General features: G+C 37.9%; 51 protein-coding genes (2 of these 51 cut by a window edge). 42 read left to right on the top strand and 9 right to left on the bottom strand.

The window, feature by feature from the left end; all coding sequences use genetic code 11:
• Window positions 1-222, bottom strand: the 5' end (the start) of a protein-coding gene (locus ACG72T_RS05525; protein ID WP_395265148.1) for a TetR/AcrR family transcriptional regulator. Its footprint begins 354 nt before the window's first position; the window shows 222 of its 576 coding nt (coding positions 1-222); it begins with the start codon at window positions 220-222; its stop codon lies beyond the left edge, outside the window.
• 238 nt (window positions 223-460) lie between these two features.
• Here ACG72T_RS05525 and ACG72T_RS05520 point away from each other — a divergent pair, with 238 nt between their 5' ends.
• From ACG72T_RS05520 to ACG72T_RS05490, 7 genes are all read left to right on the top strand, one after another.
• Window positions 461-3,493, top strand: a complete 3,033-nt coding sequence (locus ACG72T_RS05520; RefSeq protein WP_395265147.1) for an MMPL family transporter — start codon at window positions 461-463, stop codon at window positions 3,491-3,493.
• A gap of 202 nt (window positions 3,494-3,695) precedes the next feature.
• Complete coding sequence (locus ACG72T_RS05515) at window positions 3,696-5,009, top strand: SLAP domain-containing protein (protein WP_395265146.1); 1,314 nt, start codon at window positions 3,696-3,698, stop codon at window positions 5,007-5,009.
• Between the two features lie 113 nt (window positions 5,010-5,122).
• Complete coding sequence (locus ACG72T_RS05510; protein WP_395265144.1) at window positions 5,123-5,869, top strand: hypothetical protein; 747 nt, start codon at window positions 5,123-5,125, stop codon at window positions 5,867-5,869.
• A gap of 418 nt (window positions 5,870-6,287) precedes the next feature.
• Window positions 6,288-8,528, top strand: a complete 2,241-nt coding sequence (gene nrdJ, locus ACG72T_RS05505; RefSeq protein WP_395265143.1) for a ribonucleoside-triphosphate reductase, adenosylcobalamin-dependent — start codon at window positions 6,288-6,290, stop codon at window positions 8,526-8,528.
• 212 nt (window positions 8,529-8,740) lie between these two features.
• Window positions 8,741-9,163 (top strand): CopY/TcrY family copper transport repressor, encoded by a 423-nt coding sequence (locus ACG72T_RS05500; RefSeq protein WP_395265142.1) that lies wholly within the window; start codon window positions 8,741-8,743, stop codon window positions 9,161-9,163.
• Between the two features lie 9 nt (window positions 9,164-9,172).
• Window positions 9,173-11,209, top strand: a complete 2,037-nt coding sequence (locus ACG72T_RS05495) for a heavy metal translocating P-type ATPase (protein WP_395265141.1) — start codon at window positions 9,173-9,175, stop codon at window positions 11,207-11,209.
• A gap of 200 nt (window positions 11,210-11,409) precedes the next feature.
• Entirely contained in the window at window positions 11,410-11,547 is a 138-nt protein-coding gene (locus ACG72T_RS05490) for a DUF6290 family protein (RefSeq protein ID WP_395265140.1), read from the top strand.
• 248 nt (window positions 11,548-11,795) lie between these two features.
• On the opposite strand, the gene ACG72T_RS05485 is transcribed toward ACG72T_RS05490, so the two are convergent.
• Both ACG72T_RS05485 and ACG72T_RS05480 read right to left on the bottom strand, forming a co-directional pair.
• Window positions 11,796-12,788 carry a sensor histidine kinase gene (locus ACG72T_RS05485; RefSeq protein WP_395265139.1) on the bottom strand — a complete coding sequence of 331 codons (993 nt, stop codon included), beginning with the start codon at window positions 12,786-12,788 and terminating at the stop codon, window positions 11,796-11,798.
• Window positions 12,789-12,798: 10 nt separating this feature from the next.
• Window positions 12,799-13,473, bottom strand: a complete 675-nt coding sequence (locus ACG72T_RS05480; protein ID WP_395265138.1) for a response regulator transcription factor — start codon at window positions 13,471-13,473, stop codon at window positions 12,799-12,801.
• A gap of 78 nt (window positions 13,474-13,551) precedes the next feature.
• On the opposite strand from ACG72T_RS05480, the gene ACG72T_RS05475 reads away from it, so the two are divergent.
• Together ACG72T_RS05475 and ACG72T_RS05470 are read left to right on the top strand one after the other, a co-directional pair.
• Window positions 13,552-14,322, top strand: a complete 771-nt coding sequence (locus tag ACG72T_RS05475) for an ABC transporter ATP-binding protein (protein ID WP_395265137.1) — start codon at window positions 13,552-13,554, stop codon at window positions 14,320-14,322.
• Window positions 14,303-16,303, top strand: a complete 2,001-nt coding sequence (locus tag ACG72T_RS05470) for an ABC transporter permease (RefSeq protein ID WP_395265136.1) — start codon at window positions 14,303-14,305, stop codon at window positions 16,301-16,303. The genes ACG72T_RS05475 and ACG72T_RS05470 overlap by 20 nt, the downstream gene beginning before the upstream one ends.
• Here the strand turns inward: ACG72T_RS05470 and ACG72T_RS05465 are convergent.
• The gene (locus ACG72T_RS05465; protein WP_395265135.1) at window positions 16,293-16,766 is read right to left on the bottom strand and encodes a hypothetical protein; all 474 of its coding nucleotides are present in this window, start codon (window positions 16,764-16,766) and stop codon (window positions 16,293-16,295) included. The genes ACG72T_RS05470 and ACG72T_RS05465 overlap by 11 nt on opposite strands.
• Window positions 16,767-16,788: 22 nt before the next feature.
• Between ACG72T_RS05465 and ACG72T_RS05460 the strand changes: the two genes are divergently transcribed.
• From ACG72T_RS05460 to ACG72T_RS05440, 5 genes are all read left to right on the top strand, one after another.
• Window positions 16,789-17,514 (top strand): MBL fold metallo-hydrolase, encoded by a 726-nt coding sequence (locus ACG72T_RS05460; protein ID WP_395265134.1) that lies wholly within the window; start codon window positions 16,789-16,791, stop codon window positions 17,512-17,514.
• A 257-nt stretch (window positions 17,515-17,771) separates the two neighbouring features.
• The gene (spxA, locus tag ACG72T_RS05455) at window positions 17,772-18,170 is read left to right on the top strand and encodes a transcriptional regulator SpxA (protein WP_010020587.1); all 399 of its coding nucleotides are present in this window, start codon (window positions 17,772-17,774) and stop codon (window positions 18,168-18,170) included.
• A gap of 248 nt (window positions 18,171-18,418) precedes the next feature.
• A complete protein-coding gene (locus ACG72T_RS05450) occupies window positions 18,419-21,061 on the top strand; it encodes a BspA family leucine-rich repeat surface protein (RefSeq protein WP_395265133.1) in 2,643 nt (880 codons plus the stop codon).
• A 129-nt stretch (window positions 21,062-21,190) separates the two neighbouring features.
• Window positions 21,191-21,868, top strand: a complete 678-nt coding sequence (locus ACG72T_RS05445) for an adaptor protein MecA (protein ID WP_395265244.1) — start codon at window positions 21,191-21,193, stop codon at window positions 21,866-21,868.
• A 107-nt stretch (window positions 21,869-21,975) separates the two neighbouring features.
• Complete coding sequence (locus tag ACG72T_RS05440; RefSeq protein ID WP_395265132.1) at window positions 21,976-22,821, top strand: competence protein CoiA; 846 nt, start codon at window positions 21,976-21,978, stop codon at window positions 22,819-22,821.
• Between the two features lie 62 nt (window positions 22,822-22,883).
• Here ACG72T_RS05440 and ACG72T_RS05435 read toward each other — a convergent pair whose 3' ends face one another.
• A complete protein-coding gene (locus tag ACG72T_RS05435; protein WP_395265131.1) occupies window positions 22,884-23,531 on the bottom strand; it encodes a DsbA family protein in 648 nt (215 codons plus the stop codon).
• A gap of 150 nt (window positions 23,532-23,681) precedes the next feature.
• Here ACG72T_RS05435 and ACG72T_RS05430 point away from each other — a divergent pair, with 150 nt between their 5' ends.
• From ACG72T_RS05430 to mgtE, 4 genes are read left to right on the top strand one after another with little or no spacing between them, the layout of a single operon-like run.
• Window positions 23,682-24,335 carry a GTP pyrophosphokinase family protein gene (locus ACG72T_RS05430; RefSeq protein WP_395265130.1) on the top strand — a complete coding sequence of 218 codons (654 nt, stop codon included), beginning with the start codon at window positions 23,682-23,684 and terminating at the stop codon, window positions 24,333-24,335.
• Window positions 24,335-25,141, top strand: coding sequence for an NAD kinase (locus ACG72T_RS05425; protein ID WP_395265129.1), 807 nt, complete (start codon window positions 24,335-24,337; stop codon window positions 25,139-25,141). Before ACG72T_RS05430 ends, ACG72T_RS05425 begins: the two co-directional genes overlap by 1 nt.
• A complete protein-coding gene (locus ACG72T_RS05420) occupies window positions 25,134-26,054 on the top strand; it encodes an RluA family pseudouridine synthase (protein WP_395265128.1) in 921 nt (306 codons plus the stop codon). Before ACG72T_RS05425 ends, ACG72T_RS05420 begins: the two co-directional genes overlap by 8 nt.
• Entirely contained in the window at window positions 26,047-27,420 is a 1,374-nt protein-coding gene (gene mgtE / locus ACG72T_RS05415) for a magnesium transporter (RefSeq protein WP_395265127.1), read from the top strand. Before ACG72T_RS05420 ends, mgtE begins: the two co-directional genes overlap by 8 nt.
• 71 nt (window positions 27,421-27,491) lie before the next feature.
• On the opposite strand, the gene ACG72T_RS05410 is transcribed toward mgtE, so the two are convergent.
• The 3 genes from ACG72T_RS05410 to ACG72T_RS05400 all read right to left on the bottom strand — a co-directional run bounded on the left by ACG72T_RS05410 (window position 27,492) and on the right by ACG72T_RS05400 (window position 30,116).
• Window positions 27,492-28,136, bottom strand: coding sequence for a copper homeostasis protein CutC (locus ACG72T_RS05410; RefSeq protein ID WP_395265243.1), 645 nt, complete (start codon window positions 28,134-28,136; stop codon window positions 27,492-27,494).
• A gap of 83 nt (window positions 28,137-28,219) precedes the next feature.
• Window positions 28,220-29,059, bottom strand: a complete 840-nt coding sequence (locus ACG72T_RS05405; protein WP_395265126.1) for an undecaprenyl-diphosphate phosphatase — start codon at window positions 29,057-29,059, stop codon at window positions 28,220-28,222.
• Between the two features lie 40 nt (window positions 29,060-29,099).
• Entirely contained in the window at window positions 29,100-30,116 is a 1,017-nt protein-coding gene (locus tag ACG72T_RS05400; RefSeq protein WP_395265125.1) for a lactonase family protein, read from the bottom strand.
• A gap of 76 nt (window positions 30,117-30,192) precedes the next feature.
• Between ACG72T_RS05400 and ACG72T_RS05395 the strand changes: the two genes are divergently transcribed.
• From ACG72T_RS05395 to ACG72T_RS05335, 13 genes are all read left to right on the top strand, one after another.
• Complete coding sequence (locus ACG72T_RS05395; RefSeq protein WP_395265124.1) at window positions 30,193-31,401, top strand: AI-2E family transporter; 1,209 nt, start codon at window positions 30,193-30,195, stop codon at window positions 31,399-31,401.
• A 185-nt stretch (window positions 31,402-31,586) separates the two neighbouring features.
• On the top strand, window positions 31,587-32,096 hold the full coding sequence (gene trmL / locus ACG72T_RS05390) for a tRNA (uridine(34)/cytosine(34)/5-carboxymethylaminomethyluridine(34)-2'-O)-methyltransferase TrmL (protein WP_395265123.1): 510 nt from the start codon (window positions 31,587-31,589) through the stop codon (window positions 32,094-32,096).
• 14 nt (window positions 32,097-32,110) lie between these two features.
• Entirely contained in the window at window positions 32,111-32,560 is a 450-nt protein-coding gene (locus ACG72T_RS05385; protein WP_395265122.1) for a DUF1149 family protein, read from the top strand.
• Window positions 32,561-32,644: 84 nt separating this feature from the next.
• Complete coding sequence (locus ACG72T_RS05380; protein ID WP_395265121.1) at window positions 32,645-35,047, top strand: DNA translocase FtsK; 2,403 nt, start codon at window positions 32,645-32,647, stop codon at window positions 35,045-35,047.
• On the top strand, window positions 35,044-36,318 hold the full coding sequence (yfmF, locus tag ACG72T_RS05375) for an EF-P 5-aminopentanol modification-associated protein YfmF (protein ID WP_395265120.1): 1,275 nt from the start codon (window positions 35,044-35,046) through the stop codon (window positions 36,316-36,318). Before ACG72T_RS05380 ends, yfmF begins: the two co-directional genes overlap by 4 nt.
• A gap of 1 nt (window position 36,319) precedes the next feature.
• Window positions 36,320-37,558 (top strand): EF-P 5-aminopentanol modification-associated protein YfmH, encoded by a 1,239-nt coding sequence (gene yfmH / locus ACG72T_RS05370; protein WP_395265118.1) that lies wholly within the window; start codon window positions 36,320-36,322, stop codon window positions 37,556-37,558.
• A gap of 3 nt (window positions 37,559-37,561) precedes the next feature.
• A complete protein-coding gene (gene ymfI, locus ACG72T_RS05365) occupies window positions 37,562-38,284 on the top strand; it encodes an elongation factor P 5-aminopentanone reductase (RefSeq protein ID WP_395265117.1) in 723 nt (240 codons plus the stop codon).
• A gap of 65 nt (window positions 38,285-38,349) precedes the next feature.
• A complete protein-coding gene (locus ACG72T_RS05360; RefSeq protein ID WP_395265116.1) occupies window positions 38,350-39,195 on the top strand; it encodes a RodZ domain-containing protein in 846 nt (281 codons plus the stop codon).
• Window positions 39,196-39,276: 81 nt separating this feature from the next.
• On the top strand, window positions 39,277-39,861 hold the full coding sequence (pgsA, locus tag ACG72T_RS05355) for a CDP-diacylglycerol--glycerol-3-phosphate 3-phosphatidyltransferase (RefSeq protein ID WP_395265114.1): 585 nt from the start codon (window positions 39,277-39,279) through the stop codon (window positions 39,859-39,861).
• 23 nt (window positions 39,862-39,884) lie between these two features.
• Window positions 39,885-40,427: a CinA family protein gene (locus ACG72T_RS05350; protein ID WP_395265113.1), complete on the top strand. Its 543-nt coding sequence runs from the start codon at window positions 39,885-39,887 to the stop codon at window positions 40,425-40,427.
• An 88-nt stretch (window positions 40,428-40,515) separates the two neighbouring features.
• Window positions 40,516-41,646 carry a recombinase RecA gene (recA, locus tag ACG72T_RS05345; protein ID WP_395265112.1) on the top strand — a complete coding sequence of 377 codons (1,131 nt, stop codon included), beginning with the start codon at window positions 40,516-40,518 and terminating at the stop codon, window positions 41,644-41,646.
• A 150-nt stretch (window positions 41,647-41,796) separates the two neighbouring features.
• On the top strand, window positions 41,797-43,362 hold the full coding sequence (gene rny / locus ACG72T_RS05340; protein ID WP_395265111.1) for a ribonuclease Y: 1,566 nt from the start codon (window positions 41,797-41,799) through the stop codon (window positions 43,360-43,362).
• 116 nt (window positions 43,363-43,478) lie between these two features.
• Window positions 43,479-44,564, top strand: a complete 1,086-nt coding sequence (locus ACG72T_RS05335; protein ID WP_395265110.1) for a glycosyltransferase family 4 protein — start codon at window positions 43,479-43,481, stop codon at window positions 44,562-44,564.
• Window positions 44,565-44,761: 197 nt separating this feature from the next.
• On the opposite strand, the gene ACG72T_RS05330 is transcribed toward ACG72T_RS05335, so the two are convergent.
• Window positions 44,762-45,400 carry a YigZ family protein gene (locus tag ACG72T_RS05330; RefSeq protein WP_395265109.1) on the bottom strand — a complete coding sequence of 213 codons (639 nt, stop codon included), beginning with the start codon at window positions 45,398-45,400 and terminating at the stop codon, window positions 44,762-44,764.
• 30 nt (window positions 45,401-45,430) lie between these two features.
• Between ACG72T_RS05330 and ACG72T_RS05325 the strand changes: the two genes are divergently transcribed.
• The 11 genes from ACG72T_RS05325 to pstB all read left to right on the top strand — a co-directional run.
• The gene (locus ACG72T_RS05325; protein WP_395265108.1) at window positions 45,431-46,750 is read left to right on the top strand and encodes a DEAD/DEAH box helicase; all 1,320 of its coding nucleotides are present in this window, start codon (window positions 45,431-45,433) and stop codon (window positions 46,748-46,750) included.
• Window positions 46,737-47,417 (top strand): ComF family protein, encoded by a 681-nt coding sequence (locus ACG72T_RS05320; RefSeq protein WP_395265107.1) that lies wholly within the window; start codon window positions 46,737-46,739, stop codon window positions 47,415-47,417. Before ACG72T_RS05325 ends, ACG72T_RS05320 begins: the two co-directional genes overlap by 14 nt.
• A gap of 96 nt (window positions 47,418-47,513) precedes the next feature.
• Window positions 47,514-48,062, top strand: coding sequence for a ribosome hibernation-promoting factor, HPF/YfiA family (gene hpf / locus ACG72T_RS05315; protein WP_395265106.1), 549 nt, complete (start codon window positions 47,514-47,516; stop codon window positions 48,060-48,062).
• A 213-nt stretch (window positions 48,063-48,275) separates the two neighbouring features.
• Window positions 48,276-50,636, top strand: coding sequence for a preprotein translocase subunit SecA (gene secA, locus ACG72T_RS05310; RefSeq protein ID WP_395265105.1), 2,361 nt, complete (start codon window positions 48,276-48,278; stop codon window positions 50,634-50,636).
• A 40-nt stretch (window positions 50,637-50,676) separates the two neighbouring features.
• A protein-coding gene (gene prfB, locus ACG72T_RS05305) for a peptide chain release factor 2 (RefSeq protein ID WP_395265104.1) occupies window positions 50,677-51,793 on the top strand; the annotation gives its coding sequence in 2 pieces (ribosomal slippage) (window positions 50,677-50,748 and window positions 50,750-51,793; 1,116 coding nt in all).
• Window positions 51,790-52,455 (top strand): response regulator transcription factor, encoded by a 666-nt coding sequence (locus ACG72T_RS05300; RefSeq protein ID WP_395265103.1) that lies wholly within the window; start codon window positions 51,790-51,792, stop codon window positions 52,453-52,455. Before prfB ends, ACG72T_RS05300 begins: the two co-directional genes overlap by 4 nt.
• Window positions 52,456-52,457: 2 nt before the next feature.
• Window positions 52,458-54,107, top strand: a complete 1,650-nt coding sequence (locus ACG72T_RS05295; protein WP_395265102.1) for a sensor histidine kinase — start codon at window positions 52,458-52,460, stop codon at window positions 54,105-54,107.
• A gap of 139 nt (window positions 54,108-54,246) precedes the next feature.
• The gene (locus tag ACG72T_RS05290) at window positions 54,247-55,080 is read left to right on the top strand and encodes a phosphate ABC transporter substrate-binding protein PstS family protein (protein WP_395265242.1); all 834 of its coding nucleotides are present in this window, start codon (window positions 54,247-54,249) and stop codon (window positions 55,078-55,080) included.
• Between the two features lies 1 nt (window position 55,081).
• A complete protein-coding gene (gene pstC / locus ACG72T_RS05285) occupies window positions 55,082-56,002 on the top strand; it encodes a phosphate ABC transporter permease subunit PstC (RefSeq protein ID WP_395265101.1) in 921 nt (306 codons plus the stop codon).
• On the top strand, window positions 56,002-56,889 hold the full coding sequence (gene pstA / locus ACG72T_RS05280; protein ID WP_395265100.1) for a phosphate ABC transporter permease PstA: 888 nt from the start codon (window positions 56,002-56,004) through the stop codon (window positions 56,887-56,889). Before pstC ends, pstA begins: the two co-directional genes overlap by 1 nt.
• Before the next feature lie 2 nt (window positions 56,890-56,891).
• Window positions 56,892-57,671 carry the 5' portion of a phosphate ABC transporter ATP-binding protein PstB gene (gene pstB / locus ACG72T_RS05275; RefSeq protein ID WP_395265099.1) on the top strand. It continues 27 nt past the right edge of the window, so only the first 780 of its 807 coding nucleotides appear in the window; the start codon lies at window positions 56,892-56,894; the stop codon falls past the right edge of the window.

Below are 57,671 nucleotides of genomic sequence, written 5' to 3'. Positions count from 1 at the left end.
GATCTCCTTACTGATATGAGTCCAAAGGTAGTGTAAGAGATCCATTTTATCATCGAAGTAATTATAAAAAGTTGCCCGTGGATATTCGCTCTTTTCGCAAATATCGTTAACGGTTATCTTATCGAATTCTTTTTCGCTTAAAGTATCGAACATCGCTTGTCGGAAAGCTTTAAGGGTTCGTTTGGCACCGAGCGTCAGATGTTTAGCAACATCGATTTTCATATTGGTTCTCCCCCTGTAACTTTGATATATGAATACATTCCTAATTCTAGCATATGAAAAATAGTTTTAATTAAAAATATTTGTCTAATATTTTACATATAGTCTCTTTTGTCTAAATATAAGCTAATATATAATAATTGTCTCTTGTATAAAAGAATTATTGATTTTATTATGGAGAATGTATTTTCAGAAAACTATTGTTTATTTTGTGTGATATTTCAATTAAGGAGATTAGATTATGCAGAAAAAGTTGAGTAGATATATATCAGCTCTGATTGGCTGGATCGTGGTCGTATTGATAGCATTAGTGGCAATGCCTAATGTTTCGCAATTGGTCCGGAACAAAGGGAATTTCACTTTGCCAAGCTATACTGAAAGCCAACGTGCTGCCAATATAGAGAAAAAGGCTAACGGTAATAAGTCGGTGCGGACTTATACGGTAGTCTTTAAGAACAATAATGCTGGTAAATTGTCGTCATCGCAATCTCAGAAAATTGATGACAGTTTAAATGAATTATCCAACAAGAAAATTCTTAAAATTACTAACGTCATGGGTCCTAGCGATAATGCTGAAACTAAAAAGCAATTGATTGCTAAGGATAAAACGACGCAATTAGCCCAAGTAACAGTTAAGAAGAATAATTACGTTGGTCAACAAGTTAATGAATTACAACGACAATTGAAGATTTCGGGGATCAGTACTTATGTCACCGGGGTCGATGCATTGAATGATGCCTTTTCAACGGTCACTGAAAAGGGGATTCAAAAGACGGAAATTATTGCAATCATCTTTATTTTCATTGTTTTAATTTTAGTTTTCAAATCCCCAATTGTGCCACTGATTTCTTTGCTCAATGTCGGGGTCGCATTCGTCACATCGTTAAGTATCGTGATGAACTTAGCCCAGAAGGTCAATTTCCCAATCTCTAACTTTACTCAAGTTTTCTTAGTCGTAGTTCTGTTTGGTATTGGGACTGACTATAATATCCTGCTCTACAACTACTTTAAAGGAGCGTTGGCTCGGGGACTGTCGGCTAAAGAAGCGTCACATGATGCCCAGATCCATGGTGGTCGGACGATCCTTTACAGTGGTGTTTCCGTATTGATCGGATTCTCCGTACTTGCTCTAGCTAAGTTTTCTTTCTATCAGAGTGCCGTAGGTGTAGCCATCGGTATCTTGATTTTGTTAGCCGTTCTGTTGACCTTGAACATGTTCTTTATGCAAACTTTAGGTGAGAAGATGTTTTGGCCTAGCAAGGTTAGTGCCGGTAGCGGCAAGAGTCGTATCTGGTATGGCTTGTCACGTTCAGCCTTGGCCTATCCAGTTGTGATACTAGGTATCATTGCGATTGTGGCCGTACCATTCTTCATCAACAATAATTCTAAATTGAATTTTAACAACGCTGATGAAGTTCCAAATTCTTATCAAGCTAAAGCGGGTTATGAAATTATTCAAGATCGTTTTAGTAAAGGTATGTCAGCTCCGGCTACGATTTATATTGAGAGTAACCAGAAGATGACGTCACAAGAACGTTTAGCTACGATTGACGATTTAACGACCTATCTTCAAAAAGAACCTGGCGTTAAGACAGTAACCTCAGCTACTGAACCAGGTGGTTCTAAAATTAAGAGTATGTATTTGAAGAACCAATTAGTAAGTATTACTAATGGTTTAACGACTTCTACGAAGGGACTTGAACAAATTAAGTCCGGTTTAAATTCAGCTAGTCAACAATTGCAAAGTGCCAATATTTCTGGCAGCACTGCTCAAGTTCAAGAATTAGCTGATGGTACTAGTCAATTACAAAGCGGTGCCCAACAATTATCAAGTGGGATCGATCAATATACTTCAGGAGTCTCAAGCGTCAATAGCGGTCTACAGAGTGCTAATAGTCAGTTGCCAGCTCTAACAAGTGGAGTATCTACGTTAAGCAGCAGTTCAGCACAATTAGCTTCCGGTATGTCGCAATTGCAATCACAAGTTAATGCCTTATCAGGTCAAGCAACACAATTATTAACTTTGATGCAAGCATCTGGTCAAAATACGTCCGCTGCTGCTGGTGAAATGGCTCAGTTGCAAGGAGCAATTGGCCAATTGAGTACTGGTTCATCAGCTCTTTCAGCAGGGATGTCGCAATTACAAGGACAAATTCCAACTTTAACTTCTGGAATGTCCACGTTGGCTAATGGTACCAATACGCTGGTTGGAACGAGTTCTACTTTAACCAGTGGTGGTCAAAGTGTAGCCAGCGGTGCTTCAACTGTTAATAGTGGTGTTCAACAGATGAATACCCAATTGCAACAAATGGCTTCCCAAGTTACTGAACTCGAATCAGGACTATCTTCAGCTAATGATGGATTAGATACTTTAGCTCAAGGTAATTCAACGATGAAGAGTTATCTTGATGGTTTACGTACATCATACGTTGGCGATACTTTCTATCTACCAAAATCCACTATCAAGAGCAGTGCCTTTAAACCAGCACTAGATGCTTATATGGATAAGAACCGTAAGATTGCATCATTGACTGTAGTCTTCAAAGGTGATCCAAATAGTGATACTACTTCTAAGCAACTTAAGACTTTGGAAGCTGATATGAATTCCAAGTTGAAACATGGTCCATTGAAGAATGCTAAAGTTGCCGTTGGTGGACAAACTTCCCAAAATAATGACTTGAGAACTTTGGCTAATGGTGACTTTGGACGGACAGCAACTATCATGACAATCGGTATCGGAATTGCCTTGATCGTAGTTACTGAGTCCATCTTGCAACCATTGACGATCATTGGAACTTTATTGTTAGCTTATGAGATGTCAATGGGTATCACCCGTATCTTCTCGAAGATGGTTCTAGGTGATAACTTGTTAAGTTGGAATACGCCATTCTTTACTTTCATTATGTTAATGGCTTTAGGTGTCGATTACAGTATCTTCTTGATGGTCAGATTTAAGGATGAACCAATGCCTGATCTCAAAGAACGGATGTTGAACGCTGCCACCGCTATCGGTACAGTAGTTATTTCCGCCGCTATTATCTTGAGTGGTACCTTTGCCGCCTTGATTCCGTCAGGTGTTACAACCTTGATTCAAGTTGCTTTAGGCGTTATCTTTGGTTTGATAATCTTAGTTATCTTCCTACCACTAACTTTATCGTCACTGATAAGTTTGAATGAATGGCACGAGAAGCGGATGCTCGAAGGAAAGAGACCAACCGGTTCGAAGAAGAAAAAAACTGATGAGGCCAAAAGTGCAGCTGATTCAGAAGCATAAATGAAATTAATACGTTTTGAGAGTTAGATAAGAGTTTTGTCTGATTCACAACGACCAATAAAACCAGTGCGTCGATCATTAAAGATGATTGGCTCACTGGTTTTTTGTGTTTAAATTATTTTTAAGAATTATTCGATATCAGGACAATCTTTTTAAAGAGAATATAATTTAGTTGGACCAAATAATTTATGGAGGGATTATTTTGAAAAAGAGTACATCATTATTATTCAGTGGATTACTAGTTTCTGGGATGGTCTTGGGTGCAACAGTGACAACACCAACTACTGTCCATGCTGACAATACCGCGACTACTCAAGCAACAACGAATGTAACGAATACCGTTTCGTTCTATGATCAAAATGGTGATTTTATTCGTAGCCAAAGCTTGCAAGGTGCTCAAGGATCAGCTATCAATTATGCTCCAGATGGTTATGCTATTCCAACTAATAACAAAGCCGTTTTTGGTGCAGATGGTTCTACAGTAAAAGCTATTGTTAATCAAATGATTTCAGTCAAAGTTAACTATGTCGATCAAAATAATAAAATAGTGGATTCAGAAGTTGTTAACGGCGGTGTTGGTAACACTTATAAGTTGACAGATATTCCTGCCGGTTGTAGTTGGGTCAATGATTCAGAACAAACAATTACTTTGGAACAAGGCAAAGAATATAATGTTGCTGTAAATAGAAAAGTCTTTAATACATTGATCTTTAAGACTGCTGATAATTCAGAAGTCGATCGTACGGAAGTATTTGGCGACAAGGTCGGTGATAAGGTCGAATTAACTCAAGCTCAAATTCCAGTTGGTTACAAGATCGATTCAAATAGCATCACACTTCAAAGCGATAACAATACTCAATTTATCACCGTTACAAAAGCTGATTCTGGTGAAACAGCTACTGGTGTTGTAACAGTTAACGATAAAACTGCACAGTTATATACCATTTATGGAAATGTCATCAGTGGACGTACATTAGCAGCAAACAGCTCATGGAAGACTTTTGGTACTAAAGTAATCAATGGTCAAACTTACTACAAAGTTGCTTCTAACGAGTGGGTCAATGCCAATGATGTTACAGCTACTAACAATACAGTCACACCATTCTCAAATGTAGTAGCAACAAGTGGTTCAGTTGCTAAACTTTATGACAAGAATGGTAAGGAACTTTCCGGCCGTGGATTGGGACCAAACACAAGCTGGCGTACAGCTAATAAGATGGTCTTAAATGGCAAGACATATTATCAAGTAGCAACTAATGAATGGGTTGACGCAAGTACTGTTACCGTAGTTGGTCAAACAACTAATAATGATTCAAACGTTAAACCAGCAGTTGGTGTTGTAACTATTGGTTCAACTGTGGCTCAACTATATACTAAAGATGGTACAGCTATTTCTGATCGTGCTTTAGGACCAAATTCATCATGGAAGACTGCTAATAAGATGACACTTAATGGTGAAACTTATTACCAAGTAGCAACTAATGAATGGGTTAAAGCAAGTAATCTAACGAAATAATTAGTCACCAAGCGAGTAATTCGATCTTTTGAGAAAAGATTGAGCGACTCGCTTTTTTGTTGTGGTATAGTACGCTAGGTAAGAAAAATGACTGAAGGGAAATGAACCTAGCGATGAAAAAAATAATTTGGCTGATAATGGGAGTAATGTTGTTATCATTAAGCTCCTGTACTAATCAGTCACCATCTAGTGCACCTGCAGTCAAAACAATTCGTCAGAACAAAACTAAGTGGAATAGACGATTACGTCAAGCTGTCGACTTAGATAAGAAAATATCCGATCAGACGCCAACTATTCCGCCTGCATATGATGACTCTAGTATGTCCTGGCAGCGTTTGACAGCTGGCAATCAATTGCTTGTAAAAGCTCAAGTGGTTAATTTACAGCCCGAGTTAGGACGCTTAGTCACCGAGACCAAAGCCACGATTTATATTGAAAAAGTAATTTCTGGCGATAAATCTTGGCAAGGTAAAACTATCAAAACGGAATTTTCCGGTGGTCTAGCTCGAGTTAAAGATTACGTAAATGTGTTTACGGATAAAGATACTACGAAAGATTTTGGCTTTGATGATCCTAATACGATTATTCGAGCCAGTGATCCAAGTATCCCGATGCCTCAAATTGGCCAAAAAATAATTATTGGCTTGAATCGTTTTCGAGCTGAGAATGAAAATCAAAAGAAGATGTATCAGCACTTTGGCCTAAGCCGAAAGAATTTCTTTGTGATCAATAATCCACAAGTAACGTATTGGACTCAAGAATCAAAAACTTATCGCTTGAATAATCCCGCTTTTCTAAAAGGTAATCTCAAAAAATATCCCAACTTAAAACGGATCACTGAACGCTTAAATAATTTTTAATGATTTATTACTTGGGAGAAATGCTCTGAATAAATAGAATTGGTATAGGTCTGACGAAAGGTGACAATTCGTCAGATTTTTTTATAATTAAAAATAATTTTTCTTGTGGAACACCTGATCTGACAACCATATGTTCGTGTCAAGATAAAAATTTTCATTTACCCACTTGAAATTTACTCGGAAGTTTAAATTAAAATAATCATTGCTTAGTCTTCAAAATGGGGGCTAAAATAGTAGTTGCAATTTGTTTTACTCGCTTAAAAATTTAATCGATTTATAAATCTAAAATTACAGAAATAACAAGGATTGCTAATAATTACTAAATGTCAATGGTAATAATTAACTACTATATCTTGTTATTTTTTATTTTTGAGGGTACTATATATTGTGTTATCTTAATTATGTGGAGTGATCAGTAATGGACGTTATTAATAAAGTTATTTTGTCAGATGAATTTATCGAAAATGTTAAAAAAACAATTAAACCCCACTGGGGTGAACTAGGTTGGGTCACCTATAAACGAACATATGCCCGTTGGATTCCTGAACTGGGTCGAACTGAGAACTGGTCAGAAACTGTAAAGCGTGTTATCGAAGGAAATATTAATCTTGACCCTCGTTTGAAAAAAGACGATTTAACTGATGAAGAATATGCCGGATTAGTTAAAGAAGCTCAACAATTATACAAATTGGTCTATGGCTTGGCAGCTACACCATCAGGTCGAAATCTGTGGATCTCAGGAACAGAATATCAACATCGCAACGGGGATGCTTTGAATAACTGTTGGTTCGTGGCTATTCGTCCTCAAAAGTATGGTGAAAGCCATATCGTGCCAGATTATTTGCAAAAGGATCAACTCGCAGTTTCAATGCCATTCTCCTTCATGTTTGATCAATTGATGAAGGGTGGCGGCGTTGGTTTCTCTGTTGTTCCTAGCAACATGAAGTTAATGCCTGAGGTTGATAATAAAGTCGATTTAACTGTAATCATTGGTAAAGAGAGTGCCTCTTATAAAGACTCTATCGAAGCTGGTGCAGTTGATCGTGACGATTGGTTGGCTGAAAATGACATTTCTGCTACACGTCATTATGAAATTCCTGATACCCGTGAAGGTTGGGTCATCGGAAATGCTAATATGATCGATGCTCACTTTGCTGACACTAACGATGGACTTGATCAAGTCGTTCTTGATATTACTGATATCCGTGCTAAAGGCGAAAAAATCAAAGGTTTTGGTGGAACTGCTTCCGGTCCCATACCATTGATTGAAATGTTTTTCGATATTAACGAAGTATTGAATAATGCGGTTGGACGCAAGTTGACTTCGGTTGACTGTACCGATATGGGTAACTTGATCGGTAAGACGGTCGTAGCCGGAAATGTTCGTCGTTCAGCAGAATTAGCTTTGGGCGGTGCAACTGATGACGACTTCATTACTATGAAACAAGATCAAAAGAAACTCTACCATCACCGTTGGGCTTCTAATAACAGTGTGGCAGTTGATTCTGAATTCAAACGCTATGCACCAATTGCCGACTCCATTACTCACAATGGTGAACCTGGTATTGTGAACTTGGAATTATCCAAGAACTATGGTCGTGCCATCGACGGTTATCAACCAGGAATCGATGAAGGTGTTGAAGGAACTAATCCATGTGGGGAAATTTCTTTGAGCAATGGTGAACCATGCAACTTATTTGAAGTCTTTCCATTGATTGCCACTGAGCAAGGCTGGAGTTTAGAGGAAGCCTTTACGTTAGCTGCCCGTTATACTAAGCGTGTTACTTTCAGCAATTACGATTGGGAAGTTTCTCGTAATGTTATTCAAAAGAATCGTCGAATCGGAGTGTCAATGTCTGGTATTCAAGACTGGATTTTGACTACATTCGGTAATCGTGTTGTGACCGGTTTTGAACCTACCACTGATCCTGAAACAGGAGAAACAGTCCAAAAGCCAATTTACGATCAACGTGTTGTGAAGAAATTCGATGACTTGTACAAGACAGTCGTTGAAGCTGACAAGGAGTACTCACAAGTTTTAGGATGCAAACCATCAATCAAACATACAACAGTTAAACCTTCAGGTACTGTTGCTAAGTTGGCTGGGGTTTCTGAAGGTATGCATTTCCACTATGCAGGTTACTTAATTCAACGTATCAGATTCCAAGATTCTGATCCATTATTGCCAGCTCTAAAGGCTTGTGGATACAAGATCGAACCTGACGTTTATACGAAACATACAATGTGCGTCGAGTTCCCAGTTAAAGCTGTCAACGCCGACAATCCAAACTTTGCTTCTGCCGGTTCAGTTTCAATTGCTGAACAATTTGCTACTCAAGCTTTCTTACAAACATATTGGTCTGATAATGCTGTTAGTTGTACGATTACTTTCCAACCAAGCGAAGCTGATCAAATTGCTCCATTGATGTACCAATATAGACATTTGACGAAATCGACTTCACTGTTGCCTTATAGTGGTGCTGACTTCAAGCAAGCTCCAAAGCAACCAATCGACAAGAAGCTTTACCAAAAACGTGAAGCAGAAGTTAATGAGAATGTTGCAGCTGTCTTTGCTCAACAAAATGACAATCACGATAAGAAAGATATCGAATTGGTCGATCAATCAGATTGTGCTGGTGGAGCATGTCCAATTAGATAGAAATAATAAATCGGCTATAAGATTAGCCTTTAAGATACTTAAATCCCCTGATCAAAAAAAGATCAGAGGATTTTTTTTTGGAAAAAATTTGAGTTGTTAATATTTCACTTTTGGTCAATGTAAAAGAGCTTAAACTTTACAGTTTATGTTTACAGTTGTAAACTGTAGTTTGTTAAGAGATTACAAATGTAAACTGAATGGAGGACCAAGTTTTGACAGAAATTACAACGATGAGTCATGCAGAGTGGCAAGTTATGAGAATTATTTGGACTTTAGGTCAGGCTTCAAGTAAGCAAATCATCGAGATCTTGGAGCGTAAAACTGGTTGGAAAGCTGCGACAGTCAAAACTTTGATGATTCGTCTCCAAAAGAAGCATTTTCTTCAAGCCGATGAAACAAAACGTCCCTATATTTATCAACCCCTGATTGGTGAAGAACAGGCGATCCACGAGAGTGTCAATGAACTTTTTGATAATCTCTGTTGTATGCAAAAAGGGCATGCCATCAATGATTTGATTGAAAATTCAGCAATCTCACAAACTGACATTGCCACATTGCTACAGACTTTGAACCAGAAAGCCAAGACGGCTCCTAAAGAAGTTGACTGTGATTGTTTGGAAGCTAATTTGAAGTGAGGTGAGTGAATGATGAAAGATATGGATATGAAACACGATAATATGAAAATGGACATGTCTAGTGGCCACGATATGATGATGCATGGCGGTCAGATGATGGACATGGGTGACTTAAAACAAAAATTTTGGCTCTCATTAGTTTTAGCGATTCCCGTCTTTATTTTGTCACCATTTATGGGACTTCACTTACCATTTCAATTCCAATTTCCTGGGTCTGACTGGATCGTTTTGATTTTGTCGAGTGTGCTTTACTTTTACGGAGGCAAGCCATTTTTAACCGGGGCAAAGGGCGAATTAGCTCAGAAAAAGCCAGCCATGATGACTTTGATTACTATGGGCATAAGTGTAGCTTATATTTATAGTTTGTATGCTTTTGTGATGAATGATTTATTGCATTCAACAACCAAAATCATGGATTTCTTCTGGGAGTTAGCTTCCTTGATCGTCATCATGCTTTTGGGACACTGGATTGAGATGAAGTCGACGATGAGTGCGGGCAATGCCTTACAAAAAATTGCCTCACTAGTTCCTGATCAAGTGCATTTAATTCATGAAAATGAGGTTACTGATCAGGATATTTCAATGGTCAAAAAGGGTGACATTATTGAGGTCAGAGCCGGCGAGTCAATTCCTTTAGATGGTCATATTACGGCTGGTAGTGGCTATATCAACGAGTCATTGATCACCGGAGAATCTAAAGCGGTCAAAAAAGCTATCGCCAGTTCCGTTGTCGGTGGTTCCATTAATGGTGACAGTACTATTAAGGTACAAGTCGATAAGACTACGTCTGAGGGTTATTTATCACAGATCAGTCAACTAGTATCTGATGCACAAAATAATCGTTCCAAGACGCAAAAATTGGCTGATAAGGTATCTGGTTGGCTCTTCTATGCGGCTTTAACGGCAGGAATCTTATCGTTTATTTATTGGTTGATCTTCGGTAACATGAATACAGCCTTGAACCGGTTAGTTACAGTATTAGTTATCGCTTGTCCACACGCTTTAGGACTAGCTATTCCTTTGGTGATGTCTCGCAGTACTTCAATTGCGGCTACTAACGGCTTGATTATCCGTGATAATCAAGCGATGGAAAATAGTAAAAAAATCGATTATATTGCCATGGATAAAACGGGTACTTTGACTGAAGGTAAATTTACTGTTAATGGCTTGCAAAGTATTGACAGTTCGATAGATGATCAGAAACTTTTGGCGATTATTGCTGGGATAGAAAAGGGTTCGAGTCATCCGATTGCACAAAGTGTTTTGGATTACGTTCAAACTAAACAAGTTTCAATAGCTTCAGTCGAAAACGTCAAAGCACTCAAGGGTTATGGTATGAGTGCAACTTTAGCTGGTGAAAAATATTACTTAGTCAATATGAAGTATTTAAATGAAAATAGGGTTCTTGTTGATAAGGAACTTGTTAAAAATTACTCTGATCAAGGCAATACTATCAGTTACTTGCTTCACGATAAACAAGTTCTAGGTTTTATTGCCTTAGGGGATACGATCAAACCTAACACGATCGAGTTCATTAAGGATCTGAAGTCTCGCCATATCACTCCAATCATGTTGACCGGTGACAACAAAGAAGCTGCAGCAATAATGGCTCAACAGATGGGAATCGACGAATTTAAGGCAGAATTGTTGCCGGAAGATAAACATCAAGTCATTAAGCAATTAGAACTAGCAGGTCACCACGTGATGATGGTCGGAGATGGGATCAATGATGCACCAAGCTTAGCGGCGGCAACGATTGGTGTAGCCATTGGAGCTGGTACTGACGTCGCTATCGATTCGGCTGATGTGGTACTTTACAATTCTGATCCATTCGATATTATCAAGTTCTTGAAATTGTCACAGAACACTTACCGGAAAACAGTTGAGAATCTCTGGTGGGGAGCTGGTTACAATATCATTGCCATTCCTCTAGCAGCTGGTGTCATGGCAGGAGTAGGATTTGTCTTAAGCCCAGCTATTGGAGCAGTGGTAATGTCTTTATCAACAGTAGTGGTGGCAATTAATGCCTTAACACTGAAAATGTAAAAAAAATGAGTATTAAATATCAAAAAGATTGCTAAAATTTTAGCAATCTTTTTTCGTATTAATGACATAAAATAAATAGTTACCAAAATATATAAATTAAAAAAGCTTGTTATATAGTTTAAGAGTTTGAAAGCGCTAACGGTTGAAAAAAGGTATTCGACATAATACACTGTATTTGATAATAAGGTAGGTGACGAGACATGGGAGTAATTTCTTTCTATTTAGATGGACAGGACGAAAAACTGATTAAAAATTATGCAAAATCTAAAAATATCAGTGTATCCTCATTTATTCGTTCAGTAGCGGTCGAAAAGATCGAAGACGATTTGGACGATTAACTATACGAAAAGGCTATGAATAACTCCAAGAACTGTAGCCACGACATTTCCTTAGCACAATTGCGTAAAGAAATGGAGGCATACTGTTGAATCTAAAAAGCAATTTAAGAGCGTTTGAAGCTTGGCAGATAATCAGTTCACCTCCTGTCTTAAAGTATAAGCAACACCTTTTATGCTTAAACGTAAATACCCCCTGATTCAATTTAGAATCGGGGGGTATTTGTGTTGAGGTTAAAAAATTAAATGATTTAGTTGTAATAAGGTAAGTCCAAAAAGCTGATAATCATTTCCGTTCCTTGATCGGGTTGGGATTTGACATCAATTGAATGGCCTAACTTATCAATCATTTTTTTGGCTAAGTATAATCCCATACCAGTTGACTTACTGCCAGTAGTCCGGCCATTTGAACCAGTAAAGCCTTTATTGAAGATTCGACTGATATCTTGGTTAGAGATACCAATCCCATTGTCCTTGATGTGCAAGGCGATGTTGTTATCCTCATTAGTCGTGAAGATATCGATTTTGCCACCGGTTTCAGTGTACTTCAAGCTGTTGGATAAAATTTGATTGATGATAAAACTCAACCATTTTTCGTCGGTCAAGATTTTTTGATCGGTAATATCGAAGTGAATACCGATCCGCTTACTGATAAATATCCGTTTATTAGTTCGGATGCAGGCTTTCACAATATCGTTAAGATTTTGTTCTTGAATCAAATAGTCGTTGGAGAAGTTATTCAGTCTCGCAAAATAAAGGGCTTGGTCGACGAGATAATCGATTTGGTCAATCTCTTCTGCAATCAAATTAGGATCGAGTTGACTGTCTTGGGACAGTTTTAAAGCCGAAAGTGGCACTTTGATATCGTGGACCCAAGATTCAGTGTATTCTCGTTGATCTTTTTGATTTTGATAAAGCTGAGTCAATTCATTTCTAAATTCTAAAGAAATATTATTAATTTTGGTTTGAATGAATTTTTGTTCGTTGTTGCGGGCACCGTTGAGCTCTTTGGAAAGATCCTCTTGATAATCGCTCAGCTGTTGATACCAAGCTTTTTTGTGGTTGTAAGAGATGACTAAATTAGCAACTAAAAAGATCAACGCTAAGATCCAGGTGTAGATCAATGTTCCTGAATGAAATTTGACTCGTGGGTCTAAGTAAAAAACAATTTCAATAAAAGTCATCCCAATTAACACAATCAGAATGGAATAAATGTGGTCTCGTAAATATTTAAGAAATGTCATCTGCTACCTCTTAAGGAATGATATATCCTTGGCCAACTTTGGTGACGATATAGTTCTTTAGGCCGTATTTTTCGATTTTGCCGCGCAGGCGATTGATATTGACAGTCAACGTGTTATCATCCACGAATCGCTCATCGTCCCACATGAAGTTCAAGAGTTGCTCACGAGTGACGATTTTACCTTGATCTTTTAATAGACGTTGTAAGAGCTTGTATTCATTTTTAGATAAGTCAATCTTGTTATTGTCAATTTCAACCGTTCCACTGGAAAGATTCAGTTTGAGACCATTGTGTTCGATCACGTCGTCAGTCCGTTTGGTAAAATCATAAGTCCGACGTAACAGAGCGTTGATTTTGGCGATTAAGATATCGATCGAGAAAGGTTTTTCAACGAAATCATCCGCTCCCATGTTCATTGACATAATCTGGTCCATGTTGGAATTTCGTGAGGAGATAATAATGATTGGGATTTTAGAAACCTTCCGAATCTCTTGATTCCAGTAATAGCCGTCGAAAACAGGTAAATTAATATCAAGTAAGACCAAATCAGGTTGATAATCATTGAATTGTTCAATAATATTATTAAAATCTTTTGTGATATAGGAACTCATTTGCCACTTTTCAAGATTTTCACTGATTAATTGAGAGATAGAAGGATCATCTTCAATAATCATAATTTTTGCCATAATAAAATTCCCTCCGTGCTAGAATAGAGACACTATACAATATGATAACAATAATTAATTGAATTTGGAGAAGAAACGGTGCAAATTGTTGTAAAGAATATTTCAAAGGACTTTGGTAAGAAAAAGACAGCCGTCCATGCTATCAAAGATATCAGCCTTGAAGTTAAGCAAGGTGAATTTTTGGGAATAATGGGACCTTCTGGAGCCGGAAAAACCACGCTTCTAAATATGATCTCGACTAATGAACGGCCTGACCACGGTCAGATAATTGTTGATGGATTAGATTTAACACAATTGCATGATCGTGATCAAGCAAAATATCGTCGCAATAAAATGGGATTTATTTATCAAAGTTTCGAATTACTCGACTCTTTGAATGTTAAAGAAAATATCATTTTGCCATTGGCATTAAGTCGTTCAAACAAACATCTGATCGAACAGCGGTTCAATTATATGACGCAGTTGCTCGATATTGAGAAATTAACTGACCGGGCAATTGATGAGCTATCTCTCGGACAACGGCAGATCGTTGCGGCTGCTAGAGCTTTGATCAATCGACCGGAGATCTTGTTTGCCGATGAACCAACAGGTTCGCTTGATTCCAAGTCAGCCACAATTCTGTTGAATTATATGCAGATGGTTAATGAAAAAGAAAGTACGACTATTTTGATGGCGACGCATGATGCTTTTACAGCCAGTTATTGTAGTCGAGTGGTCTTTATCAAAGATGGGGCATTTTTCTCAGAAATCGTCAATCCGGGAAATCGTGATAAGTTTTTTGAGCAGATCATCAATATGCAACGAACAATTGGCGGAGGCGATTATTTCAATGTATCACAAAATTATTAAACGTAGCCTTTCCAATATGAAAGATAGTTATTTGATCTACATTTTATCTTGTAGTTTGGCGATTGGAATTTTCGGTATCTTATTATCAATCGGCGACAATCCTTCAGTTCATTTAGCGATGGAGTGGTGGGATAGGTTCATTTATGAAATATCGACCATGATGAGTTATATTTTTGCCATCTGTGCCTTTGCTTATATGATTTACGTGGGCGGATTTTTTGTTAAACAGCAACGGAATGAATTTGTGACTTTTGAAAAGTTAGGGATGCAACGTTGGATGATCGTTATGATCAGTTTCTTGCAAACCACACTTGTACAAGTCATTGCTTGGGTGATTGGGATCGCCTGGTTGCTGATTTTTCAAAAGTTCATGGGTATGATGCTCCTTTATTTAATGAAAATTCCTTATAATTTTAAAATGTATATCGGGTGGGATAAAGCCTGGGTTTTAGCTGAAATGTTTTTGGTTTCAACTCTGATTTTGAGTTTAATCAACGCCATCAAAACCATCCGGATTTTGCAGAAGAAACAACGAAGAACGATTGTCAAAACTCGGTGGTGGTTACGAATACCAGCGGGAATTTTAGGCGTAATTTTGTTATTGACGGCCCAAGTGACAACTATCTATCTCTTTAAGGATATGAGAACAATCAGTTATTCGTCCCGACCATTTCTTGAAATTATGTATATTATGGGGGCTGACGTTTTTGGAACTTACCTAGTCTATTTCGGCTTTTTACCGTCGATTTTGAATACTTTGGAAAAAATTCATTCGATTTTTTATTCCGGCATCAATATCTTTTCGTTCAAGTATTTGAAAGAACGGCTTTTTCAAAACATTTCGATTCTGTGGTTCGTAACTGAATTATCAGCCTTAGCTTTAGCACTGTTGATGTTTTGTTATTTTGGTTATCAAGCAGTCCATCAAAATTACAACAGTGCCTATCCATTTGAACTGGCAGCAAATAAGGATACTGTTAAGGTAATTCGTGAAGAGTTGCAGAAAAATAAGTCTAAGATCAAAGGAGAGTATAAGACCGACGTTAAGATCAATTTGGTTTCGTACTACAGTAAAGCAAGTGGGGACTTTGTCAAGCAACCAATGACTTTTATGTCATATTCCTCTTATCAGAGTTTACCTAAACGTATGCGAAAGTATAATCCCAAGATCAATCGCCATCAGTTTTTGAAAATCGATTATAATTCTTCAATTATGTATAATGACGATTCTGATGAACATGATATTGAAGTCAAGGATTCACCGATCATTCCCGTAGCTAAGCAAGGTAACTCCTTCCCATATGGAAGTTCAATGCACTTTGGACCAATGATGATCGTACCTAATTCGTATTATCAGAAGATGCCTAGCGAAGTGCATGATACTTTTTACGGCTGGGATTTCAAAAAGGGCGACCGTCTGAAACGAAGTCAATTACAGAAGCTGAATAATTATCGTGACGCTTACTATATGAAGGTCAATTTTAAATCATCACTGGCAGAATCAACGATTCAAGTCATGAAAAAAGAACCCTCTAAATATGGACCATCTACTTATACGCAAGCTGGATTTTTGCGACAAGGCAATATCAAGAAACGATTTAAACAAGGTGGCGGTTTCTATCTTTTTATCGTCGCATTGTTCAGTGTTTCCTTGTTGGTTGCTTTAGGTAGTGTTCTGACATTACGGATTCTCTTACGTGACGATTATCAGTCTCGACAACTCCGGACCTTACAAAAAATTGGTGTCGAAGAAAAAGAGATCAAGCATATCATTAGGCGTGAAAATACCCTGACTTTCTTGATCCCGATTATTTTTGCTTTGATGCAATCCTTTTCGGCCATTGCGATGTTTGACTTTGGTCGCCATATTTCAATGAATATTATTTTGATCTACGGAGGTTATATTATTCTCTACGGATTATTCGGAATAATCAGTTACCAAGTTTCCTGGCGTGGCGTAAAGCAGAAGTTTAATCTATGACCGAATAAGCTTTCGAGAAAAAGCCAAAGTCTTCCTCATTACTGCCTTGAATTTGAGTCTGGATCTCTTGTTCTAACAAATGATTCCACGCTTTGATTTGGCTAGTTTCAGTAAAAGTCTTAATTATCAAATATTCTCGAAGACTTTCCCTGTTTTGAAAGGTAATAGTTGCGTTAGAATTAAAAGAGTATTGCTGGGTCCCAAACAGCTTATCTTCAAACAGCTTAGCCTGATCGGCATTCAATTTTAAATACGTTAAGGAGTATAGCTGCTTATTTGGGTCGTAAAAACCATTGATACTATGATATTGTGCAGATGTTGATAATTTTTTTATCAAAAGATGGTCCGCATTGGCATGAAATAAGGGTTTTAATAAGGTGTCAGCTGAAGTTAGTTGACTCTTTAAAAAATTATATGTGCCTAGCTTTAATGTTATGTTCATAATTTGTTGAAATCCTTTCAATTAAATTTTTTGGAGGTTTTCTATGTTAGTTACAGTTTTAGGATTTTACGGTGGATATCCCCACGACGGTATCGGAACGTCAGGTTATTTATTACAAGATGGCAAGCAAAAGATTCTGATCGATTGCGGCAGTGGCGTTTTGAATGCCTTGTCCAAGTACATGAAACCGACTGATCTTGACGCCGTCGTCTTATCCCACTATCACCATGATCATACAGCAGATGTCGGAGTTTTGCAGTACGAATGGCTTGCTGCTAAAAAAGAAAATCTACTACCTATTTATGGTCATACTCAAGATTTTGTCAACTATGCACAATTGACAGTTGAAAATGCCACTCAAGGAATAGCCTATAATGACTATGAACCAACTGAGATCGGCAACTTGAAATTTGAGTTTCTCAGAACTGTTCATCCAGTTCCGGCCTATGCTATGCGCATCACTGATCAAGAAGGTAAGGTTTGTGTCTATACAGCTGATACAACTTATTTCGATGGCTTAGTAGATTTTGCCAAGGATGCTGATTTATTGATTGCTGATACTAATTTTCCAGAGAACGTGACTGGTCGTAAGGCTCACTTGAACACTAAAGAGGCTGGTACTCTAGCTAAAGAAGCTGGCGTTAAACGGCTCTTGATCAGTCATTTGCCACAGACGGTTGATTTGGAGAAAATGTTAGAACAATCACAAAAGTATGCCGGTGATATTCCAGTTGTAAAATCCTTCCAAGGATTGGAAATTGACTTGTAAGCAAGCTAATTCAGCAATCTGCTTTCAATGAAAGTACTATTAATTATAACTAATGTAATAAATTAAATAAAGTTTATATAATTTGTGAACAATTCACATAAACAGTGATTTGATGGGTACATGTTTTCACAAAATGATAGTTTTCGAACAAATATTCGTAATTTTTTATGAAAAACTATAGATTTTATTATTGGAGTAAGTTACAATATTTATGTGTTTAAAGAGTTTGAAACTACACAGGAAAGGAGAGATTATTTATGGTTACCATTTATACATCTCCAAGTTGTACTTCATGTCGTAAGGCCAAGGCTTGGCTTGAACAACATGACATTCCTTACAAAGAAAGAAACATTTACTCAGAACCTTTAAATAAGCAAGAAATCAAACAAGTATTACAAATGACTGAAAACGGAACGGAAGAAATTATTTCTACTCGTTCCAAGGCTTTCCAAAATCTTAAGGTTAATTTGGACGATTTAACGATTGATCAACTGTTAGATTTAGTTCAAACAAACCCAGGTCTCTTGAAACGTCCAATTATCATGGATGACAAACGACTTCAAGTCGGTTTCAATGAAGATGAAATCAGAAGATTCTTGCCTAGAAGTGTTAGAACTATGGAACTTCAAAAGGCTCAACTTATGGCTGGACTATAAAATTAACCAGATCACTTTCTTTTTTGGGGAGTGATCTTTTTTTATTAGGAATTGGTAAAGGCACTTATCGTTTTAGGACGGTAAGTGCTTTTTGTCGCTTAATTACCAAATTTTAACAGTTTGAGGATTAAGCAAAAAATTTGACAAAAAAACCAATTTCAAAAAAATTTTTTTATTCTAATTAGGAATAAATTAATATCCCTCATGTAATATACTGCTCTATGAGAATTAATTGGGAGGACTTATCTATGGTTGTAAAGAGAACTCAAAATAAAAGCGGCCCGAGTAGTAACAACAGGCGGCGTATCGTCTTTTTAAGTTTAATCTTTGGAATCGGCATAGGCTCATCTATACATGCATCTACGATTAATGCTGAAGTTGTTGATGATGCACAGGGGATGCTGAACCAAAATACAATTAATATTATGAATCGTAATTTAACCGCTAATGTTAATACTATTATGCCTTTGGCGGTTTCAAATACCTCAATCACTCACAGTGGTATTGATGGGAGTGCTGAATGGGAGATTGATAGCAGTGGTAAATTGACGATCCATGCTGGAGTTTTAGCCTATGGTCAAGGAAATTGGAGTACCTTTGCTAGTTCCATCACTAGTGTCTATGTTGAACCTGGCGTGGTACCATACACTGAATATTATGCTGAGAAGACTGAAAATGCGGTCTTTTCGGGTTTAACTAATGTCAAAACAATCGATGTAACTAATATGGATGTCTCTAGGGCAAAGGTTTTATCAGGCTTTTTTAAAAATGATCAACAATTGACACAAATTATTGGCCTAGATAAATGGGATACATCTAATTGCCAAACAATGGAAAGTCTATTTGAAAATGATGAAGCGTTAACTGATATTGATGTCTCCAATTTTAATACTGAAAATCTGATGACAGCTTCTAGCATGTTTTGTAAGTGTGTGGCATTAGAGAACCTGGATGTTTCCAATTTTAATACTTCAAATTTAGAGTTAATGGATAAGATGTTTGCGTATATGACTGGGAAAATAACCGGGTTAAATAAATTTGATACTAGCAAAGTTACCAGTTTAAGTGGAGCATTTAATGAAAATGATTTTACAAAAACTAATTCCGATGATCTTAAGGATTGGGATGTCTCAAATGTTAATAATATGTCCGATTTATTTCGACAATGTAAATTTTTGAGTCTTGATTTAAGTAATTGGGATGTCAGTAAGGTCACCAATATGCAATATATGTTTGCCTCCGATAGCAATATTGATCAAGTAAAAAATATTGCCGATTGGGATGTCAGTAATGTAACTAATATGAGCTATATGTTTTCAGATGTAAAGGATAGTGATTTATCCGTTATTGAGAATTGGGACGTTTCTAATGTTACGAATATGGCAAGAACCTTTCAATCTTGTGCAAACTTAAAGTCCTTAGACTTGTCCAAATGGAATACCGAAAGCTTAAGCGAAGTTGTTGGTATGTTTTATATGTCCAAATTACTAAATGAAGATAATTTAAAAGGTTATCAAACTTTAATAACTAATAAAGTATCTTCAATCAGCTGGATGTTTGCTGGTACTGGATTTACAGCTATAGACTTTTCAAAAGCTGATACTTCAAATGTTACTAATATGTCAAATGCGTTTTCTAGTACTACTAAATTAAAGAAATTTATCGGTTCACTTGATACAAGCAAAGTTACCAATATGGCGAGTACGTTCAGTGGTTCAGCTTTTGACGATCCGAGTGCTTCGAACATTGCTGATTGGGACACTTCAAACGTTCGAAGTCTTGAGTCAACTTTTCAATTAGCTAAGGGGACTAATTATGACTTCATCAAAAATTGGGATGTCTCCAAAGTTACGACTATGAATAATACCTTTTCTAGTATGGCTAATGCCAAGAGTATACCTGTTGAGAATTGGGATGTTTCGAATGTGACGAACTTTTATCGAACTTTTTATTATTCTTCAGGATTCACTAGTTTGCCTTTGAAAGATTGGAATGTCTCTAAAGCAACTAATATGGATGGAATGTTTTGGGGTGCATCGTCACTTAAAACATTGGATATCAATAAATGGGATACCGCACAAGTAACAACATTTTACAATATGTTCAATTCGATGAATAATTTGGAGACACTTGATATATCTAATTTTGATACGACTAATGCAACAAATGTTCAATCCATGTTCAGTGGAGATAAAAAGCTTTGGAAAGTTACTTTAGGTCCTAAATCTGTGCTGACTAATTTAAAAGGGAGCACCAATCCTGTGGGGGCTGGATTACTAGATCCGGTTGCTGGTACGAATGTGTCTGATGATTCATCTGATCAAACTTTTAAGGCTATCAGCGATAAGTGGCAAGAAGTCGATGCCAATAATGGTGGAACTGATCATGCTCCGGTTGGCGACTTGATTTCAGCCGCTGAAATAATGGCTAAATTTTCAACCACCGGTAATCCCGTGACAACTTATGTTTGGCAACAACAATATAAAATTAATATGAGTTTATCGGTTCCTGACGTGGACTTTGGGACAACGACTAATGTTTCAGGATTAGTTAAGCACAAAGATAATTTTGACGTCACGATCGTCAATAAAAATTATCCAAATACGCCGGTACCATCTACCATATCAGTTTCAATGGATCAACCATTGACCGATTCGTTAGATAGTTCAAAAATCTTGAATAATGTTTTGATTTTCAAAGGGAATGATAACAAAGAACAGATCTTAACTTCTGCCGATACCGAAATCTATACGGGAGATATTACTGATGGCACGAGTACATTATCTTGGGATGATGCACATGGGCTTTTATTGAATATGAATAATGACAAATTTGCCAAGAGTGGTCATTACTCCACGACCCTTAAATGGACGATGAAGAATAGTATCTAGAAAGTCGTTATTTTTGACTAGTATTCCGACATTTAGTATATTATTCCAATGACTCGTAATATCGACATATGATAGTTGAAATAGTTTTTGAGACTGTTAAAATGTAGATACAGAATTGAGGTGACTATGATGGAAATGGATCGACTTAATGAGAATACAATCAGAGTCATTCTTAGTACAGAGGATTTACAAGAGCGTGGGGTTACAGTTTTAGATTTGCTTGGCAATAAAAAACAAATTGAATCGTTCTTCTACAGTATTTTGGATGAAGTTGATAAGGATCATGTTTTTACAAATAATGAACCTGTTACTTTCCAAATAATGCCAAACAAAGCAGGTTTGGAATTGTTAATTAGCAAGAGTGATGATTCTGAAAGTACAGGTTCATTGCCATTGGGTGGACTACAAGATTCAGTTCAAAGTAATGATGAAGATAATGATCAGGCTAACGATAAACTCGGCACGGAAGAGTATGACAGTGATACTGCACCATACTTGAATGATCCCGATACACCTACCAAGACGATTATTGTCGAATTCAAAGATTTTGAAGATTATGTCCAGTTGGCTGACCTACTGCACTTAGAGAGTGGTATCTCAAATCTTTTTGAATATAATGACAAGTATTACTTGCAATTGATTCTCTTTACTGATGAAATGCATGAAATGACTTACAGCGATGTTTTGGCCCTCTTGAGCGAATACAGCTTCAAGACTAAAGTCACAGCTGCGGTTCTATCGGAGTATGGTAAAGAAATCATGACTAAGACTGCTTTGGAATTGACTAGATACTATTTTGGAAAATAAAAAAGCGATAAGTCATCGCTTTAAGAATTAAGATGAGATGTTCTTTGATTCAGTTATAGAATCAGAGGGCATCTTTTTTTTCGTAGTTTTTATCAGAGGTGATAAAAATGTACGCAGCTTTAGATAAAAAAGGTAAACTTATTTATGCTCAAGAAGCATTAGAAAATAAGCAGTATTATTGTTGTCATTGTGATCAACAAGTGAAATTAATTCTGACTGACAAGCGACGTTATTTTCGGCATGTCAATCAGTCCCACAATACTGTCAATGAAAGTCGGCTTCATCAACAAGGTAAGCAATTTCTGGTTGAGAAGTGTCGTAAGTTTCAAACTCTGGATGTCAAAACGGAAGTTTATCTGCCCAAGATTCAGCAACGACCAGATATTTTAGTTGGAACCAAATTAGCCGTCGAATATCAGTGTGCCCGAATCAAACTGGAGACCTTTAAAAAACGGGTTCAAGGTTATCAACAGGTCGGCATCAAAAGTATCTGGGTGTTAGGAGGAGCTTATTTACAAACCAATTTGCAGCATGAACACTTGAAGTTTCTCGATTATACACCAGGGATGGGCTACTTTTTAATGATGTACGATGCCTCAAAAAATCGCTTTCAACTATTTCACCATATAAGATTTATCGGACCGTTCAATAAGTTGTTCTTTCAACGCGAGATTTTTTCAGCTAAAAACCTGCCTAATCTATTCGATTATGCGCCTCAAGAATATTGGCTGCAGCCGCAATTGATGAATGATTATTTGATCCAAAAATTGCGTCAAAAGGTTGATTTACCGTCGCAGAGATTTAAATTAGCTTTCTTTCAAAGACGACAACAGACGGTTGAAGATTACTTAAAGGATCGCATGTTTCCAGCTCAAGCACCGATCTATAAGACGCCCGCCTGGCAAAAGGCCTGTGGAGTTATACCTAAGCGCTTGAATCAACCATTATTGTGACAAAATAAATACCCTCTGATTTGATTCGAATCAGAAGGTATTTGAGTTATATTGTTTGATAACTAGTGTCTAAATTTATCTAGACTGATCACGGTGTTAGAGTCGAGATAACTCTCTGTATGAGGGAGTTCTTGTTCCAGCATCGAATTGATATTTTCAATGACACTCTTTGTGGCGCATGAATCACCGAAGTCATTGATCATTACACCAGGTTTTTCCTCATGGTCGAGATCGAAAATAACGGCGGTCGGAGCCTTTTGAATGTTCATTTCTAAGGATAATTGCTGATCACGTTTCAAACCTTGACTAACGCATTGGCTTTCTTTATCAGCCATAATTGACTTATAGTCGAGCCCGCTGTTGTTAATTGCCCGCTTGATAGTGGTATCATCAAAGGGATTGTTCAAAACATTCACTTGTTCTTGAAGATTCATTAAAAAATTACGTGCCTTTTTGTTTCCTTGGCATGAAGCGGCCTTATATAATTTGGCTGCTTCTAAGACATTTTGTGAGGCCGTAGTACGTTCCTCGATGTCGCTGATTTTAAAGCCCTTTTGTTGTATGTAATCATTAATTGTTGCCATATTATAGTTCGTTACGAAATGATATTGCGTATCAATGTCGTGCTTCCGAGTGAAATCGATAATAGCTTGTTCCACCGTTAAACAATACGAACATAAGGGATTAATATATAAGAATATTTCCCACATTATGTTTTCCCTCCATCTCTCTATTGCATAGTCATTCTACCAACAAATTTTGAAAAGGTAAAATTATAAACTCAGCAACTTAATAATTGGAATGGGATGAATCTGGAGCAAATATACGATATATTTAAAGTAAGTAAAAGTGAGGTCATTATGTCAGAGATTAAATGGAATGAATTTTTGATACCTTATTCGCAAGCTGTCGATGAATTAAAGATAAAATTTAGAAACTTGCGTAAGGAATTTTTGGAAAAAAATGAACATTCGCCGATCGAGTTTGTGACAGGCCGGGTCAAGACTGTTGATAGTATTAAAGAAAAGATGCGTCGCCGCTTTATCACTGAAGATCTCTTAGAGCAAGATATGCAAGATATCGCCGGAATCAGAATTCAGTGTCAGTTTGTGGAAGATATTTACGACGTAGCCAAGTTGCTTCACATCAGAGAAGATATGCGAGTAATCGAGGAACGTGATTATATTGCTAATAGTAAGCCAAGTGGCTATCGCTCTTATCATGTGGTGATCGAATATCCGATTCAAACAGCCAGTGGTCAAAAGAATATCTTGGCAGAGATTCAAATCAGAACATTAGCCATGAATTTTTGGTCAACGATTGAACATTCCTTGAACTACAAGTATCAAGGCGACTTTCCCGAAGAGATCAATGAACGGCTCAAACGGGCAGCTGAAGCATCATTCATGTTGGATGAGGAAATGTCAAAGATCCGTGAAGAAATTCAAGATGCCCAACAATATTTCACAGACCGAAAACGTGATTTAAATAACCCAACGGAGCATAAAAAATAATGAGAGTATGGATTAATAATAATAGTAAAGAAAAATCAGTAATTGCTGCCAATAAATTGCGCAGTAAGTTACTTGACGCTGGGTTGATCTTGGATCGCCGTGATCCTCAGTTAGTTATCAGTGTCGGTGGGGATGGTACGTTACTTAGTACTTTCCACGCTTATGCAGCCCATTTGGATCAGGTCAAATTCTTGGCTTTGCATACCGGACATTTGGGTTTTTATTCCGATTGGACTGATACCGAGATCGACCAACTGGCGGAACGGATCATTGAACGTCAAGATAATATTCCTTCCACAAGTTATCCACTGTTGGATGTATTGGTGGAAAATAAAGAAGGCTCTTTGTTCCATGGGATTGCAATCAATGAAGCGGTCGTTCGCCGTCTTTCTTCTTTAACAATGAAGACGCGCGTCGATTTAGATAAGGAATTTTTCGAAAGCTTTCGTGGAGATGGACTGTGCTTTTCAACGCCAACCGGTTCAACGGCTTATTCTAAATCAGTTGGAGGGGCCTTGATTCATCCTAAGATCAGCGTCTTTCAGATGATCGAGATAGCTTCGATCAATAACCGTGTTTATCGTACAATTTCTTCACCGATTATCATCCCTCATAATCAACAAGTTGACCTTTATCCACAGACTGCTGACGATTATGTGGTCAGTTGTGATGGAATTACGACTAAGTTGAAAAATGTCAAAAAGATCACTATTAAACTTAATTACCAACGTGCCCAATTTGCCCAATATCGTCACAGACACTTTTGGACCCGTGTAGAAACGGCCTTTTTAGGACAAGATGAATAACAATAATCGCTTTTTAAAATTTGTGATTGGTCCGGATGATAAAAAAATTGTGCGGAAGTTTCTCGTGCAACACAGATTCTCGTCGAGTCAATTACATAATTTGAAGAATAAAGGTGGACAAATTTTTGTCAATCATAAGCAACGTCATTTTAATTTTCAATTAAAGAATGGCGATGAAATGTTGGTCATTTTAAATGTCGAGGAACCATCAGATTTAATTGAACCAATGAAGGGGGCAGTTGACGTTGTTTATGAGGATAGCTATCTGTTGGTAGTCAATAAACCGCCTGAATTAGCCAGTTTACCGGCTAAAGCTAAGTCCAGTAAGACGATGGCCAACTTGGTCAAGGGGTATTTATTGTCTAAGCATGAGAATACGACGATTCATTTAGTGACGCGCCTGGATCGGAATACTTCTGGATTGATGGTATTTGCCAAAACTTCTTATGCACACTCACTCTTAGATCAGATTTTGCATACAGAAGATTTTCAGAAGTTTTATTTAGCCTTGGTTTATGGAAAAGTTGAACCTGAAAAAGGGTTGATCGATTTACCGATCGGCATTGACCCAGAGGCATTTTATAAACGTAATATCGATCACCAATTAGGCAAGACTTCACGAACGCTCTATCAAACGGTGGAAAACTTTCCTGACGCCAGTTTGTTAGAATTAAAGTTATTAACAGGTAGGACGCACCAGATCCGAGTGCATCTCAGTGCTATTGGTCATCCCATTATCGGCGATGACATGTACAGTGGCAAAAAAGATTTACGTATGGATCGACAGGCACTACATTGCTACTGCCTAAAAATCGTCCACCCGGTAACGAAAAAACTCTTAAATTTGCACGCACCTTTACCTCAAGATATGGTAATGTTAGAAAGTGTGCTAAGGGGTGATAAGAATGGATGAGAACGAAAAGAGACTTCAAGATAAATTTACTCAACTAAAAGGTTATCTTGATAATGGGGATAAAAAACGTTTCCGAAAAACATATTTGGATATGCATTTTTATGACCAGAGCACTTTTTACCTGACGTTGGATAAGCCTGAACGATTGACCCTTTATTCGATTCTAGAACCCGACGAAATGGGAGATATGTTTGATACGATTGAGGACGACAATCCCTTGATTCCAGAACTATTGAAAGAAATGGATCTAGGGTACGCTTCAAAAATGTTGAACGATATGTATGATGATAATGCTGCCGATGTTTTGGAGCACTTGGAAAAAGTTGACGTTGATCGCTTTTTAGACCAAATGCCAAGAAATGATGCTAATAATCTGCGTGGATTATTGCATTATGATACTGAAACAGCCGGTGGTATCATGACCACTGACTACGTTAAGTTTCACGAAGAAGAGACGGCGGCTCAAGCGATTCGCGCGCTAAAAGAGTACGCTAAAACGGCTGAAACGATTTATTACTTATACATTTTAGATCACCACGATGATCTAGTTGGCGTTATGTCGTTACGTGATTTAATTTTGTTAGATGATAATGACAAGTTAAGCGAAAAGATGAATAGCGATATTATTACAGTTAACGTTGATGCTGAACAAGCTGAGGTTGCTCAAGTTTTTAGAGATTATGAGTTCTTAGCCGTTCCGGTCGTCGATCATTCTAATAAGCTAGTCGGTATCGTTACAGTCGATGATGTTATTGAAGTTATTGATGACGAAGCTCAACAAGATTATTCTGGTTTGGCTGGTGTTAGTATGGACGAAGCCAATACCGATGGTCCCTTTAAAGCGGCTTCGAAACGGTTGCCTTGGCTGATTACTCTGTTGTTGTTGAGTATGATTACGGCGACCTTGATAAACCACTTTGAAGGATTGCTGGCTGAAGCTAGTATCTTAGCGGTCTTTATTTCTACAATCACAGGTACAGCCGGTAATGCCGGAACTCAAAGTTTGGCTGTGGCAGTTAGGCGACTGGCAGTTGAAGAGATCGATCGGCATGAGTTTTTGAAGTTGATCGGTAAGGAATTAGTTACAGGCTTTGTTACAGGGCTAGTTACCGGAACCGCAGTCTTTTTCTTAGTCGGAATTTGGAAGCATAATTTCGTCTTAGGTATGGTGATAGGATTAGCAATGTGTGCCGCTATAACGGTGGCTAATCTGGCTGGTAGTTTGATACCGATGTTGATGTCGAGCTTTGGCTTTGATCCAGCGGTGGCCAGTGGACCATTTATTTCAACTCTGAGTGACTTAACTTCAGTTTTGATTTATTTCAGTATCGCCGGTATGTTTATGCAATATTTTATTAAAGTTTAAGATTCAAAAAGTCCTCAACGGCCGAAGATTCAAGTTATCTTTGGGCCGTTGAGGACTTTTTTAGTTGTTAATTAATTGTTAACGCCATCAATAATTTTAGTTCCATGTAATTCTTTGACACCGAGTTGTTCAGCCAGCTGATCAACATTTTGGTAGTTGACGCCACCACCAGGCAGAATCGTTATCCGACCATCGGCATAGTCTATGTACTTTTTGATGTTATTAACCGTTTGGTCGATAGGCGTAGTTAGTGGACCACCATGAGTCAAGATGCGGTCAACATCGTGATCGATCAACCAGTCAATGGCTTCTTTTTTGCTATCTTCAGCTAAGGCATCAAAAGCCATGTGAAAGACGATCTGCATACCACTAGAAGCTGCAATCAATTGCTCCATCGCTTCCTCATCTAAATCGCCATTGTTTGTTAAAGCTCCGAAGGCAACGCCGTCTACACCTAACTTTTGGGCCTCAAATAGGTCTGTTTCCATCATCTTGATTTCTAAGTCGTTGTAGACGAAATTACCGCCTCGTGGGCGAATCATCTCGACTAACGGGATGGATTTTTCTTGAAGATATTTGGTGGCCTCAGTTAAGACGCCTAAACTAGGTGTCGTACCACCAACTGCTAAGTTGTCATTTAGTTCAATTCGATTAGCACCATTTAAGACTGCGGTGGGAATCTTGGTAAAGTTTTCTACTGCTACTTCTTTAAAGATAGTCTTCAACCCCTCACTATTCATTGTGCTTATAGTGTAACAAATTTTACAAAAAAAGAACGTCCTCAGACGTCCTTAATAAGTTAACCATTCAAAGCTTTAGTTCCAAAGTAGGCGATAACGATGATAGCTAAGATAATTCGATACCAACCAAAGGCCTTGAAGTCATTGCGTTTAATGTAGTCAAGTAAGAACTTGATAGATGCATAAGCAACAATAAATGAAACAAGTGTACCGACTAAAAGAATAATAGTTTGATCACCGGTAAAAGTATTTCCGTGGGCAAAATATTTAACAATCTTCAAAAGACTAGCGCCAAACATTGTCGGAATGGCTAAGAAGAATGAAAATTCAGTGGCTACATATCTTGAAGTACCGATAGTCATACCCCCAAGAATCGTAGCTCCGGAACGTGAAGTACCAGGCACTAATGATAATACTTGGAAAAGTCCAATTTCAAGAGCTGTCCTATATGAAAGATCATCGACTGAGTCAACTTTTGGCTGTTTATCTTTCAGCCAGTTTTCTACCACGATGAATAAGACACCATAGATCAGCAAGGTAGCTGAGATAACTTGCCAGCTGGTTAAATTCTGTTCCATCCAATCATTTAGCGGTAAACCGATGATTGCAGATGGCAAAATGGCAAAGATAACTTTAAGCCACATAGTCCAAGTCTGATTTTTCTCAATGTGGGTCTTCTTTGGTGAGAAAGGATTCAATTTGTGGAAGTAAATAAGGATAACTGCCAAGATGGCACCGAATTGAATAACTACCATAAACATATTGATGAAGGCTGTAGATTCGTTTAATTTGACGAATTCATCAGCCAAGTACAAATGTCCTGTAGAACTGATTGGTAGAAATTCAGTAAAACCTTCGATGATACCTAAAATGATGGTTTTAATGATTTCAATGAACATGATTAATTAATTATTCTCCCGATTACGATAAAATTTGAAACTAGATAAAGTGTACACAAGTACCCTCGGGAATAGCAATATTATTTTCCAATTTTGTTAAGATTCCTTTATTAGGATTGCGTTTGAAAATAGTAATATCGTTAGAGTCTTGATTAGCAGAAATGACATATTTTTCTGATGGATCAAGGTCGAAATCGCGTGGGCCTTTACCAGTTGAAACTGTTCCAATCTTCTTGAGACGGTCGCCGTTACTATCCACGCTAAAGGCAGCAATCGTATTAGCACCACGAGTTGAAGCGTAGAGGAATTTTCCATCTTTACTGATTCTGATTGCGGCAGTAGTATTTTTTTGCTCGTCTTTAGCAGCTTCAGCTTCATCGACCAAAGTTAGTCTAGCAGTTTCAGAATCATATTCCATTACTAGAATTTTTGAAGCTAGTTCACAAGCCACGTAAACGTATGGTTTTGTAGGATGAAAGACTAAATGTCTTGGAGCATAGCCAGCTGGGGCAATATAGTTGTTCATTAATTTAGGTTGTTTAGGATCATCAATATCATAGATATAAATCCGATCGGCACCGTAATCACAGATGATCAATTTGCCGTCAGGCGTCAAAGCACTGTAGTGTGGTTTTGATTGATCTTGCTCAATACGAGGGCCGTGGCCAGTAAATTTAACTTCAGAATAATGTTCAATTTTGCCATCAGCCGTTAAATGATCGATCTTAACCTTGCTCAAATGGAAGTAGGCACTGAAAATCAAATTACGACTAGGGTCGAATTTAACGTATGAAGGTGAAGTCGATTCAGAGAAATCTTCGTCCAACAAGGTTGGCTTTTCACCAGAAATATCGTAAACGACAAGGCCGCCACGATCGTCCTTTTTAGCAAGAGCGATTAATTTTAAATCATTAGTAACGTCAATGTAAGTTGGTCCATTTATTTCGACCAAAGTTTTTGGGTCCGAAATTTGGCCATTATCTGAATTAAATTCAGCTTCATAGACACCTTTACCGGTATTTTTGGTGTAACCGCTAAAGAGAACTTTTTCAATCATTATCAATTCCTCCAAATAATGTATAGTATTATAATATATAGTATAATCTTACTAAAAAATTTTTGGGGAGCAGTTTATGAAAGAATCGTCAGATAGAAAGAGAAGTTGGTTTTACCAATGGTTCTTAAATAACCAACTGACAGTAATTCTGATTAATATTTTTCTGATCTTTTTAATTATCTTTGTTTTTTCAAAGATAAGTTTTGTCTTCTCACCGGTGAATCAAATTCTGGGAATTACAATGCCACCAGTCATCTTGGCCTTGGTCCTTTATTATTTGATCAATCCGTTGATCAATGTTTTGGAAAGTAAATTTCATATCAATCGGATAATTTCGATAACATTTGTTTTTCTAATCATCTTAGCGCTCTTGATTTGGGGCGTTATGACGCTGATTCCTTTTGTTCAAAATCAGTTCGACTCCTTAGTCAAGAATTGGCCACAATATTGGGATTCTTTGAATAAGAGTTTGCAGAATATGTTCTCTGACCCCAAATTACATGTGGTAAGAGATCGTTTAGCCGCAACGAATAAGTCAATTACAAGTAGTTTTGATAAGTCGATGGATAAGATCCTACCTCAAACAATGAATAATATTAGTTCTGTTGTAGGCGTTTTGACGAATGTATTGGTTATTCTTTTGACAGCACCTTTTATCCTCTTTTTCATGCTAAAAGATGATAAGAAGTTCAAGGAGTCAGTCATCAAATTTATGCCTGATCGGATCAAGAACTCAGTTGGCGATATGTTATCTGAAATCAGCCAATCTTTGAGCAACTATATTACTGGTCAACTTACAGTAGCCTTTTGGGTCGCTGTAATGTTCTTTGTTGGTTATCTGATTATTGGACAGCGTTATGCATTGGTTCTTGGTATCGTAGCTGGAGTTTTGAATTTGATTCCTTATATCGGTTCAACTTTGGCCTTAATTCCTTCACTCGTCATTGCTGCCTTTGTCTCACCTTCAATGGTGCTAAAAGTTTTGATCGTCTTTGCGGTCGAACAGACGATTGAGACACGTGCTATTTCGCCAATCATTGTTGGTAATAAGATGCAGATGCATCCGGTAACGACTATCTTGGTTCTATTGGTTTCAGCAGGCATGTACGGCTTGATTGGAATGGTTGCTGGTATTCCAATCTTTGCCATTTTGAAAATCATTTTTACGAGAATCTTCACTTGGTTCAAACGCAATTCCAGTTGGTATTCCGAAGAAGAATTACTGGAGAGCAATCCTCACGATGAATCTCAAAACACGGAAGATTCGCAGAAAGTTCAAAAATAATTCAAAATTATATTGTATAGACCGGGCATATCGTTTATACTAGCTATTGAGTTTTGTGGTTATTTGTTTTTCTCAGGAGTAATTTTGACAAAAGCAAGTAAACGAGAGGCTATACTAGCGCATGTCCTTGCCGTGGTTTTCACCGAGGAAATGCGCTTTTTTTGTTAAATTTAAGGAGATTTTCTATGACTAATCATATTGCACTTTATGAACCGCTAATGCCTGCTAATACTGGTAACATTGCTAGAACTTGTGCAGGTACTAATACTAAATTGCATCTAATTCGACCATTAGGCTTTAATACGGATGACGCCCATATGAAACGGGCCGGTTTGGATTATTGGGATAAGGTTGATATAACTTATCATGACAACCTCGATGAGTTTTTGAAATCAATTCCTGATGAAAAATATTTATATTTAATTACAAAATTTTCAAATAAGGTTTACAGTGACCAGGATTTCACGGATACTTCAGTTGACCACTATTTCTTGTTTGGTAAAGAGACTACTGGTTTACCAGAAGATTTTATGCGTCGTAATCCAGAAAAATGCTTACGAATTCCAATGAGCGATAATATTCGTGCTTTGAATCTTTCCAACAGTGCTGCTTTAGTTATTTATGAAGCTGTACGCCAACAACATTTTGCGGGATTAGAATTGAGTCATCATTATGATCACGATAAATTAGACTAGGAGGATCAAGTATTATGAAAATCAATAAAGGTGCTGTTACAGTTCAGTCTTTCCATTACGATGCTGAATCGCCAGCTGCTGATACTAAGACTGATTTACATATCAATATCGAGCATCCTGACTTAAAGAATTCGAACGGGGATCCGATAGACGAAGATGAGGGGAAAATTTTTCAAGTAGTCATACCTTTTGACATTCATGTGGAAAATGCTCCCTTCAGAGTTTCGGGAGTGATTGGTCAAGTTGTTCAACCAATTGGCTTCCATGATGAAATTCAAGATCTAGATGAGAAACAAGTTAGACAGTTATCCAGACCTTCAATCGAGTATATCGAAACTTTGACTTATCAAGTAACAGGTGTAGCGTTGAACAGTGCAGTTTCATTAAACTTCAACAACCATGAACAATTAACACCAAATGATGAAATCAAGAGATTAAGAAAAAAGGAAGCTGAAGATAAGTAAAAACAGTCCAGTTGGGCTGTTTTTTTTGAGGTTTAAAAAAGGTATAATTTTAGATGATTACTTTTTAATTCATGTGAGGTACTTATGGCAAGAAAAAAGGCAAGCACAACGCCTAGAAAGAGAAAAAAGGCAGTAAACAATTCACGTTTGATTCGTTCGTTAGTAAGTCTAGTGTGGATAATTCTGTCCATTTTAGGGTTATTTAAGTTTGGCATCGTAGGCAAAACTTTTGATAACTTTTATCGAATTTTTGTTGGCGATAGTTATCCGGTCTTATTGGTCATCAGTATCTTTGTAGCTGCATTCGTGATTGCGACTGGACGGATACCCGTTATGACGCCGAAACGAAACTTTGGCTTTATCTTTATTTATTTGGGATCATTGATCATATTACACGCGATTTTCTTCTCCAGTATGTCGCTATACCATAATTATAATTTAGTGACTTGGAACACTTTAGCTGCCGATATGACTCAAGTTTCCGTCAGCAATTCAGTTGGCGGTGGGATGATCGGTTCTTATCTATACAGTTTCTTCATGCCAATGTTTTCCAGTTTGGGAACTTACTTTGTAACTGCTTTATTGATTTTTATTGGTATTTTGATGTTACTAAATGTCACGATGAAACAAGTTTCCATTGCGACAACGAATATTTTAGTCAAACTCAAACACTGGTCTCTCAAGATTAAAGAGGCAATTTCAGGTCATTACAATAATTATGTTGACCAAAAGAGTTCTCCGACTGTCTCTAAAAGTCATGATAGTTACCAGGAAACTGAAGTTACTCGTGATGGTAACAAGATTGCTGACGGCTTGAGTAGTTTTAAGCAAAAACCTGAAACGCCAGAGGAAGACTTCAAAATTGAAGGAATCTCTACACCTACTGAAGCAAAACAACCAGTTGCAGAAACTGAGACAAAAAATAATGCTACGGCAGATGTTCTATCGAAGCCTTATGGGATAGATGGTACGAAGGATAAGCATTTGCCTGATCCAGTCAGTACCAAGAAGAGTGACAGTAATGTTAATAATGATGATTACGAATTACCTTCGATTGATCTATTGAAAAAAGTCTCGCAAACTGATCAGACTTCAGAAGTGCACTTGATTGAGGAGAATAAAGACAAGCTTCGGCAAACCTTTAAGAGTTTTGGGGTCGATGTGGAAGTTAAAAAAGCTAGCTTAGGTCCAACGATTACCAAGTATGAGGTCCAACCTGCTGTCGGAGTCAAAGTAAGCAAGATTGTTAATCTAGCTGATGATTTGGCTTTGGCTTTAGCAGCTAAGGATATCCGAATTGAAGCGCCAATTCCTGGTAAACCGTTCGTTGGTATCGAAGTGCCAAATAAGACTGCTTCAACAGTCTCTTTTAGAGATATTACTGAACATCAAAAAGATAAGACTCATCCCTTGATTGTTCCGCTAGGCAAGGATGTCTCAGGTAACATTATTGAAGCCAATATCACTAAGATGCCCCATTTATTGATTGCTGGTTCCACTGGTAGTGGTAAATCCGTTGCTATCAATACGATTATTACTGGTATTTTAATGAAGGCTAGACCAGAAGAGGTCAAATTAATCTTAATTGATCCTAAGATGGTTGAATTGAATGTTTATAACGGAATACCACAACTGTTGATTCCCGTTGTGACAGATGCACGTCGAGCAGCTGGTGCTCTGCAAAAGGCTGTCAAAGAAATGGAACGGCGCTACAAACTCTTTGCTGAAACAAGTCATCGTAATATCGGTGAATATAACGCTGATGTCGATAAGTTTAATCAGACGGCCAGTGATGAAGATAAGATGGAACGTTTGCCATATATCGTCGTTATAGTCGATGAGTTGTCTGATTTGATGATGGTAGCAGGTCATGAAGTTGAAGCAGCTATTGTCCGCTTAGCCCAGATGGCACGTGCTGCGGGCTTGCATATTATTATTGCAACACAACGTCCATCAGTTGACGTTATTACTGGATTGATCAAGGCTAATATTCCTTCAAGAATTGCTTTTGCGGTTTCTAGTGGGGTCGACTCCAGAACCATCTTAGATGCAGTTGGGGCAGAAAAATTGCTCGGTCGAGGTGACATGCTTTTTCAACCGATTGGTAAGAGTAAGCCAGTACGTCTGCAAGGAGCCTATATTTCGGAGCAAGAAGTGGAAAATGTTGTAAAATTTGTTAGTTCTCAACAATCTGCCGACTACGATGAAGATATGATTCCGACAGATGTCGATGAAGGTGGATCTGAAAGTGATAAGCCCGATGATGAATATTGGGAAGATGCAGTGGATTTGATCGTTCAACAACAGTCAGCCAGTGTATCGATGTTACAACGCCGTTTTGCTATCGGTTATAATCGGGCAGCCCGAATGGTTGATGAAATGGAAAATCGAGGTATCGTTGGTGCCTCAGAGGGTAGTAAGCCAAGGAAAGTATTGATTACACCCGAACAACTTGAAACTATTAGAAAAAATCAGGTGAAAAATTGAGAAAAACATTAGCAAAGAATATCTTTTTGAACATCAATCCGATTAAAAAATTTCGCACGATCAAGATTCAAATTGATTTTTTGAGACCGTTAAAAAAAGAGCAGACAACTGCCCGTCGACTGTTGGCCAACGTGATGTCTAACTCGACGAAGGATTATTCTAGTTTTCGGGCGATAAATGACCGTGAAATGGAATTGTATGGTTCTGAAATCAATGTTTTTACAAGAAATTTATTAAACTTCAATGACTTGGCATTCAGTGTGGAATTTGCCGATCCTAATTTCTTGATTGACGGTAAAGACCAACTGAAGGATAACTTGGATTTACTGAGTGAAATTATTTTTAAGCCTAATTTGGCCGATGGCAAGTTCGATGAAACGGCCTTTGAAACTGAAAAAAGAAATTTGATGTCAAATCTCTTGTCGATTCAAGATAATCAAGATTTAGTTAGTTCGTTAGGATTAGCTAAGTTGATCTATCGTGATAATCCCGACCGTCAAGCACCAATTTTTGGTAATATCGAACAATTGCAACAACTGACTAACGAAGATTTATATGCTGCTTATCAAGACGTAATCAAAAACGATGCCGTTTTGATCAATGTAGTGGGCAATGTCGATGAAGCAGAGTTTTTGGCTGAACTAAGCGACAGTATTTTTAATGAAAAATTGCAGTCTGGTCGCCAAGATTTAAAAATTGAATTTGAAAAATTTGATAACTTAATTGCCAATCCAGCTAGTCAAATCGATCACAAGCATTTGAATCAGAGTCGAATTGCTCTAGCATATGCCACAAAAGGAGTCTCTAAAGACTTCAATCGCTTAGCACCACAAATTATGAACCTGATTTTGGGCGGCGATGATCAGTCACAATTGTTCTTACAAGTCCGTGAAAAGAATAGTTTAGCTTATTCAGTTTCCAGCACTTATCAACCTTTGAGTCATTTAGTTATGATTCAAGCCGGTCTAGATGCAGATTCGGTCGATAAAGTTTTAGATTTAATTACGCAACAGATCAACTTTATTAAACAAGGTCGTTTTAGTGATTCGCAAGTTGAACATGCTCAAAAAGTTATGCTGACACAACGTAAGATTTCGAGCGATACGATCCAGCATTACATTATGCGGAGCATCTGGGAAACGATTTATCCAAAAACATTATTGACTGATGCACAGTTTGAAGCCGAATTGCAAGCTTTAGATCGACAACACATTGCTAGTGTAGCCGACCACTTATATGCAATTGCTCAGTACCAATTGATTGGAGATTAGCATGACAGAGAAATTAGAAGCACAAACAAAAAAACTGGCCAATGGTATGCAGATCAGTGTCGTGCCTCTGGCTGGTTTTAGCCAAGTCTATGGTTTAGCGATGACCAATTTTGGTTCAGTTGATACAAAACTAGGCTCGGAAGAACTGCCAGCAGGAATTGCTCATTTTATCGAACATAAGCTTTTTGCAAAGCCTGGTTATGATATTTCTGAGAAGTTTGCCCAGTATGGAGCTAATTCTAATGCTTACACAAGTTATACCAAGACAGGTTACCTCTTCCAAACTTTGGAAAATCCATATGATAATTTGAGAATCTTGTTGGATTTAATTCAGCATCCTTATTTCACGGATGAAAATGTTGCCTCTGAACGGGGGATTATCGATCAAGAGATCCAGATGTACTTGGATATGCCAGAATGGGTACTTGAACAACGTATTTTGAGCCAACTTTATCCTGGAGATCCTATTGCTGAAGATATTGCTGGATCGAGTGAATCGTTGCAACTGATCAATCGTGATAATTTGCTGGCAACTTATCAACAAAACTATCGCTCAGATAATATGAACATCGCCTTGGTCGGGGATGTTGATTTTGAAAAAGTTGTAAATATTGTTGAAAATTCAGATTTTCATTCAGTTTCTCAACCTCAAGAAAAAACTTTCCACAAATTTGCTGCAATCGGTGCAGGCGGCGCTGAGACGATGGATATCAGTCAAGCTCGGTCAGCCTTTGGAATTCGGATCGATACTGATATGTCAGGCTATGACCTGGTTAAAAAGCAATTTGAAATGAATATGGTTATGGAAACTTTGATTGGTGAATCTTCCAAAAACTATCAAGAAATGAGCCGCTTGAATTTAATTGATGATAGTTTTTCTTATAATGTTGTTGCAGAAAATAACTATTGTTTTATCATAATTAGTGGGTCAACAAATAATCCTGAAGAATTTCAAGAATATTTACGCAATCATCTTTCTTATGATAATTTAAAAGAAGTTTTGTCAGATGCTAAATTTGAAAGAATCAAGCGCGATGCCATCGGTTCCTACTTGTTTGCACAAAATTCACCCGAGGCAATCGCAAATCAAATGGCGGAATTGTACTTTTATGATGTCGATTATTTGGAACTGATTCATATGATCTCCGACATCAAAAAGGCGGACCTCTTAAAGATTTCTGATGAGTTTTTACAAGAGAAGAATTGTACCTACTATAATCTTTTGCCAAATAGGAAGTAGAAAATGTATGCTTTAGTTATGGGAAGTTCTGGCGATATTGGAACGAGTACGGCTAAGCAACTGGCTGACAAGGGCTGGTCTTTGTATTTACATTACAATCGTAATCGTGAACGGATCAGTCACTTGCAATCAGAGTTAGCACAGAAATATCCAAAACAGGATTTTATTCCAATTAAATTCGATATGGAGCACGATCAAGTTACGGATCTGACAAAACAGATCTTTGGATTGGATGCAATTGTCTTTGCTCAAGGGAATACTTACTACAAACTCTTGGTGGATATCTCCGAAGCAGAAATTGATTCGCTATGGAATATCCATGTTAAATTGCCGATTTTAATTCTCAAGCAATTACAAGATAAGCTAGCACAGACGCATCACGGTAGAGTCGTCTTTATCGGCTCAATCTATGGGAAAATCGGCTCGGCGATGGAAGTTGTGTATAGCACTGTCAAAGGTGCCATGTCATCTTTTGCGGATACCTATGCTAAGGAAGTGGCTTCATTAGGAATCTCTGTTAATGTCGTCGCTCCGGGTGCGGTTAATACCAAGATGAATACACAGGAATTTTCCAGTGAAGATCTTGCAAGCGTTAAAGATGAAATACCAGCTGATAGGTTGGCAAACCCTGATGAGATAGCTGATTTGGTCAGTTACCTTGTCAATATCGAATCCAATTATTTGACCGGACAAACGATCTATTTTGCCGGTGGTTGGTTGTTATAAGCTCGTTAGTAGTTGGACGATAATATATGTTATACTTAGAAAAATTAGTTAATTGGTGGTAAATAATGGACGAAATTGGCCAAAAGTTAAGAAATGCACGTATTAAAAAAGGTTACACAATTGATGATTTACAACAAATCACTAAGATTCAAAAGAGATATTTAATTGCTATTGAAGAAGGTCAATTCGATCACCTTCCTGGTGACTTTTACGTTCGAGCTTTTATCAAGCAATATTCAGATGCTGTTGGTATTTCTAGTGACGACTTGTTAGAAGAATATAAGGCAGATATCCCTAATTCTCAACCGAAACAAGAATCACGAGTTGAAGAGGCAAAGACTCGTACGATCAAGGAAGAATCAAACTCATTTTTAACAACTTTGAGTAATTATATTCCACAAATTGTTGTTGGTATCGTTGTTTTAGTAATTATCGGTGTAATTGCCTTTGGCATGGTTCATCGTAATCAGAGTGCTTCGAGTGTGACGATTCCTAAGGATACTAGTTCACAGACAACTAAGAAGAGTACCAAGAAGACTACAGCTAAGAAAACAACGACTAAGAAGTCGACGACTACAAAATCTACAGCTGTTACGGTTAAAGAGACAAGTACTGAGGGTACTTATACAGTTACTAATGTACCAAGCAGCGGTTTGAAAGTTGAAGTCGAAGGAAGTGGCGGTCAAGCCTGGATTCAATTCAGTGAAGGCTCAAATACTACTTGGCAACAAGCCTTGAGTTCTGGTGAGAAGAAGTCAACTACTGTTCCAAGTGACACAACTACTTTCAGTGTACAAACTGGTAACGTTACTAATACCAAGATCACAATCGATGGCAAAGCAGTTGATTTGTCTAAATCTCAAAGTGGCAGCACGATCGTTAAAACTTTGACATTTAATATTGAAAAATAAAATAATGGTGTCTAATCTTATTAGGGTAGACACCATTATTTTTTAAAAACATAATTTTGTAATTTTTGGAGGAAAATTTAAATGGTTTGGAATGTACCTAATAAACTAACAATGTTGCGGATTATCTTAATTCCAATTTTTATTATTCTTTTGGCCTTCAACTGGTCGGGATTGGGGGATATCTACGTAGCAAATGACTTAATTCCGATAAATCATGTTTTAGCAACAGTTGTCTTTATTGTGGCTTCGTTAACCGATTTACTAGATGGCAAAATTGCTCGTAAATATAATCTGGTTTCAAACTTTGGTAAGTTTGCGGATACATTGGCTGATAAAATGCTTGTCATGACCGCTTTTATTTTTCTAGTTAGTTTCAAAATGGCACCTGCCTGGGTCGTTGCTATTATCGTCTGCCGTGAATTAGCGGTAACTGGACTTAGAACAATCGTGTTAGAAGTTGGTGGCAAAGTTATGGCCGCCCAAATGCCAGGTAAAATTAAAACTACAACGCAAATGTTGGCAATTATTTTCTTATTGATGCATAATATTTTCTTCTCTGCTATCAATATTCCGATTGGTCAAATCTTCTTATATATTTGTTTGATCTTCACCATTTACTCTGGTGCTGATTATTTCTATCAAAGTCGTGATATTTTTAAATCATAATGCGTAATTTGGAAGTGAGAGCAATGACGGATAAAGTAGCTGAGATTTTTGAGAGTATTGAAGAAACTGATTTTGAAAAAGGTATACCAGCAAAGTATCAAAGTTTACCGGAACAAGTCGTTGAGCAATTGAAACAAGCCAAATTAAAGATCACAGCCGCTGAAAGTTTAACAGCAGGTCTTTTTCAGGCGACGATTGCTAATGTTTCCGGTGCATCCAATGTGTTTGACGGTGGTTTTGTAACTTACGCTGATGCGGTTAAGGTTCAGTTGTTGGGGATGGATCCACAATTGATTGACCAATTTACGGTCGTCAGTGCCCCAGTCGCTCAAGCCATGGCTCAGCTATCTGCCAAGCAATTGTCAGCCGATATTGGTGTTGGTTTTACTGGTGTTGCCGGACCTGATCCCTTAGAAGGTAATCCGGTTGGCACAGTTTTTATCAGTGCCTGCAATAACAAAAATAACGAAGAGATCGTTAAAGAGTTTCATTTCACTGGCTCAAGACAGGCTATTCGTGACAAGTCAGTTCTTTGTGGTTTTGCTCTCGTTCAAGAAATAATATAACGGACAAACATTTGTTCGCTTTTTTCTTGCTTTTTTGATGGATAACTAATATTATATCTAATGATGAATGCATTAGGAGGAAAGCAATTTGGCTAAAGATGAACGACAAAAGGCTTTAGACGTGGCCTTAAAGAAAATTGAAAAGGATTTTGGTAAGGGTGCCATTATGAGAATGGGTGATGATCTCAACACTCAAATTTCTACGGTATCCAGTGGCTCACTAGCTTTGGATAATGCCCTTGGCGTTGGTGGATTCCCACGTGGTAGAATCGTTGAAATATATGGTCCCGAAAGTTCTGGTAAAACTACCGTTGCTTTGCATGCCGTTGCCGAAGTCCAAAAGCAAGGTGGAACGGCAGCTTATATTGATGCTGAAAATGCGATGGACCCAGCCTACGCCACCGCCTTGGGTGTTAATATTGATGACCTATTGCTTTCACAGCCAGATACTGGTGAACAAGGGCTAGAGATTGCCGATGCATTGGTTTCCAGTGGTGCGGTCGATATCGTTGTCGTCGATTCAGTAGCAGCGCTTGTGCCTCGTGCTGAAATTGAAGGTGAGATGGGTGATTCACACGTTGGATTACAAGCTCGTTTGATGTCACAAGCATTGCGTAAGCTTTCAGGTTCCATTAATAAGACCAAAACAATTGCGCTCTTTATTAATCAAATCCGTGAAAAAGTCGGAATCATGTTCGGTAATCCTGAAACGACTCCTGGTGGTCGTGCTTTGAAGTTCTATTCGACTATTCGTCTAGAAGTTCGTCGTGCAGAACAAATCAAAGATGGTACTGACGTTATCGGTAACCGAACTAAAATTAAGGTTGTAAAGAACAAAGTTGCTCCACCATTTAAGATTGCACTAGTGGACATTATGTATGGTCACGGAATCTCACAAACAGGTGAATTAGTCGACATGGCGGTTGATAAGGATATTATCGACAAGTCTGGTTCATGGTATTCATATGGCGATGAACGGATTGGTCAAGGTCGTGAAAATGCTAAGACTTATTTAGCAGAGAATCCTGAGAAGATGGAAGAAATCAAACAAAAAGTTCGTGCTGCTTATGGTATGGATGGAAAAGCTGAAGATGAAGCTGATAAAGAAAATGCTGAATCAACAACTGAAAAAACTAGTGATTCAAAGAAAAAAGACGCCAAAAAAGATGACGCCGCTTTGGATTTAAATCTAGAATCTGATGATAAAACAACTGAATAATTGAAAAAAGAGACTAATTCAGTCTCTTTTTTTCTTTTTTCTTGGTTGACAGGCTCTATTTATTCTATAATATTAAGTTGTATGTAAAAATTCTGTAACATATGTGTTTTACAAACAAAAATTTTTAAAAGCAAATATGGAGGTGATGGCATGTATCCTGCTATCATAACCTTCTCTTTCGCTCTAGTAACATTAATCGTAGGTGTCCTTTTCGGATATGCTCTCTGTAAAGACGCTTACGAGAAAAAACTTTCACAAGCAAAACAAACTGCTGAGGATATCGTTTCAGACGCAAAAAAAGCTGCAAAGTCTCTCAAGAAAGAAACTTTGCTTGAAGCTAAAGATGAAGTTCATCAATATCGCGAAAAGCAAGAGGATGAATTAAAGGAGCGTCGTCGCGAAGTTCAGAAACAAGAGAATAGAGTTCTCGAACGACAAGACATTTTGGATAAAAAAGACCAATCGCTTGAAAAACGTGAGGAAAATATCGAAAAAAACGAGAACAATATTTCAGCACGACAACATAAACTTGATGAAAAAGATAAACAATTGACTGAAACTCTTAATGAACAGCAAGCGGAGCTGTCAAGAGTAAGTAATTTAACTCGTGAAGAAGCAAGAAAGATCATTTTGGATCAATTGAATAAAGAATTAGTTCATGAACGTGCCAAAATGATCAAAGAAAGTGACGAACATGCCAAACAACGTGCTGAAAAAGACGCTAAGGCTTTGATCGTTGCTGCCATTCAAAGAAGTGCAGCTGATACAGTTTCTGAATCAACTGTAACCACTGTGACATTGCCTAATGAGGACATGAAGGGGAGAATCATTGGTCGTGAGGGTAGAAATATCCGCACTATTGAAGCGATTACAGGAGTTGATTTGATTATCGACGATACTCCAGAAGCGGTTGCTTTGAGTGCCTATGATCCTGTCAGAAGAGAAATTGCTCGAATGGCATTGGAAAAATTAATTGAAGATGGTCGAATTCATCCAGCCCGTATCGAGGAAATGGTCGATAAGGCACGTAAAGAAATGGATGATCATATTCGTGAAGTCGGGGAACAAACAGTTTATAGTTTGGGTATCAGCTCGATGAATCCAGATTTGATTAAGATTATTGGTCGAATGGAATATCGTACGAGTTACGGTCAAAATGTTTTGAATCACTCGATTGAAGTAGCTAAGTTATCCGCTGTAATGGCTGCTGAGATGGGTGAAGATGTTATGTTAGCAAAACGAGCAGGTTTATTGCATGATATCGGAAAGGCTATCGATCGCGAGGTTGATGGTTCACACGTAGAAATTGGTGTCGATATCGCAACTAAGTATAAGGAACCAGAAGTAGTTATTAATACGATTGCTTCACATCATGGGGATGTAGAACCAACATCATTTATTGCAACGATTGTCGCTGCAGCTGATGCGATTTCAGCATCACGTCCTGGTGCAAGATCCGAATCGATGGAGAACTATATCCATCGACTTGAGAAACTTGAAGAGATTGCGAATAAACACGAAGGTGTTGATCACAGCTATGCAATTCAAGCTGGTCACGAAATTCGTGTGATGGTCAAACCTGAAGCAATTTCAGATGATCAGGCTGCAATTTTGGCTCGGGAAATGAAAGGTGAAATTGAAGATAACCTTGAATATCCTGGTCATATCAAAGTTACAGTAGTTCGTGAGGTTAGAAAAGTAGAATTAGCTAAATAGTTATTGAGGGGTGTATCGAGTGGTACACTCTTTTTTTAATTTCCTTTTGGATTAATCATTTGGTATTGTATAATTGTTCTATCAATGGAAAGTGAGTTTTTCTAAAAATGTCGGGTATGTTTAGTGTAATAGTAAAATTATTTTTAACGATGATTGTTTCAGCCGTGATAACTCCTTTCGTAGTGAAATTAGCATATATTTTGGGTGCGGTCGATAAACCCAATGCACGAAGAGTCAATGTTAAGCCAATGCCCACAATGGGTGGATTAGCGATCTTTCTGGCCTTTAATTTCTCAACGTTTGTCTTATTACGGGAACAATTTCCAACACATGAATTATTTAGTGTTTTCTTAGCTGAATGTATCATTATTTTAACGGGGATTATCGATGATATCCGTGAGCTATCACCGAAAGCTAAACTAGGTGGTATTTTGGCCGCAGCTTTAGTAATTTATTTCCTAGCTGGAATTAGAATGAATGAAGTTACTTTGCCGATTATCGGTTCTTTCCAACTAGGATGGTGGAGTTTGCCCATTACGATTATTTGGATCATAGCGATTACTAATGCGGTCAATTTGATTGATGGACTTGATGGTTTGGCCACAGGGGTTTCAATCATTGCGTTGTTTACTATGGGAGTCATGGCTTACTTCTTCTTAAACATGACTAATGTCTACGTGGCAATTTGGATTTTTGCCTTAGTAGCAGCTTTAGTAGGGTTCTTGCCTCACAATTTCCATCCAGCAAGTATTTTCTTAGGTGATACAGGATCACTGTTCATTGGCTTTATGATGGCAGTTTTCTCCTTAAAGGGTTTGAAGAACGTTACCTTTATTACTTTGTTGATGCCAGTAGTTATCATGGGAGTGCCAATTACCGATACCGTCTATGCAATTTTGAGACGGCTGTTGAATAAGAAACCTATCATGCAAGCTGATAAACACCATTTACACCACCGTTTGATGCAATTAGGCTTATCTCATCGACAGACAGTTTTAGTTATTTATGGTTTGTCCTTAGTTTTTGCCTTTATTTCAATGTTGTATCCATTGTCCACGCTCTGGGGCAGCATATTATTGACGATTGGTGTCCTAATAGGTTTGGAACTCTTTATCGAATCGATTGGACTTTTAGGTGATAACCGCCAACCATTGTTAAAAGCTATCCAGAGATTTGTGAAACGATTAGAGAAAAAAGATTAGCAGACGCCGTTATAGCGCCTGTTTTTTTTCTAGAGATTACTCCGAAAGGTGTTATATCTGACAAAAATCAACGTTCTAACCTAAAAATAAAGCCACCTCTGATTCAACATTATGAATCAGAGGTGGCTTTTGTTTTGCCTTGATACTTGCTTATTTAATGAAAAATAGTTGTGTTCCAAACCACTTGAGTAGTTATTTTAGTTAGCCTCAATTGGGACTTGTTTATAAGTTTTTTCAGTTTCTTTAAGGATAATTTGATTTTGAAACATATCTTTGATGTTTTGAACCATCTCATCAGAATTATCGAGGTCTAAATAAATTTCACATTTAACGTCAGCGGTGAACTGCTTATTTTCTAAAGTGATTTTTTCATTGCGGGCATAGTTATCGAATTTATCAAATAAGTGATAAGGAATGGTTAGTTCATAACCTTGTTGGATACGGTTTTCAACAAGGCCGATTTCCTTGATCGCTTCAGCTGTAGTGGAGGAATATGCTCTAATTAGGCCACCAGCACCTAACTTGATGCCACCAAAGTAACGAGTCACAACTACGGCAACATTTTGCAAATTTTGTTGCTGTAAAACGTTCAAAATTGGAGGGCCGGCAGTACCACTAGGTTCACCATCGTCCGACATCCGCTCGATCAAGACGTTTTCTTGCACGATAAAAGCTGTGCAATTGTGAGTTGCATTAGCTTCTTTTGTACGAATTTGTTGAATGAAGTCATTAGCTTCTTTTTCCGAAAAAGTTTGAGCAACATGAGCGATGAAGCGTGACTTTTTGATAATTTTTTCATGACTACCAGTTTTGGCAATAGTTTTATAGTTTTGCAAAAATGAGTTCTCCTTTACGTAGTTTTAGTTATGGACAAATTAAATAGTTATTTAGGTGGGCGGATAATCAAAACCACTGATATATCGCCTGAAGATATGCAACAACTCTGCCATGACGGCGGCAAAATCGTGGCGGCGACTTTTAAAAAGAATAATAAACTATTTTGTCGGCGGTGCCTAATGGCAATTCAAAAGTTACCGATAGATCATCAGTATTGTCGGCATTGTATCAATCTGGGCAAGATTCAAATTGATGAACGGTTACTGATTACGCCCACAGAGCTAAAATTCCCCCGCCAAGGGCGTTATTTAGCATGGCATGGTCAATTGACCACTAATCAGAAGAAGGGCGTCAGTGAGCTTATTTCGGCTTACCAGCACCACCGTGATCATTTGGTCTGGGCGGTGACAGGAGCTGGTAAGACGGAGATGATTTTTCCACTGATTGAACAGGCTTTGATCAATAACCAACGAGTTGCAATATGCTCGCCTCGAATCGATGTCTGTATTGAATTATTCCCACGGATTCAAGCGGCCTTTCCTAATACTTCGATTGGACTATTTCATGGACAGAGTGAGCAAAAGTATTTTTTGACCCAAATTATGGTTGCGACGATTCATCAGTTGGTTCGTTTTGAAAAAGCTTTCGATGTCTTGATCGTTGATGAAGTCGATTCATTTCCACTAGCTGGGGATGAAATGCTACATCTGGCAATTAAGAAAGCTAAAAAATCACAAGGAATAATCGTTTATCTATCAGCGACACCACCCAAAGAGTTATTACAACTAGTTCAGCAGCAAAAAATTTCCATCTCTAAATTATATCAAAGATTCCACGGTCACCCACTGCCCGAACCTCATGGTCATTTGCTCTTAAAAAGTCCATATTTTTTAGGTATTAATCCACGACTACGGCTTAAACTCAATTATCTGATCAAAAATAACCAGCGTTTTATGCTTTTTTTTCCGCAAATTCCGCAAATGAAAAAGTTTGCCAAAACGTTAACCAAACTATATCCGCAATTGAACTTTGTCGATGTTTCTTCAAAAGATCCACAACGGTTAGAAAAAGTTCAAAAATTTCGCAAGCAAGAAGTTCAAGCGATTTTGACGACTACCATTTTGGAACGGGGCGTGACTTTCAAAAAGATCACAGTCATGGTGCTTGATGCTCAGGCAAAGGAGTTTTCCAAGACGGCCTTGATTCAAATTGCGGGACGGGCTGGCCGGGATAAGGAAGCTTTTGATGATGAGGTGCATTTTTATTATCAATACTATAACGAACAGATCCGTCAAGCTAACCGAGAAATTCATTTTTTAAATAGTGAGGCAAAACATGGAATGTCTTAACTGTGGAGCTTTTATCCAACGCAATTTATCACTTGCAGAAATTTTTTTATGGCATGAAATAACTCCTCAATATATTTGTGATCGCTGTCGACAACAGTTGGCGCCGTTGATAAATCGGGATAATTGTCTTCGTTGCATGAAACCCAATGCCAGTGAAGTCTGTCAAGATTGTAAAATTTGGGAAGAAAAGTATCAGGTAATCAATTGCCATTATGCTTTGTTTGAGTATAATCAGTTCATACACAGCTACTTCAAGCTGTATAAACGATATGGCGATGTCTTGTTGGCACGATTATTTTTTCAAGATATTAAAAATTGGTCTCTGCAGCATCACTTTGATGTAGTGACATATATTCCCGCCAGTCCCGGACATCTGCAGACCAGAGGCTTTGATCCGGTTTATGAATTGTACGCTGCCATTTTTGAATTACAGCCACTTTTAGTAAAGGCGGATGCCGATAAACCGCAGGCTCAAAAGAATCGTTTGGAGCGTTTGAGGACACCACAAACTTTCTCGTCTTTACCAAATCTTAAGCAAATCAAAACCACTAAAAGTATTTTGATCTTGGACGATATATACACGACTGGTCGGACTTTGATGCATGCCCGAGAGATATTCAGGCAGGCTGGGTTTGAGAAAATATCCACCTTTTCATTATCGAGGTAATGGAAACGTTGTCATATTTCCTTAAGAATATTATAATTACACTAAAGAGATGTAAGAGAGCTCTTTAATTTCCTATCGTCGGAAGGAGAGATTATTATGTTAACTATTAATGTACGTGGTGAAAATATTGAAGTAACTTCATCAATTCGCGAATATGTCGAGAAGAGAATTTCCAAGATGGAAAAGTATTTCAGTGATGACAGTAATCCAATTGCACATGTAAACTTGAAAACATACCCTTCAAAAGGTACAAAGGTTGAAGTAACAATTCCATTGCCATACATCACATTAAGAGCTGAGGAACTAAACGATGATCTGTATGCGGGAATCGATCTAGTTGTTGACAAGCTTGAAAGACAAGTTAAGAAATTCAAGACACGTGTCAACCGTAAGAGCCGTGAAGGTGGCAGTCTAAAGGATGTTCCATTAGATGACATCACACCAAGCGACACCGAAGAAGACGAGTCACAAATTGTTAGAACAAAGCGTCTATCATTGAAACCAATGGATGCTGAAGAAGCAGTTCTACAAATGGAAATGCTCGGTCACCAATTCTTTATCTTTGAAGATTCAGAAACAAATGGTGCAAGCATCGTTTATAAACGTAATGATGGTAAATATGGTTTGATTGAAACAAATGAATAAAATTACAAAATTTTTTAGCTGAGACATTTATGTGTCTCGGCTTTTTTTGTTCTCAGGAAAGTGATTGTAAAGCATTTTTAACACAAAGAAGTGAAAATTGGTGTATCATTGTAATCCTGAGAAGTCTAATTAAATAGATATTAAGTTTAAATGTTGAAAAAAAAATGCTACTATTAAGAGTATGTTTATAACACTTAGGAGAGATATATTATAATGGCAAATCCACTAAGAAGATGGGTCGAAAGCGATAAAAGAGAAGTTAAACGTATGGGCAAAATTGCCGATAAGGTTGAAAGCTATGCTGATGCTTACAGCAAACTTTCAGATGACGAGCTCAAAGCTAAGACTCCTGAATTTAAAGAAAGACTAGCAAAGGGCGAAACATTAGACGATATTTTGCCAGAAGCATTTGCTACTGCTCGTGAAGGTGCAAAGAGAGTTCTTGGATTGTATCCATTTAGAGTTCAAATAATTGGTGGTATTACTTTACATGAAGGAAATATTGCTGAAATGAAAACTGGTGAAGGTAAAACTTTGACAGCTACTTTGCCAGTTTACTTAAATGCGCTTGATGGAAAGGGTGTTCACGTTGTTACAGTTAACGAATACCTTTCTGGACGTGATGCTAAACAAATGGGTGAGTTATACAACTGGCTAGGTTTAACTGTTGGCTTGAACGTCAATAGTATGGACCCAGAAGAAAAGCGTGCGGCTTATAACTGCGATATCACTTATTCAACTAACAGTGAATTAGGTTTCGATTATTTGCGTGACAACATGGTCGTTTACAAAGAACAAATGGTTCAACGTCCATTGCACTATGCAATTGTCGATGAGGTCGATTCAATTTTGATCGATGAGGCTAGAACACCATTGATCATTTCTGGTGCAGCTGAAAAGTCAACTGCAATGTACGTTCGTGCTGACCGTTTTGCTAAAACTCTTGAAAAAGACGATTACAAGATCGATTGGCCAACTAAGTCAATCAGTTTGACAGAAACTGGAATCAGAAAAGCTGAAGATTACTTTGGCCTTGATAACTTGTACGATATTGATAATACCGTTTTGAATCACCATTTGGACCAAGCCTTGCGTGCTAATTACATCATGAGTTTGAATATTGACTACGTGGTTCAAGAAGGCGAAGTTAAGATTGTTGATCAATTTACTGGTCGTGTTATGGATGGTCGTCGTTATTCTGATGGACTACACCAAGCTATTGAAGCTAAAGAAGGCGTAGAGATCCAAGATGAAACTAAGACTATGGCTAACATCACTTACCAAAACTTCTTCCGTATGTATGATAAGTTGGCTGGTATGACTGGTACTGCTAAAACTGAAGCAGAAGAATTTAGAGAAATCTATAACATGGAAGTTATCTCAATTCCAACTAACAAGCCAGTTATCCGTGATGACAAGGATGATGTACTTTACCCTACATTGAAGAGTAAATTTGCTGCCGTTGTTGAAGAAATCAAGAAACGCCACGCCAAAGGTCAACCTTTATTGGTTGGTACAGTTGCGGTTGAATCTTCAGAATATCTTTCTAAATTGCTCGATAAAGAAGGTATTCCTCACGCTGTCTTGAATGCTAAGAACCATGCCAAGGAAGCTGAAATCGTTATGAATGCCGGTCAACGTGGCGCCGTTACAATTGCTACTAATATGGCTGGTCGTGGTACTGATATTAAATTAGGACCTGGAGTTAGAGAATTAGGTGGCCTCTGCGTTATTGGTACAGAACGTCATGAATCTCGTCGTATTGATAATCAGCTTCGTGGACGTTCAGGTCGTCAAGGTGATCCTGGTGTAACTCAATTCTACATGTCACTAGAAGATGACTTGATGAAGCGTTTTGGTTCTGATCGAATCAAACGTGTCTTGAAAGCTTTGAAGGTTGAAGATGACGACGCCGTTATTCAAAGCCGTATGATGACTCGTCAAGTTGAGTCCGCTCAAAAACGTGTTGAAGGTAATAACTACGATACTCGTAAGAATACTTTGCAATACGATGATGTTATGCGTGAACAACGTGAAGTTATTTATAAAGAAAGAATGGAAGTTATTACAGAAGACAAAGATCTTGATCGCGTCTTGCTTCCAATGATCGAAAGAACTATTAAGGCACAAGTCGACGTTCATACAACTGGTAAAAAAGAAGACTGGGAACTAGATGCTATCGTTGATTTTGCTAAAGCTGCCTTAGTCGGTGATGATCAAATCGATGTTGTTGACTTACAACTTAAATCTCAAGAAGAAATCGTTAATTATTTGATGGACTTTGTTCACAAGAACTACGAACAAAAGAAAGATCAACTTGGCGACCCTTCACAGATGCTAGAATTTGAAAAAGTTGTTATTCTTAGAGTGGTCGACGAGCACTGGACAGATCATATCGATGCAATGGATCAACTACGTCAATCAATTGGTCTACGTGGCTACGGACAATTGAATCCATTAGTTGAATACCAAGAAGAAGGGTATCGTATGTTCGAAGAGATGGTTTCAGATATTGAATATGATGTAACAAGATTATTCATGAAGGCTGAGATCAGACAAAATATGGAAAGATAAAAGCTGGCCATTGGCCGGCTTTTTTTATAAGGGTGATTAAATGGAATTCGGTGAAATTAGAAATAGGATCTCCGAAATGGAGAATAAAATAAAGCAATTCAGGGGGTCTCTTTGACTTAGAGAGTCTGGAAGAAAGTATTGCTGAAAATGAAGCTAAAATGACGGAAAATGGTTTTTGGGATGATCATGAAAAAGCTCAACAATTGATTGATTCTACCAATGAACTCAAAGATAAATATGATAACTTCAAGGCTTTGAGCGAAGGATTAGAGAATCTGCAAGTTTTAGCTGAATTGTATCAAGAAGATCCGGAAGCAGAATTGATGGATCAATTGGTGGACGATTCGGATAAATTGGCTGAAAAACTTCGTTCATATGAGTTAATGATGTTGTTATCCGAACCATATGATTCTCATAATGCAATCTTAGAAATTCACCCTGGTGCGGGCGGAACTGAATCTCAAGATTGGGGTTCAATGTTGTTGCGGATGTATCAGAGATGGGCTGACCAGCACAACTTCAGCGTTGAAATTGAAGATTATCAACCAGGTGAAGAAGCTGGGATCAAGAGTGTCTCAATGATGATTCAAGGAAAGAATGCATACGGATTGTTACGTTCTGAAAGAGGGGTTCATCGGCTAGTGAGAATCTCGCCGTTTGACTCAGCCGGAAGACGGCATACTTCTTTTGCCTCCGTTGATGTGATGCCAGAACTAGACGACAGCATTCATGTCGAAATCAACGATGATGATTTGCGGGTTGATGTATTCAGATCTTCTGGAGCTGGTGGACAACATATCAATAAAACTTCTTCAGCGGTTCGAATTACTCATTTGCCAACCGGCATCGTCGTTAGTTCACAGGCACAACGGTCGCAGCTACAAAACCGTGAAACAGCTATGAACATGCTGAAGGCTAAACTTTTCCAACGTGAGCAGGAAGAACAAGCTAAGAAACATGCTGAGATTCAAGGGGAACAATTAGATATCGGTTGGGGATCGCAAATTAGATCATATGTTTTCCATCCATATACGATGGTCAAAGATCATCGCTCGAATTACTCGACTAGCAATGGTCAAGCCGTTATGGACGGGGATTTAGATCCATTTATTTATGCCTATCTTCAATGGAAACTACAAGGGGTCAAACAGCAATGAAGAAGAAAATTTTAGTTGTTGACGATGAACCAGCAATCTTAGAACTGATTGAATATAATCTTGAAGACAATGATTATCAAGTTTCAACAGCCGTTGATGGACAAATGGCGTTAGATAAGGCGACCGATGAGAAGTTTGACCTGATTCTTTTGGATCAAATGTTGCCAAAGCTGAGCGGCATTGAGATGTTAAAAAAGATGCGTAAGGCTGGTAATTTAACTCCAGTGATCTTTTTAACCGCAGTAGATACCGAAGAGAATAAAATCGAAGGTTTGATCAGTGGAGCTGACGATTACGTTACTAAACCTTTCAGTATCAAAGAGTTATTAGCTCGCATCAAAGTGGTTTTGAGACGAACATCTCATGAAGAAGTTCATCAGTCGTTTGAACTCAATACCGATGTGAAGAGTTTAGTAATGGATGGTCAAGAGATTCCGTTAACGAAAAAAGAATATGAATTGTTGGAATATCTGATTAGAAATAAAGGGATTGTCGTCTCCAGGGAGCAAATATTTGACAATGTTTGGGGCGTAGACTCCAATTCTCAAATGCGGATGGTTGATATTCAAATCAGCCACCTCCGTGATAAAATTGAACAGGATACTAAAGACCCACAAATAATTAAAACCGTGCACGGATTCGGTTATATTTTAGAGGTATAACGATGAAAAAAAGATTAGGACCAATAGTTGCTATATTAATTTCGATCGCTGTCTTTCTCATTATTGTGACTTTTTCAGATAGTATTTTGAGCAACTCACAAAATGATATGTTTACCGAAGAAACTGTTTCTTATCAAGAATTGAAGAAAAACCATGAACCGGCGCAGGCAGCAAAAATAGCTGGCCTAACTTATGTTGATACATCGAAGGAAAATACCAAGATGCAACAAAAGGCTTATGACATGTATCATAACGGCCGTACGGCTCCAGGCAAAGATTATGTGACCGATTCAACGCTGAATACTAGAACCATGTACTTCATGTCGGGGACGCAACGTCATATCGTAGCTAAAGAATATGATCGTCTCTGGAGTCAAAGTCCGATGACTTTTGTGATCATTACTTTGATGTACTTTTTGATTACTGATTCGGTGATCTTGTTCTATTACCGCAAGCGTCAAAAATTGAGTAACGATATCAAGAGCGTAACAGAAAATCTGCGTCGGGTTCGCAAGAATAAAGAGATGGCATCGATTATTCTAGCTCCAGACGATGAACTTTATGGTTTGGTTGAACAGACTAATAAGATCAGTATGGATATCAATGACCTTCGAGATGATGTTAGATTGCGTGAGCGCCGCTTCAGAGGTTTGGTGGGACACTTGCCAATCGGTGTCATGCTCTTGAATTCTCAAGGGGATGTCTTGATGCATAATCAGGCCATGTCTAGTTTATTGGATGTCAATATTTCAAATGATATTCATCCGTTCATTGAAGATGTTAAAACTTATAGTTTAAGTCGAATGATCGAGCATACTTTGAGAAAGAATAAGAATCACCACCGTGAGATTCAATTAGTTGGTAATTCTCAAAAGTATGTTGATGTCAACGTAATTCGTTTGATTCACTCACGTGAAGACTTTGATCAACAAGTTTTAGTTATCTTGTATGATTTGACAGAAAGCCGACAGATTGAAAGAATGCAAGTCGACTTCGTCAACAATGTCAGTCACGAACTAAAGACGCCTGTTACTTCGATCGAAGGCTTCTCAGAGACCTTGCTGAATGGTGCCAAAGACGATCCTAAAAAGGCTGAACATTTCTTGGAAATTATCCACAGCGAAAGTGTTCGTCTGTCAGATTTGATTCAAGATATTCTGTCATTGTCCAAGGTTCGACGCGACACCGAAAAGGCGACGATTTTCAATTTGCATGATGATATAAATCATATTTTGGAACGTCAATCCTTAGCAATTAAGAAACATGATTTGAAGGTCAAGCAAGAATATGCCGGTAATCCTGAAGTGACTGCTAATCGAGAAAAGATCAATCTGGTATTTCGTAATTTGATCAAAAATGCTATTTCTTATAACAAAGAGCACGGTGAGATCGATATCGAAGTACATCATGATGAAATTGAGAACCGAATCAAGTTTATTATTAAAGATACTGGAATCGGTATATCGGAAGAAGATCAAGGAAGAATCTTCGAACGTTTCTATCGTGTTGACCGGTCTAGAAGTTTGGAGACTGGTGGTACCGGGCTTGGATTGGCTATCGTAAAGGAAACCTTGGATACATTAGATGGCGATATTCGCATAGAATCTCATAAAGGTCTAGGCACAACTTTCACAGTCGACATACCACTATAATAAAAATGCCGCAACAAATTATTTTATTTTGTTGTGGCTATTTTTATACAAAAAATATACATTGTTGTACTATGCTAGTTGGATAGAGGTGAGGACATTGAAAAGAAGACTTGTCGCATTAATTGCAGTTGTGATCCCCATGGTATTGATTTTGAGTGGTTGCAAGGGCAGCGGAAGCCAAGAGACGATTACGGCTGTAGGTTCATCAGCAGCCCAACCATTAGTGGAACTTGCCGGGGAAGAGTTCACCAAGGATAATCCGAACGAATATGTCAACGTTCAAGGTGGCGGGACAGGTACAGGACTGAGTCAGATTCAACAAGGAGCCGTTAATATCGGTAATTCTGATCTTTACGCTGAACAGAAAAAAGATATTGATGCTAGCAAACTTGTCGATCATCGAATAGCTGCAGTCGGCATGATTCCCGTCGTAAATAAAGACGTTAAGATTAAGTCCTTAACAATTACTCAATTGAGACAGATTTTCTCTGGTCAAGTTAAAAATTGGAAAGAAGTTGGCGGTCAAGATTTGCCAATTACGATCATTAACCGTGCTGATGGTTCCGGGACTCGAGCATCCTTTGAAAGTGATGTTATGAACGGAACTCCGTTCGTGCGCTCTCAAGAGCAAGATTCCAGTGGAATGGTACGTCAGATCGTTAATAATACCAGAGGTTCGATCAGCTATTTAGCGATGCCTTATTTAAATAGTTCAGTCAAAACCATTAAGGTCAATGGCGTTGAACCAACAATTGAAAATATTGAGAATAATCGCTGGAAGATCTGGTCATACGAACATTTATATACCAATGGCAAACCAACTGGTATGACTAAGCAATTTCTTGATTTTATTATGACTGAACATGTCCAAGAGAATGTAGTTAAGAAAATGAATTACGTACCAATCAATAGTATGAAGTATCAAAAGGATTATAAAGGCAATGTAACGCCGGTTTCAAAGGGGGCAAAGTAATTTGAAAGATCCAATTAGAGAGAGTTTAACTAAGAAATCAGTCTCAGCTAAACGAGAAACTCGCGGTAAAATTATTTCTTTTAGTTTTACAGCCATTATTGTGTTGTTAGTTATTACGATTATTGGGTTCATTGCTTCCCGAGGTTTAATTATTTTCATTAAGGATGGCGTCAATCCAATCAACTTTTTGACGCACTCGGTTTGGTCACCTAGTAAGTTAGATAGTGCTGGGCATCCAATTGTCGGGGCAGCTCCAATGATCGTCGGCTCATTTGCGGTTACCTTGATTGCAGCATTGATCGGTACACCATTTGCCATTGCAGCGGCTATTTTCATGACTGAAATTTCGCCTAAATGGGGTCGAAAAATTTTACAGCCCGTTATCGAATTATTGGTCGGAATCCCATCTGTAGTTTATGGATTCTTCGGTTTAACGATCATCGTGCCATTTGTCAGAAGTTTTGCTGGAGGTAGTGGTTTTGGTATTTTAGCTGGATCATTTGTCCTCTTTATTATGATTTTACCAACGATCACTTCGATGTCAGTTGATGCACTAAGAGCAGTGCCACGTTATTATCGTGAAGCTTCATTGGCTTTAGGCGCAACCAGATGGCAAACAATCTCTAAAGTTGTTTTGAGAGCTTCAACACCGGGATTGTTGACGGCGGTTGTTTTTGGTATGGCTCGTGCTTTTGGTGAAGCCTTAGCTGTTCAAATGGTTATCGGTAATGCGATGCTGTTGCCACAAAATTTAGTCTCACCATCATCGACTTTAACAAGTGTCTTAACAATGAATATGGGTAATACAATTATGGGTTCAACACCAAACAATGCGCTTTGGTCATTGGCTTTATTACTATTATTGATGTCATTGCTATTCAACTTCGTTATCAGAAGAATTGCTAAGCGAGGTGAATTTTAATGTTCAATGAAAAAACTAAAGATAAAATTGCAACAGGCGTAATTTACTTTATGTCTGGAATCATTGTTTTGATTCTGGCCGGGTTGTTGATATATATTCTAGGTAGCGGACTACGCTATGTTAATTGGCATTTTCTCACCTCAGGATCTAAAGCGTTCCAAGCCGGTAGCGGTGTCGGCATTCAATTGTTCAACTCGTTTTTCTTATTGATTTTATCGATGTTGATCTCAATTCCCATTTCAATCTGTGCGGGGATTTATTTATCAGAATACGCTGGTAAAAATAAATTCGTCGATTTGATCCGTGTTTCGATTGAAGTTTTGAGTTCATTGCCATCGATCGTTGTGGGACTATTTGGATTCTTGATCTTTGTAATTAGTTTCAAATTTGGTTTTTCAATTTTGTCTGGTGCTTTAACGCTGACGGTTTTCAACTTGCCAATTTTGACAAGAAATGTTGAAGATTCCTTGCAATCAGTACCACAATCTCAACGTGAGGCCGGTTTAGCCTTAGGACTTTCAAAATGGGAAACTGTTATTCACGTTATTATTCCTGATGGTTTGCCAGGTATTATTACTGGTATGATCATTGGTGCTGGTAGAGTTTTTGGTGAGGCTGCTGCCTTGATCTATACCGCAGGTCAGAGTGCACCTCCACTAGACTTTACCAATTTCAATGTTTTCAGCATTACGAGTCCGTTAAACTTGATGAGACCAGCTGAAACTTTGGCGGTACATATTTGGAAAGTTAACTCGGAAGGATTGATTCCTGATGCAGTACAAGTGTCAGCGGGTGCTTCAGCAGTTTTGATCATTGCGGTATTGATTTTCAATTTACTTTCTAGATACATTGGTAATTTAGTTTATAAGAGAATGACGGGTGAATAGTGATGGACACACAAGCAGATCAACAATACATCCTTCATTTGAATGAGGATGAACATGAAATCGCTTTGAAGACTAAGGATCTACAAGTTTTCTATGGTCAAAAAGAGGCCATGCACAAGGCTTCATTGCAGTTTGAAAGATACAAGATCACTTCTTTGATTGGAGCTTCTGGTTCTGGTAAGTCGACTTATTTAAGGTCGCTCAATCGAATGAATGATAATGTTGATGGGGCCAGCGTTAAAGGCCAAATCATGTACCGTGGTTTAGATATCAACAAAGACAATGTGGATATCTATGAAGTTAGAAAGCATATCGGAATGGTTTTTCAACGGCCAAATCCATTTTCCAAGTCAATTTATGACAATATAACCTTTGCGTTGAAGCGTCACGGATTGCATGATCGTAAAAAGTTAGATGAGATCGTTGAAACCACTTTGAAGCAGGCTTCACTATGGGACCAAGTTAAAGATGATTTAAATAAAAGTGCATTAGCACTCTCTGGGGGACAGCAACAACGACTTTGTATTGCACGCGCAATTGCCATGAAACCTGATATTTTATTGATGGATGAACCTGCAAGTGCGCTTGATCCAATTTCAACGTCGAACGTCGAAGAAACGATGATGAGTTTGAAAGATAAATTCACGATCATCATCGTAACTCACAATATGCAACAGGCGGCTAGAATCAGCGATTATACGGCATTTTTCCATATGGGACATGCGGTTGAATTTAATGAAACTAGAAAAATCTTTACTCGTCCCCATATTAAGACGACTGAA

The sequence above is a fragment of the Companilactobacillus sp. FL22-1 genome, assembly GCF_043951805.1.
Taxonomy (GTDB): Bacteria; Bacillota; Bacilli; order Lactobacillales; family Lactobacillaceae; genus Companilactobacillus.
Note: the sequence above shows the minus strand (reverse complement) of the source record. Positions and strands in the feature narration are given on the sequence as shown.

What these genes read in the sequence shown, in the direction of transcription:
- ACG72T_RS05520 (WP_395265147.1), top strand. Translation starts at nt 461, where the DNA reads ATGCAGAAAAAGTTGAGTAGATATATATCAGCTCTGATTGGCTGGATC.
- ACG72T_RS05510 (WP_395265144.1), top strand. Translation starts at nt 5,123, where the DNA reads ATGAAAAAAATAATTTGGCTGATAATGGGAGTAATGTTGTTATCATTA.
- nrdJ (WP_395265143.1), top strand. Translation starts at nt 6,288, where the DNA reads ATGGACGTTATTAATAAAGTTATTTTGTCAGATGAATTTATCGAAAAT.
- ACG72T_RS05495 (WP_395265141.1), top strand. Translation starts at nt 9,173, where the DNA reads ATGATGAAAGATATGGATATGAAACACGATAATATGAAAATGGACATG.
- ACG72T_RS05490 (WP_395265140.1), top strand. Translation starts at nt 11,410, where the DNA reads ATGGGAGTAATTTCTTTCTATTTAGATGGACAGGACGAAAAACTGATT.
- ACG72T_RS05485 (WP_395265139.1), bottom strand. Translation starts at nt 12,788, where the DNA reads ATGACATTTCTTAAATATTTACGAGACCACATTTATTCCATTCTGATT.
- ACG72T_RS05480 (WP_395265138.1), bottom strand. Translation starts at nt 13,473, where the DNA reads ATGGCAAAAATTATGATTATTGAAGATGATCCTTCTATCTCTCAATTA.
- ACG72T_RS05470 (WP_395265136.1), top strand. Translation starts at nt 14,303, where the DNA reads ATGTATCACAAAATTATTAAACGTAGCCTTTCCAATATGAAAGATAGT.
- ACG72T_RS05460 (WP_395265134.1), top strand. Translation starts at nt 16,789, where the DNA reads ATGTTAGTTACAGTTTTAGGATTTTACGGTGGATATCCCCACGACGGT.
- spxA (WP_010020587.1), top strand. Translation starts at nt 17,772, where the DNA reads ATGGTTACCATTTATACATCTCCAAGTTGTACTTCATGTCGTAAGGCC.
- ACG72T_RS05450 (WP_395265133.1), top strand. Translation starts at nt 18,419, where the DNA reads ATGGTTGTAAAGAGAACTCAAAATAAAAGCGGCCCGAGTAGTAACAAC.
- ACG72T_RS05445 (WP_395265244.1), top strand. Translation starts at nt 21,191, where the DNA reads ATGGAAATGGATCGACTTAATGAGAATACAATCAGAGTCATTCTTAGT.
- ACG72T_RS05440 (WP_395265132.1), top strand. Translation starts at nt 21,976, where the DNA reads ATGTACGCAGCTTTAGATAAAAAAGGTAAACTTATTTATGCTCAAGAA.
- ACG72T_RS05435 (WP_395265131.1), bottom strand. Translation starts at nt 23,531, where the DNA reads ATGTGGGAAATATTCTTATATATTAATCCCTTATGTTCGTATTGTTTA.
- ACG72T_RS05430 (WP_395265130.1), top strand. Translation starts at nt 23,682, where the DNA reads ATGTCAGAGATTAAATGGAATGAATTTTTGATACCTTATTCGCAAGCT.
- ACG72T_RS05425 (WP_395265129.1), top strand. Translation starts at nt 24,335, where the DNA reads ATGAGAGTATGGATTAATAATAATAGTAAAGAAAAATCAGTAATTGCT.
- ACG72T_RS05420 (WP_395265128.1), top strand. Translation starts at nt 25,134, where the DNA reads ATGAATAACAATAATCGCTTTTTAAAATTTGTGATTGGTCCGGATGAT.
- mgtE (WP_395265127.1), top strand. Translation starts at nt 26,047, where the DNA reads ATGGATGAGAACGAAAAGAGACTTCAAGATAAATTTACTCAACTAAAA.
- ACG72T_RS05405 (WP_395265126.1), bottom strand. Translation starts at nt 29,059, where the DNA reads ATGTTCATTGAAATCATTAAAACCATCATTTTAGGTATCATCGAAGGT.
- ACG72T_RS05400 (WP_395265125.1), bottom strand. Translation starts at nt 30,116, where the DNA reads ATGATTGAAAAAGTTCTCTTTAGCGGTTACACCAAAAATACCGGTAAA.
- ACG72T_RS05395 (WP_395265124.1), top strand. Translation starts at nt 30,193, where the DNA reads ATGAAAGAATCGTCAGATAGAAAGAGAAGTTGGTTTTACCAATGGTTC.
- trmL (WP_395265123.1), top strand. Translation starts at nt 31,587, where the DNA reads ATGACTAATCATATTGCACTTTATGAACCGCTAATGCCTGCTAATACT.
- ACG72T_RS05385 (WP_395265122.1), top strand. Translation starts at nt 32,111, where the DNA reads ATGAAAATCAATAAAGGTGCTGTTACAGTTCAGTCTTTCCATTACGAT.
- ACG72T_RS05380 (WP_395265121.1), top strand. Translation starts at nt 32,645, where the DNA reads ATGGCAAGAAAAAAGGCAAGCACAACGCCTAGAAAGAGAAAAAAGGCA.
- yfmH (WP_395265118.1), top strand. Translation starts at nt 36,320, where the DNA reads ATGACAGAGAAATTAGAAGCACAAACAAAAAAACTGGCCAATGGTATG.
- ymfI (WP_395265117.1), top strand. Translation starts at nt 37,562, where the DNA reads ATGTATGCTTTAGTTATGGGAAGTTCTGGCGATATTGGAACGAGTACG.
- ACG72T_RS05360 (WP_395265116.1), top strand. Translation starts at nt 38,350, where the DNA reads ATGGACGAAATTGGCCAAAAGTTAAGAAATGCACGTATTAAAAAAGGT.
- pgsA (WP_395265114.1), top strand. Translation starts at nt 39,277, where the DNA reads ATGGTTTGGAATGTACCTAATAAACTAACAATGTTGCGGATTATCTTA.
- ACG72T_RS05350 (WP_395265113.1), top strand. Translation starts at nt 39,885, where the DNA reads ATGACGGATAAAGTAGCTGAGATTTTTGAGAGTATTGAAGAAACTGAT.
- rny (WP_395265111.1), top strand. Translation starts at nt 41,797, where the DNA reads ATGTATCCTGCTATCATAACCTTCTCTTTCGCTCTAGTAACATTAATC.
- ACG72T_RS05335 (WP_395265110.1), top strand. Translation starts at nt 43,479, where the DNA reads ATGTTTAGTGTAATAGTAAAATTATTTTTAACGATGATTGTTTCAGCC.
- ACG72T_RS05325 (WP_395265108.1), top strand. Translation starts at nt 45,431, where the DNA reads ATGGACAAATTAAATAGTTATTTAGGTGGGCGGATAATCAAAACCACT.
- ACG72T_RS05320 (WP_395265107.1), top strand. Translation starts at nt 46,737, where the DNA reads ATGGAATGTCTTAACTGTGGAGCTTTTATCCAACGCAATTTATCACTT.
- hpf (WP_395265106.1), top strand. Translation starts at nt 47,514, where the DNA reads ATGTTAACTATTAATGTACGTGGTGAAAATATTGAAGTAACTTCATCA.
- secA (WP_395265105.1), top strand. Translation starts at nt 48,276, where the DNA reads ATGGCAAATCCACTAAGAAGATGGGTCGAAAGCGATAAAAGAGAAGTT.
- ACG72T_RS05300 (WP_395265103.1), top strand. Translation starts at nt 51,790, where the DNA reads ATGAAGAAGAAAATTTTAGTTGTTGACGATGAACCAGCAATCTTAGAA.
- ACG72T_RS05295 (WP_395265102.1), top strand. Translation starts at nt 52,458, where the DNA reads ATGAAAAAAAGATTAGGACCAATAGTTGCTATATTAATTTCGATCGCT.
- ACG72T_RS05290 (WP_395265242.1), top strand. Translation starts at nt 54,247, where the DNA reads ATGGTATTGATTTTGAGTGGTTGCAAGGGCAGCGGAAGCCAAGAGACG.
- pstA (WP_395265100.1), top strand. Translation starts at nt 56,002, where the DNA reads ATGTTCAATGAAAAAACTAAAGATAAAATTGCAACAGGCGTAATTTAC.